Below are 57,022 nucleotides of genomic sequence, written 5' to 3' on the forward strand. Positions count from 1 at the left end.
GCGCTGCTGGACCGGGCCCAGCGCGAGATCGACGTGCTCAATGCGCGCTATGCGCCCGAGCACGGCGACCGGTTCTTCCTGTTCCACCGCCCGCGCGTCTGGAATCCGCGCGAGCGGGTGTGGATGGGATTCGAGCGCAAGCGCGGCAAGCTCGCCGCGCTGAACGCATTCCTGCGGGGCGGCGCACGCGATGCCTTCGTCCGCATCGCGGGCAATACCGAGGCGCTGGCGCGCGTGCGCTACGTGATCACGCTCGATACGGATACCCAGCTGCCGCGCGACGCCGCGCGCGAACTGATCGGAACCCTCGCCCATCCGATCAACCGCGCGCGATTCGACCCGCGCCGGCGGATCGTCACCCGGGGATACGGCGTGCTGCAGCCCCGCGTGGGCATCAGCATGAGCGGGCAGCGACGTTCGCGCTATGCCAGCCTGTACGGCAGCGAGCCGGGCATCGATCCATACACGCGCGCGGTGTCGGACGTGTACCAGGACCTGTTCGGCGAGGGATCGTTCGTCGGCAAGGGCATCTACGATGTCGATGCGTTCGAACACGCCCTCGCCGGCCGGATGCCGGAGAACCGGATTCTCAGCCACGACCTGCTCGAAGGCTGCTATGCCCGCGCCGGACTGGTCAGCGACGTACAGCTGTACGAGGACTATCCGGCCCGCTACGCGCTGGACGTCAAGCGTCGGCATCGCTGGATCCGCGGCGACTGGCAGCTGCTGCCCTGGCTGCTGCCACGCGTGCCTGTGCAGCCTGCCGCAGCCGGCGCGCCGCGCGCGAAGACGCGCGAGCGCAACCCGCTGTCGATGCTCTCGCGCGGCAAGCTGCTCGACAACCTGCGACGCAGCCTGTTTCCCGCTTCGCTCACCGCCCTGCTGGTGCTTGGCTGGACGCTTGCGGCCGATCCCGTGGGCTGGACATTGTGGCTGCTGACGATCGTGTTCCTGCCGCCGCTGGTGGCCTCGCTGGTGGACCTGTTCAACCGCCCGGCGGACCTGCCGCTTGCGGCGCACCTGCGCCAGGCGAGTGTCTCGACCGGACGCAACTTCGCGCATGCGCCGTTGACCCTGGCGTGCCTGCCCTACGAGGCCTGGTTCAGCCTCGACGCGATCGCGCGCACGCTGTGGCGCATGGGAATCAGCCGGCGACGGCTGCTGCAGTGGAGTCCGTCGAGCGAGGTCGAGCGCACGCTGGGCGACTCCCTGGCGGGCGCGCTGCGCACGATGTGGTTCGCGCCTGCGCTGGCGTTCGCCACGACCGCGCTGCTGCTGCGCACGCAGCCGGCGGCGCTGTGGGTGGCGGCGCCGGTGCTGCTGCTCTGGGCCGCCTCACCGGCGCTGATGTGGTGGCTGGGCCGGCCGCGGCCGCGGCCGCGCTCCAATCTCGACGAATCGCAGGTCCAGTTCCTCGGACGCCTGGCGCGGCGCACCTGGGCGTTCTTCGAAACCCATGTCACCGCCGCCGACCACTGGCTGCCGCCGGACAACGTGCAGGAACACCCGACCCTCGTGGTCGCCCGGCGCACCTCGCCGACCAACATCGGCCTGTCGCTGCTGGCCGACCTGGCGGCCTACGATTTCGGCTACCTGCCGATGGGCGGCATGATCGAGCGCACCGCCAACGCCCTGCGCACGCTGGAAACGCTGCCGCGCTACCGCGGACACTTCTACAACTGGTACGACACGCAGACGCTCGAACCGCTGCCGCCGCACTACATCTCCGCGGTCGACAGCGGCAATCTCGCCGGGCACCTGCTGACCTTGCGCCAGGGGTTGCTGGGCCTGCGCGACGCGCCGATCCTGTCTCCCTGCACGTTCCGCGGCCTGTCGGACACGTTCGGCCTGGTGGTGGAAGCCGCGCAGCCGGAACCGGCCAGCGATGCGATGCGGCCCATCGCGACCGCGCTGCCGGCCGCGTGCCGCGAGCCCCCGCGGACCCTGGACGACGCCTGGCGCGTGCTCGCCGACCTCGAGACCCATGGGATCGACCTTGCGGCCGGGCACGACGCGGAATCGGGCGAGGCCGCGCACTGGGCGCATGCCTTCGCCGCGCAATGCGTCGCTGCGCGCGAGGAACTGCAGCGCTTCGCGTCGCGGCCCCCGGTGTCGACCTCCCACGCACCCGACCGTGTCGCGCCCGTCCGCATTCCCACGCTGCGCGAGGTGGCCTCGGGCCCACCGCGTGCGGATCCGAAAGACTCCTCCGCACGAGACGCGGCACGCGCACGCATCAAGGAGCTCGAGCACCTGGCCCATATCGCCGGCCAGTGCGCGATGATGGACCATCGCTTCCTCTACGACCGCGCACGTCGCCTGCTGTCGATCGGGTACAGCGTCGACGAGCAGCGCCTCGACGCCGGCTACTACGATCTGCTGGCCTCGGAAGCGCGACTGGCGAACTTCGTCGCCATCGCCCAGGGCCAGCTGCCGCAGGAAAGCTGGTTCGCGCTCGGCCGGCTGCTGACCGAAGTCGACGGCGCGCCGACGCTGCTGTCGTGGAGCGGCTCGATGTTCGAGTACCTCATGCCGCAGCTGGTGATGCCCAGCTACGAGGGGACCCTGCTCGACCAGACCGCGAAGCATTCGGTGGAACGCCAGATCGAGTACGGCCGGCAGCGCAACGTGCCGTGGGGCATCTCCGAATCCGGCTACAACGTCGTCGACGCGCGGATGAACTACCAGTACCGCGCCTTCGGCGTGCCCGGCCTGGGCCTCAAGCGCGGTCTCGCGCAGGACCTGGTGATCGCGCCCTACGCCAGCATGATGGCGCTGATGGTCGCGCCCGAGGCCGCGTGCCGGAACCTGGAACGGTTGTCGCAGGCGGGCTTCGGCGGACGGTTCGGACTGTACGAGGCGATCGACTACACCCCGGCGCGCCTGCCACGCGGCCAGAACCACGCGGTGATCCGCTCGTTCATGGTCCATCACCAGGGCATGGGACTGCTGGCGCTGGACTACCTGTTGCGCGACCAGCCGATGCAGCGGCGCTTCGTAGAGGATCCGGAGTTCCAGGCCACCCTGCTGCTGCTGCAGGAACGCATCCCGCGCACCGGCGTGTTCCACCCGCACTCGGCCGAGGTGGCCGCGGCGGCGCCGGTGGGCGACGTGGAAGGCGCGCAGCTGCGCGTGTTCCGCACTCCCGACACCGCGCGCCCGGCGATCCAGATGCTGTCCAACGGCCGTTACCACGTGATGCTGACCGGCGCCGGCGGTGGCTACAGCCGCTACGGCGACATGGCGGTGACGCGCTGGCGCGAGGACGGCACCCGCGACCACTGGGGCCATTTCTGCTTCCTGCGCGATGTGGAGAGCGGCGGCTTCTGGTCGACCGCCTACCAGCCGACGTCGGTTCCCGTCGGCGGCTACGAGGCGATCTTCTCCGACGCCAAGGCGGAGTTCCGCGGCCGCAAGCACGGCTTCGAGACCCACACCGAGATCGCGGTGTCGCCCGAGGACGACATCGAGCTGCGGCGGCTGCGCATCACCAACCGCGGACGCGCCGCGCGCACGATCGAGGTCACCACCTACGCCGAGGTGGTGCTGGCGCCGGCCATTTCCGACGAGCTGCACCCTGCCTTCAGCAACCTGTTCGTGCAGACCGAGCTGGTACAGGCCAAGCAGGCGATCGTCTGCACCCGCCGCCCCCGCGGGCACGACGAAGTGCCGCCGTGGATGTTCCACCTGCTGGCGGTGCACGAGGCGGACGTCGAGTCGATCTCCTACGAGACCGATCGTGCGCGCTTCGTGGGCCGCGGCAACACCCTGCTCTCCCCGCAGGCGCTGACCCGGGACGAGGCGCTGTCGAATGCTTCGGGCTCGGTACTCGACCCGGTGGTCGCGATCCGTTGCCGGATCACCCTGCCACCGGGACGCAGCGCGACCATCGACATGGTCACTGGCGTGGGCGACGAACGCGGCGCCTGCGACGCGCTGATCGACAAGTATCGCGATCGCCGCCTCGCCGACCGCGTGTTCGACCTGGCATGGACCCACAGCCAGGTCGTGCGCCGCCAGATCAACGCCAGCGAAGCCGATGCCCAGCTGTACGAGCAACTGGCCGGATTGATGGTGTTCGCGCACCCGGCGCTGCGCGCCGACCATGCCGTGCTGCTGCAGAACCGGCGCGGACAATCCGGCCTGTGGGGCCAGGCGATCTCCGGCGACCAGCCGATCGCGCTGGTACGCATCGCCGACGCCGCCAACATCGAACTGGTGCGGCAGATGGTGCAGGCGCACGCGTACTGGCGGCTCAAGGGGCTCGCGGTCGACCTGGTGATCTGGAACGAGGACCAGGCCGGCTATCGCCAGCAGCTCCAGGACCAGATCATGGGCCTGGTGGCCGCGGGCGTGGAGGCGAACGTGATCGATCGCCCCGGCGGCATCTTCGTGCGACCGGCGCAGCAGCTCTCGCACGAGGACCGGATCCTGCTGCAGTCGGTCGCGCGCGTGATCGTCGCCGACGCCGACGGACCGCTCGCGGAGCAGGTCGGGCGCAAGACCACGGCGGCGCCGCCGGTTCCCCTCTTCGTTCCCACTCCGCTGCAGCAGGAGGCGGCCGTCGGCGAGGCCGATCCGGATACGCCGCCGCCCGCATCGGACGAAGTCGATCCCTGGCCGTTCGATGCCGTGTCGGACGAGCGCATCCTCGACAACGGCATGGGCGCGTTCTCCGCCGACGGGCGCGAGTACATCATCGACCTCGCCCCCGGTCAGGTGACGCCGGCGCCTTGGTCGAACGTGTTGGCCAACGCCGTGTTCGGCTGCGTGGTCAGCGACAGCACGCCTGGATACACCTGGGCCGAGAACGCGCACGAGTTCCGGCTCACGCCCTGGCACAACGATCCGGTGGGCGATGCCAGCGGCGAAGCCTTCTACCTGCGCGACGAGGACACCGGCAAGGTCTGGTCGCCGATGCCGCTGCCGGTGCGCGGCGAAGGCAGCTACCGGACGCGGCACGGCTTCGGCTACAGCGTCTTCGAACACGTCGAGGACGGTATCGCCAGCGAACTGTGGGTCTACGTCGACCTCGAGGCCGCGGTGAAGTACAGCGTGCTGCGCCTGCGCAACCGCTCCGGCCGCACACGCCGGCTGTCGGCCACCGGTTACGTCGAGTGGATCCTGGGCGACCTGCGCGCCAGGACCCAGATGCACGTGATCAGCGAGGTCGATGGCGACAGCGGCGTACTCACCGCCCGCAACACCTACAACACCGAGTTCGCGCACCGGGTCGCGTTCTTCGATGCCGACACGCCCGGCGGTGGCGACGACCGCCGCAGCTTCACCGCCGACCGCACCGAATTCCTCGGTCGCAACGGCAGCCTGCAGGCGCCGGCCGCGCTGCTGCGCGAGCGGCTTTCCGGCAAGCTCGGCGCGGGACTGGACCCGTGCGCGGCGATCCAGGTGCCGGTCGTGCTCGATCACGGCGAGGAGACCGAGACCGTGTTCCGGCTCGGCATGGGCGCGAACTGGGGCGATGCCGTCGCGCTGGCCCGTCGCACGCGCGGCTCCGGCGCCGCGCACGATGCGCTCGATGCGGTGCGCATCCACTGGCTGCGCACGTTGGGCGCGGTACGCGTGGTGACGCCGGATCCGGCGGTGGACGTGCTGGCCAACGGCTGGCTGCTGTACCAGACCATCGCCTGCCGCTACCTCGCGCGCAGCGGCTACTACCAGTCCGGCGGTGCGTTCGGGTTCCGCGACCAGCTGCAGGACACCATGGCGATGCTGCATGCGCAGCCGGACCGGGCGCGGACCCACCTGCTGCGCAGCGCGGCGCACCAGTTCCCGGAAGGCGACGTGCTGCACTGGTGGCATCCCCCGCTCGACCGCGGCGTGCGCACCCGCTGCTCCGACGACTACCTCTGGCTGCCGGTGGCGGCGGCGCGCTACGTCGAGGTCACCGGCGACGCCGGCGTACTCGACGAGCGGGTGCCGTATATCGAGGGCCGGCAGGTCAATCCCGACGAGGAGTCGTACTACGACCTGCCCACGCGTTCGGGACTCAGCGAGAACCTGTACAGGCATTGCGTGCGCGCGCTGCAGCGTGGCCTGCGCCTGCTGGGCGAACGCGGCCTGCCGCTGATCGCCACCGGCGACTGGAACGACGGCATGAACCGGGTCGGCGAGCGTGGCCGTGGCGAGAGCGTGTGGCTGGGCTTCTTCCTGTACGACGCGCTGGGCCGCTTCAGTCCGCTCGCCCGTGCGCGCAACGACCACGCCTTCGCCGAACTCTGCCTGGAGGCCGCCGAGCGCCTGCGCCAGAACCTCGAGACCCATGCCTGGGACGGCGCCTGGTACCGGCGCGCGTGGTTCGACAACGGCGCACCGCTGGGGTCGACCGAGAGCGACGAGTGCAACATCGACTCGATCGCGCAGAGCTGGTCGGTGCTTTCGGGCGCGGGCGCGCCCGACCGCACGCGCCAGGCACTGGCCTCGCTGGACAGGCACCTGGTGCGGCGCGACGCCGGACTGATCCAGCTGCTCGACCCGCCCTTCGACGCCACCGCGCAGGACCCGGGCTACATCCGCGGCTACGTCCCGGGTGTGCGCGAGAACGGCGGCCAGTACACCCACGCCGCGATCTGGGCGACGATGGCCTTCGCCCACCAGGGCGACAGCGCCAAGGCCTGGGAACTGCTGGGCATGATCAACCCGGTCAATCATGCGCGCGACCCCGGAGCAGTCGCCACCTACAAGGTCGAGCCCTACGTGGTCGCCGCCGACGTCTATGCCGTGGCGCCGCACGTGGGTCGCGGCGGATGGAGCTGGTACACCGGCTCGGCGGGGTGGATGTACCGGCTGATCGTCGAATCGCTGCTAGGCCTGGAGCGCCGGGGCGACACCTTGCGGATCGCGCCCTGCATCCCCGCGGACTGGCCGGAATACACCCTGCGTTACCGCTACGGCGACACGGTGTACCGCATCCGCGTCGTCCAGCAGCCCGTGGGCGCGCGGACGCGCGGACTGGTCATCGATGGCGTCGAGCAGGAAGGCTGCCTCATCGCGCTGACCGACGACCACGCCGAACATGTCGTCGAGATCGTGTACGCGCGCGACGGGCTCGACACGCCGGCATCGGGCGAGGGGTGACGCCGGAGCCGCGATCGAAACGGCGTGCGATTGCCAGGGCTCGACGCTTCATGGCCGGCCTGCCCACGCACCCCGGCACGGGGCAAGGTGCGGATGCGGTCGATCGGCACCGGTACCGACCGCCGTGCGCCTGCACGCCGCGCTCAGCCGCGCTCCAGCATCGGCGGCAACGGGCAGTGCAGCACGCCGCAGATCGTGCGCAGCAGTTCGGCCTCGGCGACCGAGACCCGGCCATCGTGCGAGACCGCGTCGGTGATCGCCTCGACCGCCACCTGCTTGGCCAGCGGGTCGAGCGCGTCCAGCGGCTCCCAGACCGCGTCCAGCGCGAGCACGCCCTCGGCCGGCGGCGCGTACGGCAGGTGGTCGCGCGGCAGCACCCGCTGCATCCCGGCGAGGTAGGCGCGGCGCGCGTCGTCGGGGTTCGACGGATTGCCCGCGTGCGCCACGACCGCGAGCAGGGTCGCGAACTCCTGGCGCACGTTGCCCGGCTTGCGCCGGCCGAAACGCGCATGGCGCCCGGGATCCAGGGTCTCGCGCAGTTGCACCTCGAGCAGGCGGCCGAGGCAGTATTCGAACAGCGACACGCGGCCATCGGTGTGGACCACCGCATGCACGGTGTCGAGGAAGGTGGCCAGCTCGGGCCGTGGCCGCAGCCGCAGGCTCGGGAACGCCAGCGCCGCCAGCGGCATGCGCAGCATCGGGTGCAACGCGTGAAGGTGTTCGTCGCGCAGGCGCCTGGCTTCCGCCGCGGCCTGCACCCCGATCCTGGCGACGATCTCGCTGCGCTGGCGGTCGGCGACGTCGGCGTCCTCGTCCAGCAGCAGCCCCAACAGCAGCGCTCCCGCGGTGTCGCGGCGCGCGGCAGCGGCGCGCAATTCCTCCGGCAGCGTCGCCACGATCGCATCGGCGCGGCGGTAGTCTTCCTGGTTCGGATCGGCGATTTGCGCCGCGACCATCGGCGGGGTCACGCTGAACCGGGCCGACGACTGCGGCAGCGCGGCATGCTGCACCAGGCCCAGCCGCAGGTCTTCGTCCAGGCCGCTGGGCGGGCTGGCCAGCCACTGCGCCTTCAGCCGCTCCAGGTTCTCGGGCTTGAACGACGGCTCCAGCGCCCTGATGCGTTCGAGCACCGGCGGATGGGTCGCGAACAGTCCGCGCAGCCCGGTGCCGTCGCCGAACAGCATGTGCCCGACCTCCTCTGCGTCCGCGCGTTCGCCCAGCCGCGAGCCGTCGTGCAGGCCGGCGATCTTCTTCAGCGCGCCGGCGAGCCCGGAACTCTGGCGCGTGAACTGGACCGCCGAGGCGTCGGCCAGCACCTCGCGGCTGCGGCTGACGCCGGCCTTGATCAGGCGCCCGAAGAACAGGCCGATATAGCCGACGAGCAGCGCGATCAGCGCGCCGACCAGGATCGGCATCCCGTCGCGGCTGCGCACGGCGCCGCCGTGCTGCAGGATCTTGCGCCCGATCAGGCCGAGCATGAGGATGCCGAACAGCACCCCGACCAGGCGGATGTTCAGGCGCATGTCGCCGTTGAGGATGTGGCTGTACTCGTGCGCGACCACACCCTGCAGCTCGTCGCGGTTGAGCCGGTCGAGCGCGCCGCGGGTCACCGCGATCACCGCGTCCGACGGCGAATAGCCCGCGGCGAACGCGTTGATGCCGGCCTCGTGCTCCATCACGTAGACCTTGGGCACCGGCACCCCGGAGGCGATCGACATCTCCTCGACCACGTTGCGCAGGCGCCGCAGGTGCAGGTCGGTGGTGTCCTCGGGCACGGCGACGCCGCCCATCTGCTGCGCCACGGCCTCGCCGCCGCTGCGCAGCGACGCCACCCGGTACAGCGAACCGATGCCGATCACGCCCAGCGCCAGCAGCGTCGAGATCGCCAGCAGCGCCGGGTCGCCGCCGAACACCAGCAGCACCGCGAGGTCGACCGCCACCACGATGCCGGCCACCGCCAGCGCGAACAGCAACACCAGCCGCGTCGTGTTGCGGCGCGCCTTGGCCTGGCGTTCGAAGAAGTTCATTGACGGCAGGGATCCGGAATTCGGGATTCGGGATTCGGAAGATCAGGAGCGTGCGTTCCGAGACGCGCGTGGCAGGCCTGGCCGATCGCTTTTCCGAATCCCCTATCCCGAATCACGAATCCCGGCTCTTCAGAACTGCACCTTCGGTGCCTCGCGCACCTCGGCCTTGTCGGCGGGGATGTCGAGCAGGGCAGCCGGGCTGAAGTTGAACATGCCGGCGACGATGCTGGAGGGGAACACCTCGCGCCGGTTGTTGTAGGCCATCACCGAATCGTTGTAGGCCTGGCGCGCGAACGCGACCTTGTTCTCGGTGCTGGTCAGCTCTTCGGTGAGCTGCATCATGTTCTGGTTGGCCTTGAGGTCCGGGTAGGCCTCGACCACCACCATCAACCGGCCCAGCGCACCGTTCAGCGCGCCCTGGGCCTGGGACAGCTCGGCCATCGCCGCCGGGTCGCCCGGGCTGGCCTTGGCCGCCGCCAGTCCCGACTGGGCGGCGGTCCGTGCCGCGGTCACCGCCTCGAGCGTGCCGCGTTCGTGCGAGAGATAGGCCTTGGCGGTCTCGACCAGGTTCGGGATCAGGTCGAAGCGGCGCTGCAACTGCACGTCGATCTGGGCGAAGGCGTTCCTGAACGCGTTGCGGGCGGTCACAAGGCCGTTGTAGATGCCGATTGCCCAGCCACCGACCAGCACCGCGATGCCGATCAGGATTGCCAGCAGAATCAATCCACTCACCGTGATTCCTCCCCTTGTTCATGCAATTCCGGAAACAGGCGCCTATGATCGCCTGAAGCGAGAGCATACGCAGGGGGCAGTGACGATGAAAGCGAAACTCCATCGACCCCGCCAGGCACGCCTCGGTCGCGCGTTGCTGGTGGGATTGCTGTCGGCGATCGCGCTTTCGAGTACTGCCCAGACTCCGTTGGCCTGGAACAAGGACGCGGGCGCGACGGCGGATGTGACGCCGGCGCCGACCGCCATCGTGCATCCCACCGACCGTCCCGCGCCGCTGCCCGCGGACATCCAGCGCATGCCGCTCGCCGACACGTTCGATGTGCGCGTGTTCGAGGCGATGGCGCAGGACCTGGTCGCCAATCAGCGCGTGCCGGGCCTGGCGATGGCGATCGTGCACGACGGCAAGGTGCTCAGCGCGCGCGGCTACGGCATCACCGACGTCTCGCACGCCGAGCCTGTCGACGCCCACACCGTGTTCCGCCTGGCCTCGCTCTCGAAATCCTTCGCCGGCACCCTGACCGGCATGCTGGTGTCCGAGGGCGCGCTGCGCTGGGACAGCCGCGTGGCCGACTTCATGCCGAGCCTGAGCTTCGCCGATCCGGCGGCTGCGCAGAGCCTGACCGTCGCCGACGTGCTCAGCCACCGCGTGGGCCTGCGCCACCACACCTACGACCGCGACATCGAGGCCAACGCCGAGTACCACAACCTGGTGCAGCGCTTCGCCGCCGCGCCGATGGCGTGCGCGCCCGGCCAGTGCTACGGCTACCAGAACGTGGCCTTCAGCCTGGTCGGCGACGTGGTGTTCGCCGCCAGCGGGCAGTTCTACAGCGAGGCGGTGACGCGGCGCATCTTCAAGCCGCTGGGCATGAACGACGCCAGCCTCGGCCTCGAGGGCATCACCGCCAGCGCACGCTGGGCCAGGCCGCACGTGCGCGCCGGCGGCGGCTGGAAGTCGCTGATGCCCAAGCCGACCTACTACTGGCTGGCGCCCGCGGCGGGCGTCAACGCCAGCATCAGCGACATGGCGCAGTGGCTGCTCGCGCAGAGCGGCCGCCGCCCTGACGTGCTGCCCGCGCCGCTGCTGGCGACGCTGCAGTCGCCGATCGTGGGCACGCCGGGCGAGATGCGCGGCGCCTCGTGGCGTCGCGAGCGCCTCAACGCCGCAGGCTATGGCCTGGGGTGGCGCATCTACGACTATTCCGGCCACCGCCTGGTCTTCCACGGCGGCGCGGTGCAGGGCTATCGCGGCCTGATGGCGATGCTGCCCGAGCGCGACCTGGGCGTCGTCATCCTCTGGAACAGCAGCAGTTCGCTGCCCTCGGGACTGCTGCCCACGATCCTCGACCGGGCAATCGGCCTGCCCTCGCATCGGTGGCTCGACGTCGATCCCGACCTCGAGAGCCTGTACGCGTCCGACGATGCGGCAACTCCCGCGACGGGCGGCCCGCAGTCCGGCGAAGCCTCGGCCCGCCCGCAGTAGACGCCGCGCGCCGCGCGCAACCGGGCGTCCGCGCCCGCACACGAATCGGCCCGCCACCCGGAAACGTCCCAGGCTGCGTGCCAGGCGATTCGCCCGACACCCCCAGGGCGGCATTGCGCACGCCGCACTGCGCCATGCATCGGAGCCCGCGACATGTCGTGCGGGGTGCCGGGCGGAGATCGCCACCGGCACTCCAGATCGTGGTCGCCAACCCCGGCCGGTCGCTGACGCCGAAGTCGAGACCCCGCTTCGGATGCCGCCGATCGATCGCGTCCGGCAAAAAAAACTCCCTCTCCGCCTGGGCACACGGAGAGGGAGTTTCGGTTACGGCTAATCGGGTTCAGATCAGGGGCGTGGGCATCGGCGGCATCGTCACGGCCGCACCCTTCCCGGTCTTCCTAGCCTTTTTTTTTGCGACTTTCCGGGCGGGCTTCTTGGCCGCCTTCTTCTTCGCAGCCTTCTTGGTCGCCTTCTTGGCCGCCTTCTTGGCAGGCTTCTTGGCGGTCTTCTTGGCAGCCTTCTTCTTGGCGACCTTCTTCTTCGCTACCTTCTTCTTGGCAGCCTTCTTGGTGGCCTTCTTGGCGCCCTTCTTGGCGACCTTCTTCTTGGCGACCTTCTTCTTCGCAGTCTTCTTGGCTACCTTCTTCTTCGCGACCTTCTTGGCAGCCTTCTTCGCTACCTTCTTCTTCGCGACCTTCTTGGCGCCTTTCTTCGCGGGTTTCTTGGTTGCCTTCTTGGCAACCTTCTTCTTTGCAGCTTTCTTCGCGGCCATAGGATGGCTCTCCTCGTCAGTTGACTTGCAGTACGACTGCCCAGTGCTCAAGCAGCGCGCGGGTATCGGACCCGCGCACAACCGCCGGCGCGCCAGGCGCGCCGGAACGGATTCGGCAGGAACAACGCGATCGGGGGTTCGCGGTCCCGGTAAGACGAAAACACCTGCGACTCGGGGCGCCGCAGGTGTCCGGTAGGAAGGGTGTCGGCTTTTGCAGCGGAGACGGTGCCTGCATCCACCTTGTAGAAGTCCGGGGCGGATGTCTTTTTTATGCTGCGCGTTTTCGCTGTGTGCTGACTCACTCGTTCTGTGGCCACGTCTGTTGGGGCGAAACCTAATCACGGTTTTTTCAGCTGTCAACACCCCTCGCCGGAAATTTCCCGTCCCGCAACCCGCGCGCGCGCCTGCGCGCTCCGTCATCGCAGCCGCTGCGGCAACGACGATGCATCGGGAAGCTTGCGACGTTCCTCTCCGCGCCTGCAACGAAAGCGCGGAAAACAAGTCGCTTTTGAAAAATAGTCGTCTGCGCGCGCGCGCCGCGGCACGAAAGGTCGTTGCGCTTCAGCCGCACGCGCCGCTTACCTGAAGGCTTTCCCGACCGCAGTCAGACGCCGCCGCCGAAACCAGGATTTCGCGCGCCGCACAAACCCATTTGCGCGAAAGTGCGCAAACTTTTCCGGCAGCCGGACACCTTCGAAGCGTCGCCGGGATGCATCCGGTCGGGCTTCGCGGGACGCGGGGCGAGACGAAAGTCGAAGCGGTTTCGACGCGTGGCGAGCGTGGGCGCGAGGTCGTCGGCGAGGACGCGATGGACGCGGCGACTCTTTGACGCGGAATCCACGCCGGGCGCGACGGGTGCCCACCGGCACCCGTCGCCGGAACGACTCAGTGGTCGTCTTCCTCGAGCAGTTCGGCGTAGTCGTCCGGATCGAGCAGGTCGTTGAGCTGGTCCGGTTCGCTGGCCTCGACCACCAGCAGCCAGCCTTCGCCGTAGGCATCCTCGTTGATCGTCTCGGGCTTGTCGGCAAGCGCGGCGTTGACCGCTGTGACGGTGCCCGACACCGGCGCGTAGACGTCGGACGCGGCCTTGACCGACTCGACCACCGCGCAGGCGTTGCCCGCCTCGATGGTGTCGCCGATGGCGGGCAGCTCGACGTAGACCAGGTCGCCGAGCAGGCCCTGGGCATGGTCGGAAATGCCGATGGTGACCTTGCCGTCACCTTCGACGCGTGCCCATTCGTGTGACTTCATGAACTTCAGGTCGCCAGGGATCTCGCTCATGCTGGTCTCCGGATCGTGCGGGTCTGGGGGAAGGTGCGGCTAGTGTAGCGAAGCAGGGCGGCGCCACCGCAAGCGCCGCCTGTCGGGACGCGGGACCTAGACCGGCTTGCCGTCGCGGACGAAGGGGAACTTCACCACACGCACCGGCACCTCGCGCCCGCGGATGTCGACGGCGACGCCGGAGGACAGGTCGCCGGCCGGCACCCGCGCGAACGCGATCGCCTTGCCGAGCGTGGGCGAGAAGGTGCCGGAGAGGATCTCGCCCTCGCCGTGCGCGGTGCGTACCTTCTGGCCGTGCCGGAGCACGCCCTTGTCTTCCATCACCAGCCCGATCATCTGCCGTGGCGCGCCGTCGCGCTGCTGAGATTCCAGCACCTCGCGGCCGTTGAACGCGCGCCCCTCGTCGAGCGCGACGGTCCAGCCCAGCGCCGCCTCGAAGGGCGTCACGGTCTCGTCCATGTCCTGGCCGTAGAGGTTCATGCCCGCCTCCAGGCGCAGGGTGTCGCGCGCGCCGAGCCCGGCCGGCTTCACCCCGGCGCGGAGCAGCGCATCCCACAGCGCCACGGCGCCGGCGTCGGACACCACCACTTCGAAGCCGTCCTCGCCGGTGTAGCCGGTGCGGGCGATGAACAGGTCGCCGAACGCGGTGCCGGCAAGTTCCACTGCGGCGAACTTGCCCACGCCGCCGGCCTTCGCCGCGTCGTCCCCGTCCAGCAGGCCGAGCACCCGTTCGCGTGCCGCCGGCCCCTGCACCGCGATCATCGACAGCTCCGGCCGTTCGGCCACCTCGACGCCGAACGGCGCCGCCTGCGCGTTGATCCACGCCAGGTCCTTCTCCCGGGTCGCGGCGTTGACCACCAGGCGGAAGCGATCACCGCCGAGGAAATAGACGATCAGGTCGTCGATCACCCCGCCCTGCGGGTTCAGCATGCAGGTGTAGAGCGCCTTGCCCGGCCGCTTCAGCTTGTCGATGGAATTGGCCAGCAGCCGGCGCAGGAACGGGCGCGCCTGTTCGCCCTGCAGGTCGACCACGGTCATGTGGCTGACGTCGAACATGCCCGCGTCGCGCCGCACCTGGTGGTGTTCCTCGATCTGCGAACCGTAGTGGATCGGCATGTCCCAGCCGCCGAAGTCGACCATGCGCGCGCCGAGCGCGCGATGGCTGTCGTTGAGGATGGTCTTGCGGGTCATGGGCGCGGTCCGGAGGGCTGTGCCGCGATTATCCCAGATCGATCCGGCGCCGCCCCGCGTGTGCCGCTCAGTGGTGCCGGTGCGCCGGTGCGTGGCCGTGGGTGCGACCGCTGCCGCAGTCGGGACCATGGCAGTCGGCGCCTTCCACCTGCAGGGTGGCATGGCCGATGCCGAACCGGTGCTCCAGCATCTCCCCGGCGCCGTGGCGCAGCGCGTGCGGATCGACGCCATCGTCGACCACCAGGTGCGCGGTCATCGCGGCCTGGCGCGAGGCCAGCGCCCACACATGCAGGTCGTGGACGCCGGACACGCCCGGCAGGCCGGCCAGGGCGGCGCGCACCTGTTCGAGCTCGATCCCGTCCGGCACGCCCATCATCAGCACGTTGCCCGCCTGGCGCATCAGCAGCCATGCGCGCGGCAGCACCCACAGGCCGATCGCCACCGCGATGATCGGGTCGGCCAGGCGCCAGCCGGTGAAGTGGATCACCAGCGCGCCGACGATCACGCCGACCGAACCGAGCATGTCCGCCCACACTTCCAGGTAGGCGCCCTTGACGTTGAGGCTCTCCTCGCTGCCGGCCTTGAGCAGCTGCATCGCCACCAGGTTGACCAGCAATCCGGCGATGCCCACCACCAGCATGCCCAGCGAGGCCACCGGCGGCGGCGCCAGGAAGCGGTGTACCGACTCCCACAGGATGTAGGCCGCCAGCGCGAACAGCAGCAGGCCGTTGAGCATCGCGCCCATCGCCTCGGTGCGCACGTAGCCGAAGCTGCGGCGCGCGTCGGGAGGACGCCGGCCCAGGCGGACCGCGACCAGCGCCACGCCGAGCGCGAAGGCATCGGTGGCCATGTGCACCGCGTCCGACAGCAGCGCCAGGCTGTTGGTCGCCAGCGCGGCGGCGACCTCGACCACCGCGAACACCGCGATCAGCGCCAGCGCCCACCACAGCGGCTTCTCGTGGCGGATGCTTGCGGCGCTGGCGTGGTCGTGGTCGTGGCCCATGGCGGCACGCTATCGGCGGGTTGCGCTGTTACACAATCGCGACGCCACCCGCTGCAGGGCGAACGCGTTGCGCCACGTGGCCGACCGCGTTGCCGCGATGGCGCCCGGCGTGCGCCTGCAGGCGATCGGGCAGCAAGGCTCAGCCGGCCGGCTCGACCCGGAGGACGATGCCGTCGGTGCCGACGACGCGCACCGGCGTCCCGGCGTCCAGGTCCGGGCCCTGCACCACCCAGAACGCGTCGCCGATCTTGACCCGCCCGCGTCCGGCGACGATCGCCTGGTCCAGCGGCACCACCCGGTCGATATGCTGGAACGCGCGCCGGTTGAGGTGGGGATGATCGCTTTCGCGCTCGTGGCCACGACCACGGACGAACTTCCGATAGACCTGGATCGAGGCGAAGCTCAGCACCACGAAGGCCGCGACCTGCGCCAGCATCGGGATCCCCGGCACCAGCAGCACCCCCAGGAACACCACCACCGCGGCGAAACCCATCCACAGCATGAAGGCGCCCGGCGCCAGCGCCTCGGCCGCGAACAGCAGCAGCGCGATCGCACCCCAGGCCACCACGTCCCATCGCAGGTCCATGGCTCAGTCTCCGGTCGGGACGGTGACGCGTTGCGGCGGCGGCGGATTGCCGCGCGACGCGGCCTGCTGGCTGCCGAGCGCCTGCTTGGCCAGCTCGGCGACGCCGCCGATCGAACCGATCAGGCCGCTGGCCTCCATCGGCATCAGCACGAACTTCTGGTTGGGCGCCGTCGCCAGCTTCTCGAAGGCCTGCACGTACTTCTGCGCGACGAAGTAGTTGATCGCCTGCACATCGCCCTGGGCGATCGCGTCCGACACCATCTGGGTCGCCTTGGCTTCCGCCTCGGCCAGGCGCTCGCGCGCCTCGGCTTCGCGGAACGCGGCCTCCTTCTCGCCTTCGGCCTCGAGAATCGCGGCCTGCTTCTCGCCTTCGGCGCGCAGGATCGCCGACTGGCGGTGGCCCTCGGCCTCGAGGATCACCGCGCGGCGCTCTCGCTCGGCCTTCATCTGCCGGGCCATCGAGTCGACCAGGTCGCGCGGCGGCTGGATGTCGCGGATCTCGATGCGGGTGACCTTGATGCCCCAGGGATTGGTGGCGTGGTCGACCACGTTGAGCAGCTGCGCGTTGATCGTCTCGCGGTTGCTGAGCGATTCGTCCAGGTCCATCGAACCGATCACGGTGCGGATGTTGGTCTGCACCAGCGCGATCGACGCGACCTCGAGGTTCGACACCTCGTAGGCCGCCTTGGCGGCATCCAGCACCTGGAAGAACACCACGCCGTCGACCTTCACCACCGCGTTGTCCTTGGTGATGACTTCCTGGCTGGGCACGTCCAGCACCTGCTCCATCATGTTGACCTTGCGCCCCACCCCGTAGACCACCGGGATCAGGAAATGCAGGCCGGGACCCATGGTGTGGGTGTACTTGCCGAAGCGCTCGACCGTCCATTCGTAGCCCTGCGGCACCATGCGCACGGTCTTGAACAGGATGATGACGCCGGCGACCAGGAGCACCGCCGTGAGAAACATGCCTCCGCCCATGGGATTCCCCTCCGTTCTTCAGTGGCATCGAGTATAGGTCCGGGACGGGCCCACCGGGCCCGGTGTGACCGGGCTGCGACGCTTTGCCCCGCCACCGCATCCACAATGGGGAATGCCGCCCGAATCCCGCTCAACGTCGAGCTTTGCGATCGAAGTGCCCAGCGCACTGATCGCCCGCGCGCGGGCCGGCGAACGGGCTGCGTTCGAGCAGGTCTACCGCTGGTTCGAGCGGCCCGTGTTCACGCTGGCGCTGCGCATCTGCGGCGACCGCGAGGAGGCTTCCGAAGTGCTGCAGGACACCATGCTCAGGGTGATCGACAGGATCGGCCATTTCCGCGGCGACAGCCCGTTCTGGGGCTGGCTGCGCCAGATCGCGGTCAACGAGGCGCTGATGCGGCTGCGGCGCGCGAAACAGCAGCCCGACGGGCTGGACCTGGACGTCCACGAACCCGCGGACGACCACGCCCCGCCGCCACCGGCCGCGGCGGATGCCGCCGCCCTGCAGCGGGCGCTGGCGACGCTGCCGGCCAGTACCCGCAGCGTGCTCTGGCTGTACCACGCCGAAGGCTACACCCACGAGGAGATCGCGACGCTGATGGAACGCACCGCGAGCTTCTCCAAGTCGCAGCTGGCGCGCGGCACCCGCCGCCTGCGCCTGCTGCTCGAACCGGACACCCGATCGATCCAGGAGTCGGCCCATGCCTGACGTGTCCCGAACCTCCGTTCCCCGCGACTGGCAGGAGGCGTTCGCCGCGTTGCCGCCGGAATCGCCGCCCGCCGACGGCTGGCAGGCGCTTGCGGCGAAACTCGATGCGCGCGAGCGCAACCGCTGGCCGCTCTGGATGGCGACCGCGGCTGTGCTGGCGCTGGCCGTCGCCGTGCCCTGGCGGCTGCAGGGTCCCGGGCCGGAAGTCGACACGCCGGACCCGGCGACGGCGTACATGCCGGCCGTGGTCGCATCCGCAGATCCGCTGGAACGGCTGTATGCCGAATCCGCGCAACTCGAATCGCTGCTCGCGATCGCCCGCGACGAACGCGTGTCCAGCGCAACCGCAGCCCTGCTTGCCGACCGGTTCGAGGACCAGCTCGCCGCGATCGACGCCGCGCTGATGCAACCCGGCCTGTCGCGCGAGACCCAGCTCACGCTCTGGCAACGGCGGGTCGAGAGCCTGCGCGATTTCACCGGCTTCGAAAGCAACCGCCGCTGGCTGGCCGCGCACGGCACCCGTTACGACGCGGCACTGGTCGCGGTCGACTGATCCAACCCTGTCTCCGTTCGAGGTGCCACCATGAAAACCGCTTCGCTGTCCCTGCTGGCCGTCGCCCTGGCCGCATTGCTCGCCGGCAATGCAAGCGCGTCCGATCCGGCGCGCGACGAGACCGCAGCCAAGGAACTCGCGCTCGCACGCGAGGAACTGCGCCGCGCCGCCGGTCGCGTCGCAGAACTCGCGCGGGAACAGGGCGACATCGCCAGCGTCCGCAGTCGCGCGGGGCGCGCGGTCATGCGGCCGATGATCGGCGTGCTGCTCAGTCCGGACGAACGGCCCGGGGTGCGCATCACCGGGGTCACCCCGGACGGTGCCGCGGCCACGGCGGGCCTGCGCAGCGGGGACCGGTTGCTGTCGGTCGACGGCGTGCAGATCCTGGGCAGCAACGGCGAGCTGCGCCTGGCCAATGCGCGCAAGCTGCTCGCAGCGCTGCCGGCGGATCGCCCGGCGACGATCGGTTACCAGCGTGGCGACCGCAAGGCGAGCGTGAGGGTGACGCCGAAGGCGGGCGCCCGTGCATTCGCCTTCAGAACCGGTGACGGCGGACGCTTCGAGTGGATCGACGAGGCGCAGTTCGAGCGCACGATCTCGTCGGCGATGGAAGGCCTGGACGCAGGGCTGCTGGCGCTGGAGTCCGTTCCAGGGATCGCCCCGGACGTGCGCCGCGAGATCGTCCGCATCAGCCGCGACGCCGGCGCCTGCAAGGGCAGGGACTGCCCGGCACCGGGGCTGCTGTCCGCGTTCCGCTGGAACGGCTTGAACCTGGCGGCGGTGGATCCGGAACTCGGGCGCTACTTCGGTACCGAGAGCGGCGTGCTGGTGCTGTCGACCGGCGAGCTGGAAGGCCTGCGGGCGGGCGACGTGATCCGCCGCGTCGACGGCAAGCCGGTGGCCACGCCGCGCGAGGTGATGGCGCAGTTGCGCGGCAAGGACGACGGCGACCGGGTAGCGATCGACTACCTGCGCGACCGCAAGCCGGGACAGGCGCGCATCGCCGTGCCCGAGCTGGCATGGCCGGCGCCACCCGCGCCTCCTGCACCGCCCGCGCCCCCCGCGGCGCCGAAGCCGCCCGCGCCGGCCGCCTCGGCCCCGCCACCGCCACCCCCACCGCCCGCGCCGCCGGCCGTGGCGTCCGCCGACGCGATGCGTTTCGGGTTCGTCGTCGCCGACCTGGTGCCGATCGCCACCGCGCGCCGCGGAATCGACGCCGCCTCCTGAGGCGTGGCCGCGGCGCCGCGCAACCCTGGCGCCTACTCCGCGGGTGCCGCTTCCGGACCGGCCGGCGCGACCCATTCGGCGAATACCGCGTCGATGTCGGCATCGCCCACGTCCTCGCCTTCCTGTATCCCGCCGGCCTGGGTGAACAGCGGGATGATCATGGCCATGCCGTCGATCTTCGTCTTCAGGCGCAGGCCTTCGGGCCGGGCGAGCGCCGCATCCCAGCGCGCGCGCACCTTCGCCCAGTAGTCGCGGGTCGCGTTCCAGTAGTCGTAGGCCGGCTGGAAGTCGACTTCGGTGTGCTTGCGGTAGTCGTTGAAGCCGAACTCGCGGGCGATGGTGCTCCCGGTGCTGCCGTCGGCGCGACGCACGACCTTGGTGTTGTCCTGCTCATGGGTCCAGCCGCCGGGCACGATGGTGTGGCGGTTCTCCACGTTCAGCGCGTTGTAGTCGCTGCGCTTGGTGTACTCGCGGCGCGGCAGCGGTCGCCAGGTACGGTCGGAGGTCCACGTCGCCACGCCGTAGCGGTGGTTCCAGCGGCCGGTTCCGCAGTAGCGCGGCGCGTCGCTGACTTCGTAGACGCACTGGGTCCACGCACCCTTGGTCCTGTCGACGGGGATGTCGCGCATGCGCCAGGTCTGGTCGGCGGTGAACTCCCAGCGCCGCGGCGCCTCGTACGTCCAGTCCTGGCGCCAGTGCTTGGTGACGTGCCCGCTCTTCTCGTCGAGCAGGATGTGCTGCAGCACGATCTTGCCCGGGCTGTCCTCCACCACGATGACCACCTCGTCGGCGCCGCTGCGCTGCTCCGGGGCACGTTCGTAACCGGGCGCCAGCAACACGGTTTCGTCGAAGGCGAAGCGCACGAGGAACTCGCCCTGCATCGCCAGGATCGCCTGGCGGTCCCTCTCCGGGTCGGGCGTGGAGGAATGTTCCCGGGCAGCGGCGGTACCGGACAGCGCCAGGGTCAGGGCGAGGAACGTCGCGGGCAGGTTCATGCTTGCTTTCCTGTGGTGTGTGGTCGGGGATCGAGGTGGATGGGCGAATACCCGTCGCCGGGACCGGAAACGCGTGCGGCGCGTGCGGCGCGTTCGCAGCAGCAGGCATCGGCCAGATCGCGCGCGTCGGCGCCCTGACGCTGCGCGATGCGGTGCGCGACCACGGCGCCGAGCGGCGATACCGGCGCCAGGCTCGCGGAAAGGACCGCGCGCGTCGCGGGCGTCTCGCCCGTTCCGCAGCGCAACGCGTGCAGGCGCAGCACGCTGCCCGCCCAGCGTCCGCCGAGCGGGCCGGACAGCCGTCGCAGCAGACGCTCGCCAAGGCCGCCCGCCGACGCCGGTTCCGCGCGCACCGGCAGTCGCGCCGCGAGCCGCTCCCAGGCCAGGAAATCGCTGTCCGGCAGCAGGTACAGGCGCCAGCAGCAACGCTCGCTGCCGTCGTAGAACAGCAGGTGTTCGCAGGCGACGTCGCTGTCGAGCTCCACCCCGGCCTCGACGCGCACCGCCTGCGACCAGCCCGCCAGTTCGCCGCCCGGCTGCTGCCGGTACAGGCACAGCACCGTGCCCACTCGCGCCAGCTGCTGAGGCGAGGGCAACGCGGGGCGCGTACGCGATGCAGCGACGACGTGGAACGGGGTCGGCGTCATCGGATCGCGGATCACCAGTCGATCGAGAGGCTGGCGGCGAGGTTGCGCCCGGGCGCGGTGTAGCGATCCACGGCGGCACTGGCCTGGCTCACCAGCGGCACGCTGCCGGAAGGCCAGACCCTGCGATCGGCCAGGTTTAAGATGCCGACGTCGACGCGGGCGCCGGGTGCGAAGCGCCAGTGCGCATACAGGTCGAGCACCGCATGCCCGGGCGACTGGTAGTACGTGGTGCCCGCGGGCGGCGTCGGCAGCCGGTCGCGGCGGTCGACGAAACGTCCCGCCAGTTCCGCGCCCCATCGTTGCGCGCCGTAGGCCAGGCCGAGGGTCGCGGTCAGCGGATCGACCGACTCCAGGGCCTCGCCGCTGTCGCGATCCTCTCCGCGCGACCACGCGGCGGCGCCCCTGATCGACCAGCCCGCCATCGCCGCGGACAGCGCGCCGAGGTCCACGCCGCCCTTGAACTCCACGCCATGGATGCGCGCGTCGGCGACGTTGCGCGACTGGAATACCATCAGCCCCTCGGCGTTGAAGCCGACGAAGCTGAAGGACTCGATGAAGTCCTCGTAGCGGTTGTGGTAGCCGGCGAGGCTGGCATGCACCGCATCGCCCGCGTAACGCAGCCCGAGCTCCAGTCCGTCGCTGGTTTCGGGTTGCAGGTCGGGGTTGGCGATCGCGGTGTAGCCGAACATCACGTTGGTGAAGCCGATGTTGACGTCGGCATACGGCGGTGCACGGAATCCCCGCGCATAACCGCCGAACAGCGACCAGTCCCCCGCGAAGTGCCAGACCATGCCGACCTTCGGCGAGACGCTGGTGTCGGTCAGGCCGACCACGTCCACCCCGGGGTTGTCCGCGGCGAAGATGTCGTCGATGCGCGGATCGAGGTCGTAGTGGTCCACGCGCAGCGCGGGCACCAGGCGGAACCGGCCCTGCGCGAAGCTGATCTCGTCCTGCAGGTAAAGCGCCGCGCTGGTGGTGCGGCTGACCGGGAAGTCGCGCACCGGGAACACGTCCGGCAGCATCACCGGCGTCTGCACGCCGGTGAGCGGGAAGCTGCGCAGGCCGTCGCGCTTCTGCCGGGTTTCGGTGCGCGACACGTCCAGGCCCCAGGCGAGGTCGTGCACCACGGCCTCGCCCAGCGACTTGCGGAAGTTCAACTGCAGGCCGTGCAGGCGCTGGTCGAAGTCGAAGCTGCGCTCGCGCACGTCGCGCAGGGTCGGCGCCGGCAGCGTGCGCTCCTCGACGGTGTACTGCGTGGTCTCGCTGTCCTGCCGGTAGATCTGCCAGTCGATCGCATCGGCGAAACCGGCGAGGCCGTCGATCTCGTGCGTCAGCGACACCCGCGCGCGAGTCTGCCTGTCCTTCGCCGCGACGCGGGTGTTGGTGGCGCCGGTCAGCGCCTGGAACCCCTGCGCGGTCAGCATGTCGGTGTCGGCAAGGTCCTCGTTGCCTTCCACCGTCAGCCGCAGGCGCTGGCGCTCGGACGGCGCGTAGACGAGTTTCGCCAGCAGGCTGCGGCCGTCGCGCGACTGCGGATTGGGCAGCGTGCGGGTCGCACCGGTGCCGCCGGCTTCGCCCATGTTCTCGGTTTCGCGACCCTGGCGGTGGCCGACGGCGACCATGCCCGACCAGCGTCCGTCGCCGAACGCCGCGGTGGCGCCACCGGACACTCCGTTCCAGTCGCTTTCGAAGCCGAGCCTGAATCCGAAATGGGCGTCCCTGCCCACCGCCAGATAATCCGACGGGTCCCTGGTGATGAACGAGACGGTGCCGCCGAGCGCGTCGGAGCCGTACAGCGAACTGGTGGGGCCGCGTACCACTTCCACGCGCTTGAGCGTGTCGAGGTCGACGAAGTTGCGGTTGGCGTTGGAGAAGCTGCCGATCGAGAACGCATCCGGCACCACGATGCCGTCGGTCTGGACGCGCACGCGGTTGCCGCCGAGTCCGCGGATGCGGATGTCGCCGATGCCGAAACGGCCGAAGTTCTCGCTGACGGTGATGCCCGGTTCGTAGCGGAACAGGTCGCGCAGGTCGCGCACCAGCAGTTCGTCCATGCGCTCGCGGGTGATGGCGTCGACCGTGTTCGGCACGTCGGCGATCTCGCGCCCGGTGCGGGTGGCGGTCACGACCACGCGATCGAGGTCGGCGGCGTCCGTGGCCGGGCCGGCAGCACCGGCGGTTTCGGCCAGGGCGGCCAGGGGAAACGCCGCGACCAGCGCGACGGCGAGCAGGGAGGGGCGCATGGACAGTCTCGAAAGGAGTTCGAGGCTGGCTGGCGTTGCGCCGCGTCGTGCGCGGCGGTGGCTTGCAGGCCTGGGGATGGACGCATCCGCCGGCGCCGCGCTCGGGGCGCCCGGCCGGACGTGTCGGCTTACTTGGTCAGGATCAGCTTGTCGTTGCGGGTGTGCCGCAGCCGGTAGTACTCGTTGCCATGGCGGATGCGCAGTTCGCGCTGTCCCTGGAGCAGGCGCAGGCTGTCGACCTCGACGGTCTGCGCCTGGGGACGGACGCGCTCATGGCCAACCTCGGCGGAGGCGGCGGACATCGGGTGGGTGTCTTGGCTCACGAACATTGGAGGATTCCTCGCCGGTCGGGAATCACAATGCTAATGATTCTCATTTGTCTGTCAACAGGTCGATCGGGCCGATTGGCCGGGACTATCGCGTGGCCGCCTCCAGACGCCGCCACAGTTGTTCGTCGAAACGCTCCACCAACGCCAGGGACCCAAGGTTTTCAATCAGTTGCGATGGCCGGCTGGCGCCCGTCACGACCGTCGAGACGTGCGGATTGCTCAGGCACCACGCGATCGCCAGGGGCGCCGGCGCCACGCCGAGTTCGGCCGCGATCGCACTGAACCTGCGCGCACGCTCCAGCCGCGCATGGCCCTCGCCACCCGCGCGCAGCGGACTGTCCGCCCCGGCCTGCCCGAAGCGACTGTCGGCCGGCACGCCGCCGTCGTACTTGCCGCTCAGAAGGCCCGAGGCCAGCGGCGACCAGACCGTGATGCCCAGGCCGTGCTCGGCGTACAGCGGCGCGTACTCGAGTTCGACCCGGTCGCGGTGCAACAGGTTGTACTGCGGCTGCTCCATCGTCGGCGGCTGCAGGTGCTGTGCGCGCGCGACATGGATCGCCTCCCGGATCAGCGCCGCGGGCCATTCGGAGGTTCCCCAGTACAGCACCTTGCCCTGGCGGACGAGGTCGTCCATGGCGCGGACGGTCTCTTCCACCGGCGTATCCGGATCCGGGCGATGGCAGAAGAACAGGTCCAGGTAGTCCACCCGCAGGCGCCGCAGCGCGTCGTGGCAGGCGTCGCGCACGTGCTTGCGCGAGAGTCCGGCCTGGGTCGGTCGCGGATCGGCCACCGAACCGAAGCGCACCTTGCTCGACACGCAGAAGCCGTCGCGCGGCAGGCGCAGGTCGGCGATCACGTCGCCGATCACGCGTTCGGCCTCGCCATGGGCGTAGTTCTCGGCGTTGTCGAAGAAGTTCACGCCGTGGTCCCAGGCCAGCGCGACCAGTTCGCGGGTCTCGCCGCGACCGAGCCGCGACCCGGCCGTCAGCCACGAGCCGTAGGACAGCGCCGACAGCTTCAGGCCCGAATGTCCGAGCCGGCGATAGCGCATGGTCGTCTCCGCGTCGAATCCGTCGACAGTCTATGCGAGCCTCCACCGCCGATCGCGCCGGCGGGAGGCGCGGTATCCTCGCGCGGCAATCCTTCCTGCGTCCACGGCCCCGAATGGAATCCGCCTCCCTCAAGCGCGTGCTCGCGACCCTGTTCGGGCGCCCGGACGAGGTCATGCTCGAGCTCGGCGCCGGCGGCGAGCTGCTGGTGGCCAAGCTGCGCGCGCTGCTGTCGCTGCTGGCGCTGGCGCTGCCGCTGGCGGCCGGGCTGGGCGCACAGGACACCACGCGCACCCTGGTCGGACTCGGCGCGGCGGTCTTCGTCAACCTCATGGCGCAGGTCTGGCTGGCCCTGGCGCGCAACCATCGCCGCCACCACTGGCTGCCCTACGCCACCGGCGCGTACGACGTCACCGTCACCAGCGGGATGCTGGCGCTGCTGGCGGTCGACCAGCCCGCCGCCGGCCTCAACAGCATGGTCGTCTGGTGCTTCTACCTGTTCGCGATCGCGCTCACCGCGCTGCGCAACGACGGGCGCTTGACGCTGTTCGTCGGCAGCCTGGCGATCGTGCAGTACGCGGTGCTGGTCGCCACCGTGCTGGCGCTGGCGCCGCATCCGGTGCTGTCGATCGACCATGGCGCGGTGACCCTGCGCGCGCAGGGCTCGCGCCTGTTGCTGCTGCTGATGATGACCCTGCTCACCAGCACGATCGTCTACCGGATGCAGCGCCTGATCGAGATGTCCGGGCGCGACGGCCTCACCGGCGTGCCCAACCGCGCCTGGCTGCTGCAGCGCCTGCCGCGCATGTTCGAGGCCGCGCGCCGCGACGGGCGCACGGTGTCGATCGGGCTGGTCGACATCGACCATTTCAAGCGCGTCTACGCCGAGATCGGCCAGCTCGGCGGCGACCGCGCGATCCGCCACGTCGCCGAGCACCTGCGCGACATGCTCGGCGAGGACGAGCACCTGGCGCGCATCGGCGGGCAGGAGTTCGTACTGGTGCTGTCGTGCCCGATCGGCAGCGCCTGGGAGCGGATCGACCGCTATCGCCGCACCCTGGCCGAGCGTCCGTTCCCCTCCGAGCGCGGCGGCGATCCGGTCAGCCTGGCCTTCAGCGCCGGCCTGGCGGCGTTCCCGCAGGACGGGAGCACCGCTTCCGCGCTGCTCGGCAGCGCCGACCGGCGCCTGCAGGAAGCCAAGCGCAGCGGGCGCAACCGCGTGATCGCCCGCGATACCTGAGGTGCCCGGCCGTCGCGCCTGCACGGCACCCGCCTTCCGCCGCGCGTGGCCCCCACCCTGCGCCGCGCACCGTCCCGGTCGCACGCAGCCGCGCCCGGACTCGGCAGGCGCAGGCCGCCGGCGGTTGCCGCGGGCTGCGCGCTGCTCTAGGCTGCCGCGTCAGTCGCCGGCCGGAACCACAAACCAGATGGAAGCAGTGCTGCGGGTCGGTTTCGGCGTGTTCGGGCTCGCGGTGCTGATCGGCCTGACCTGGCTGTTCTCCAACAACAAGACGCGCGTGGACTGGCGGCTGGTCGGCATCGGCTTGCTGCTGCAGCTCACGATCGCCGCCCTGGTGCTGCTCACGCCGTGGGGCGCCGGCGTGTTCGATGCGCTCTCCAGCGGCTTCGTCAAGCTGCTCGGCTTCACCACCGAGGGCGCGCGCTTCATCTTCGGCGACTTCAGCGATCCGTCCAAGTTCGGGTTCGTGTTCGCGTTCCAGGTGCTGCCGACGATCATCTTCTTCGCCAGCTTCATGAGCGTGCTCTACCACCTGGGCGCGATGCAGAAGATCGTGCAGGGCATGGCCTGGGTGATCACCAAGCTGATGAGGGTCTCGGGCGCCGAAACGCTGTCGGTCTGCGCCAACGCCTTCATCGGCCAGACCGAGGCGCCGCTGGTGGTGAAGCCCTATATCGCCGGTATGACGCCCTCGGAGCTGCTGACGCTGATGGTCGGCGGCATGGCCACGATCGCCGGTGGCGTGCTCGGCGCCTACGTGCTGCTGCTGGGCGGCGACGATCCCGCGCAGCAGGCGGTCTACGCCAAGCACCTGATCACCGCCAGCATCATGGCGGCGCCGGCGACGATCGTGATCGCCAAGATCCTGGTGCCGGAGACCGGCGAGCCGCAGACGCTGGGCAGCGTGCGCGTGAACGTCGAAAAGACCACCACGAACGTGATCGACGCCGCCGCCGCGGGCGCCGCCGACGGACTCAGGCTGGCGCTCAACGTCGGCGCGATGCTGCTCGCGTTCATCGCCCTGATCGCGCTGATCAACGCGCCGCTGGCCTGGCTGGGCGAGATCACCGGCCTGCAGGCGCTGCTGGGCAAGCCGACCACGCTCTCCACCCTGCTCGGCTACCTGCTCGCGCCCCTGGCCTGGCTGATCGGCGTGCCCTGGGAGGACGCGGGCACGGTCGGCGGCCTGATCGGCACCAAGGTGGTGCTCAACGAATTCGTGGCGTACGTGCAGTTGGGCGAGATCCTGCGCGGCAACGTCGCGGGCGTGACGCTCACGCCGCAGGGCACGCTGATCGCGACGTACGCGCTGTGCGGCTTCGCCAACTTCAGCTCGATCGCCATCCAGATCGGCGGCATCGGCGGGATCGCCCCGGAACGCCGCCAGGACCTGGCGCGCTTCGGCCTGCGCGCGGTGCTGGGCGGCTCGATCGCGACCATGATGACCGCCACCATCGCCGGCGTGCTGACCAACCTCGGGGCCTGAGCGCGGTGGCGAGCTGCAACGGTCCCCGCGTCGTCGTCGTCGGTTCGTTCAACGTCGACCACGTCTGGCAGTGCGACGCGCTGCCGCGCCCGGGCGAGACCCGCATTGGCCAGTACCGCACGGGGCCCGGCGGCAAGGGCTTCAACCAGGCCACGGCCTGTGCGCGCAGCGGCGCGGCCACCGTGTTCGTCTGCGCGCTCGGCGAGGACGAGGGCGCGAACCTGGCCCGTTCGCTGGCCGCCGCCGACGGCATCGACCTGCGCACCGAGCCGAGCGAGGAGCCCACCGGCACCGCCGGCATCTACGTCGACCGGGAAGGCCGAAACAGCATCGTCATCGGCGCCGGTGCCAACGGCGCGCTCACACCCGATTTCGTCGCCCGCCAGGGCGAGGCGATCGTCGGCTCGCGGATCGTGCTCGCGCAGCTCGAATCGCCCGTCGACAGCGTGCTCGAGGCGATGCGGCTGGCGCGTTCGGCCGGCGTCCGCACCGTCCTCAATCCCGCCCCGGCCAACGCCGAGAGCTCGCGCGAGCTGCTCGCCGTCGCCGACATCCTGACCCCCAACGAGAGCGAGTTCGCCGCGCTGCTGGCCCGCCACAGCGGCGAGCGCATCGACGCCGCGGAGGTCGCGGCTGCCGACGAAGCGCGCCTGCACCGCCTGTGCCGGGTGCTGTTGCCGCGGGGCACGGTGGTGATCACGCTCGGCGCGGCCGGCGCGTTCGTCTCGCACCGCGAGGACAAGTGCCGCGGCGACGAACTGCCGTACTACCGGGTGCCGGCCTACGAGGTCGCGGTGGTCGACACCACGGGCGCAGGCGACGCCTTCAATGGCGCGCTCGCGACCTCGCTCGCGCTCGGTGGCGAACGCGTGTTCGCCGATCACGTGCGCTTCGCCTCGCATTACGCCGCGCTGTCGACCGAGCACGAGGGCGCGGCGGAAGCGATGCCGCGGCTGCCGTCGTCGCGCCCTGCCTGAGCCCGGGCGGTGGGCGCGCGGTAGGCGGGGTGGGAGCCACCCCGGATGCGGTCCAGGGTCGCCGCGAAGTCCAGGCTGGTCGCCGGCGCCTGCCGCTCGCGGGCCGGCGGCGCGGCTGCGACAATGCGCGCCATGTTCATCGGTCCCCACCCCATCGAGCCGAAACTGGTCCTCGCGCCGATGGCGGGTGTCACCGACAAGCCGTTCCGGCAGTTGTGCAAGCGGCTGGGCGCGGGCCTGGCGGTGTCGGAGATGACCACCAGCGATCCGCGCTTCTGGAACACGCGCAAGTCGGTGCACCGGATGGACCACGCCGGCGAGCCCGACCCGGTCAGCGTGCAGATCGCCGGCACCGACCCCGCGGTGATGGCCGAGGCCGCGCGCCACAACGCCGGCCAAGGGGCGCAGCTGATCGACATCAACATGGGCTGCCCGGCGAAGAAGGTGTGCAACGCCTGGGCCGGTTCGGCGCTGATGCAGGACGAGGCGCTGGTGGCGCGCATCCTCGAGGCGGTCGTCGCGGCGGTGGACGTGCCGGTCACGCTGAAGATCCGCACCGGCTGGAACGCGGACAACCGCAACGCGCCGGCGATCGCCCGCATCGCGCAGGAGAGCGGCATCGCCGCGCTCGCCGTGCACGGGCGCACCCGCGACCAGCACTACACCGGCCAGGCCGAGTACGACACCATCGCCGCGATCAAGGCCGACCTGCGCATCCCGGTGATCGCCAACGGCGACATCGATTCGCCGCGCAAGGCGCTCGAGGTGCTGCGCCACACCGGCGCCGACGCGGTGATGATCGGTCGCGCCGCGCAGGGGCGGCCGTGGATCTTCGGCGAGATCGCGCACTTCCTCGCCACGGGCGACGAACTGCCGCCACCATCGCTGGCGCAGGTACGCGACATCCTGCTCGGCCACCTGCATGCCCTGCACGGGTTCTACGGCGAACAGGCCGGCGTGCGCATCGCGCGCAAGCACCTGGGCTGGTACGCGAAGGATCGTCCCGAGAACCGCGCGTTTCTGGCCGTGGTCAACCGGGCCGACGGCGCCGAAGCGCAACTGCGGCTGACCCGGGACTACTTCGACGCGCTGGCCACGGGCGTGGCGGCCGAGGTCCCCGCCGCCGCCTGAGTCGCACGGGCTTGCCAGCGCGTGCGGGCCTGACGATCATGCGTGGGCATGGGGAACGTCGCCACCGGCGGCGACTGCGACGGGGAAGATCGCGATGGAACAGCACGACCCGGGCACGGATGCTTCGCGTCGCCCGATCAAGGCGCGCGGCAATGCGCTCGTCCGCCGCATCGCTTCCGCGCTCGCGCGTTCGCCGCTGACGCCGAACGCGATCTCGCTGCTGAGCATCGCGTTCGCCGCCGCCGGCGCCGCCGCCCTGCTGTGGCTGCCGCCGTGGGGCGCATTGCTGTGCGCGGTCGGCATCCAGTTGCGGCTGCTGTGCAACCTGTTCGACGGCATGGTGGCGGTGGAAGGCGGCCAGTCCACGCCGACCGGCGCGCTGTACAACGAAGTGCCCGACCGGATCGCCGACAGCCTGCTGCTCGTCGCGCTCGGCCATGCCGCGGGGATGCCCTGGGCCGGATGGGCCGCGGCGCTGCTCGCGGCGCTCACCGCCTACGTCCGCACGCTCGGCGGTGCGCTGGGACTGGCGCAGGACTTCCGCGGGCCGATGGCCAAGCAGCACCGGATGGCGCTGATGACGCTGGCCTGCCTGGTGGCGCCGTTCGAAGCGATGTTCGGCGGTTCGCGGCATGCGCTGGTCGCGGCGGTGCTGGTCATCGCCGCAGGTTCGCTGCTCACCTGCGGCACGCGCCTGCGTGCGATCGCGCGGCAGCTGGAGGCCGCGCGGTGATCGCCCGCCTCGGCGGCGCGGCCCTGGTCGGATTCACCCGCACCCTGGTCGGCGCACGCGCCCAGTGGCGCGTCGCGCCGCCGGACGGGCAGTGCATCTACTTCGCCAACCACACCAGCCACCTCGACACCGTCGCGATCTGGTCGGCGCTCACGCCGCAGCAGCGCGCGCAGGTGCGCCCAGTCGCCGCCCGCGACTACTGGGACAAACCGGGCCTGCGCGGCTGGCTGTCGGGGCGCGTGCTGCGCGCGATCCTGATCGACCGCAACCGCGAGACGCCCGACGCCGATCCGCTTGCGCCGGTGCGCGAAGCGCTGGACCAGGGCGATTCTCTGATCCTGTTCCCGGAGGGCACCCGCAGCAACGAGCGGCTGCCGCAGAAGTTCAAGGGGGGCCTGTTCCGGCTGGCGAGCGAATACCCGTACGTGGAACTGGTGCCGGTGTACCTCGACACCCTGCACCGCAGCCTGCCCAAGGGCGCGTTGCTGCCGCTGCCCCTGCCGCTGTACTGCAACGTGAATTTTGGCGCGCCGCTGGCGCGCGTCGGGGACGAACCGCGCGAGACCTTCCTCGAGCGCGCCCGCGCGGCGGTGGAGGCGATGGCATGAGCCCGCAGACGAAGACGATCCTGGTGTTCTCCGGCATCGTCGGCCTGCTGCTGGTCGCCTCGCTGGTGGGCTGGTGGCTGTCGCGCCGTGGCTCCGATGGCGGCGGTGCGACGGTGCGCAACCTCAACGCCCGCGTGCGGGCGTGGTGGGGCATGGTCGCGGTGCTGGCGGCGTGCTTCGCGATCGGGCCGGTGGCCACCCTGGTGGTGTTCGCCTTCATCTCGTTCTTCGCGCTGCGCGAGTTCATCACCCTCACCCCGACCCGCGCCGGCGACCACCTGCCGCTGGTGGCCGCGTTCTACCTGCTGATCCCGCTGCAGTACTGGCTGATCCTCGACCAGTGGTACGGGCTGTTCGCGATCTTCATCCCGGTCTACGCGTTCCTGGCCCTGCCGGTGCTGGCGGTGTTCGGCGGCGACACCACCGACTTCCTCGAGCGCAGCACCAAGATCCAGTGGGGGGTGATGGTCGCGATCTACTGCATCAGCCACGCGCCGGCGCTGATGATCCTGCATCCGGACGCCCCGCAGGGCACCGGCCAGTTGCTGCTGCTCTACCTGATGCTGGTGGTGCAGATCAGCGACGTGATGCAGTACGTGTTCGGCAAGCTCTTCGGTCGCCGCAAGCTGGCGCCGCTGGTGAGCCCGTCGAAGACGGTCGAAGGCCTGGTCGGCGGCGGGCTCGCAGCGGTGGGCATCGGCACCGCGCTGTGGTGGATGACGCCGTTCACGCCGCTGCAGGCGGCCGGCATGTCGGCGGTGATCGTCGCCGCAGGCGTCTGCGGCGGGCTGGCGTTGTCGGCGGTCAAGCGCAGCCTCGGCGCCAAGGACTGGGGCAGGATGATCGAAGGCCACGGCGGCATGATGGACCGGATGGATTCGGTGGTGTTCGCCGCGCCGGTGTTCTTCCACTTCACCCGCTACTGGTTCCCCGCATAGCCCGCACCGTAGCCCGGATAAGCGCAGCGCATCCGGGCCCCGCGCCGCGCGCCGCCCCCCCGGCGGCGGCCTTCGGCCTTGGCCGGGCTACCCGTAGCCCGGATAAGCGCAGCGCATCCGGGGCGCCCCCGGCCGTTTCCCGCGCCCGCGAGGAAACGCCGCTTCAATGCCCGCCAGGCTGTATCGACGTGGCCGCCGGCTCCTCCCAGATGCGGTGCCACATCTGCGCCAGGCGCCGGCGCGCTTCCCAGGGCCATTCCAGCTGCTGCGGCGGCACCTCGCGCCAACCGGCCCCGTCGCGTTCAGCGACCGCGAAGTTGAAGCTGTAGTCCGGCTCGGCGCCCATGCGCAGGTCGCTCAGCACCAGCCGATCCTCGCGCACCTGCGCCTTCATGAAGCCGTGGTTGAACCAGGTCAACCGCTCCACCGCCGGAACTTCGGCCACCTGCGCGAGCGCGTCGACAGCGGAAGGGTATTGACGAAAGTCGATCGGTCGGCGGTCGGCCACCAGCGAATGCTCGCCTTCGACGAACCCCTCCGGCGTCATCGCCACCACCCGCCACAGCAGGGTGTTGAACGGCATCGGCACGGAGAAGCGCGGCGCATCCGCGAGTCCCAGCGTCGCCAGCGAACGCTCCGCCTCGCGCTCGACCATCGTCTTGGCCAGCAGCGACCAACCCAGGTACGCGCTGCTCAGCGTCAGGCCCGCCACCAGGGCGTGGCGTGCGAGCGGCTTCGATCCCGCGGACATCGCCACCGCCACGCCCAGCAGCAGCCACAGCGTGTAGCCGGGATCGATGATGAACATGCTCGACCACATCACCGGCGGCGTCGCCAGCGGCCACAACAGCTGGGTGCCGTACACCGTGAATGCATCCAGCAGCGGATGGGTGACCAGCGCGAGCCCGATCGCCAGGAGCCAGGGCCGCGGCGCTTCGGCCACGCGCCCGCCGCGCCGGCGGAAGAATGCCCAGATCGCCCACGCCAGCAGCGGCAGCACGAACAGCGAATGGCTGAAACCCCGGTGCAGGGTCATCAGCGCGACGGGGTCGTCGGTGAACAGCGCGATGGGAAACGAATCGAGGTCGGGCAAGGTGCCGAGCGCGGCACCCGCAAGCATCGCCGCGCGCCGATGCGCGGCCGGCACGACCGCGCCCGCGACCGCGGCACCGAGCAGTAGCTGGCTGACCGAATCCATGCCGACATTCTAGAGCCGCGACGACACGGTCGGCATCCAGGCGACTGCGTTCCACCGCGTTCCGCACCCCGCCCTGGCGGCTTCCCGGACGCATCGCACCGGGCCGCTGCTGCGGGGCGGCCCTGCGCCTCCTGCCGTGGCAATGCCTTGCGCGCGACAGGCCCGCGCCGGAGACCGGCCTTCTCGACCAGCCTTTCACCATCGTGCCTGGCGGCCCGGTCACGCCGCGTGCGCGAGCGGCCCCGGTTGTACCAGCCGCAACCGCGGCGCGATTTCCGCGAGCGTCTCGCCCCGGTACGACAGCAGCCGCAGGGTGCCGTCGTGGTCTTCGGCCAGCGCGGTGAGGCTCTCCACCCAGTCGCCGTCGTTGGCATAGACCAGTCCGTCGCGCGACACCAGCGCGGCGCGATGGATGTGGCCGCAGACGATGCCGTCGAGCCCGCGCCGGCGCGCATCGTGCAGGCCGGCCTGCACGAAGCGTTCGATATAGCGCTCGGCGGCGCTACTCTGTCGCTTGAGGAACTCCGACAGCGACCAGTAACGCAGTCCGAACCGACGGCGCACGCCGTTGAGCAGGCCGTTGCCGGTCAGGATGCGGTAGTACAGCCAGTCGCCGAACCGCTCCTGCAGTCCGCCGAAATGGGTGATCCCGTCGTACTCGTCGCCGTGCACCACCAGCAGCCGGCGGCCGTCGGCGGTGACGTGGATCGCGCGACGTCGCACCTGCATCGCCGGCAGCACCAGGCCACAGAAGCGGCGCACGGCGCGGTCGTGGTTGCCGGGCACGTAGACCAGCTCGGTGCCCTGACGCGAGAGCGCGTGCAGCGCCTCGACCACCCGGTTCTGCGCCGCCCCCCAGGCCGCACGGCGCTTCGACATCCACCACAGGTCGACGATGTCGCCAACCAGGTACAGGCGCTCGCACTGCAGGCGTTCGAGGAAATCCGCAAGTTCCGCCGCATGGCAGTGGCGCGAGCCCAGGTGCACGTCGGAGAGGAACACGGTGCGGCAAGGTGACGGAGAAGTCATTCCGCCGCTCCCGCAACCGTCCGCGGGCCGAGATAGCGGGCCCGCTTGAGCGCGCGGACGCGGTGCAGGTCGACCTCGATCAGTCCGTCGATCGAGTCGCTGAAGGCCGGATCCACGCCGAACGCCAGCAGGCGCGCGCCGCCGGGCTCGCACAGCGCGGTGTACTGGCGATAGAGCACCGGCACGGCGACGCCGTACGACGCCAGCTCGTCCTTCAAGCGCTCGAACGCCGCGTCCGCGTCCTCACCGGCGCAATCCGGAAGCGGCGTTTCGGGATATGGCCTGCGCGCGATCGCCAGCGGCACGTCCCCCGCGCCGTGGTGGCGCCGGTAGTGGGCCACGATCTTCGCGCTCGCCGCTGCCGGCAGCGCGGCGCTCATCGATACCGCGCCGTACAGGTAGCGCACCTGCGGATGGCGCTGCAGATAGGCGCCGATGCCCTGCCACAGATAGTCGAGATTGCGCCCGCCGCGGTAGTCCGGATCGACGAAGCTGCGACCCAGCTCCATGCCTGCGCCCAGGCGCGGCAATGCGGCTTCGGTGTAGCGGAACAGGGACGCGGTGTAGAGCCCGCCGAGGCCCCGGCTGCGCAGGATCGCGGCGCAACGCGCGATCCGGTAGGCGCCGGCGATGCGTCCTGCCGCCTCGTCCCAGACCAGCAGGTGGTCGTAGTCGAGGTCGTAGCCGTCGATGTCGCGCGCGCGGCCGGTGCCCTCGCCCACCGAACGGAACGCGCGTTCGCGCAGGCGGCCGATCTCCAGCAGCAGCGGCGAGCCCTCGCCGCAGCGGGCCAGGCGGATCTGCCTGCCATCGGTCGTGCGGCCGAGCAGGTCGGTGGCCGCGATCGCCACCCGCAGGCGCCGAACCGGCAGCGGCGCGGCCAGCGCCTCGCGGCGCACGGCCGGAGCGGCCGCCACGCCGAGCCGGTACAGCGCGCGGCGTACTTCGCGCAGTTGCCTGCGTGCGTCGGCGTCAGGCGCAAGGCACACCGGTACGCCCACGTGCAGCCGCAGCGGATGGCGGCGGCGCGCGAACATCTCGCGCGCGAGCAGCACCGTGCCCGCGGGCCGGAACAATGCCGACGCACCGTAGAACAGCGCCGAATTGCGCGCGACGATCCGCACCGGCAACACCGGCGACGCCGTGCGCCGTGCGAAATGCAGGCAACCGCGCCGCCAGTGCCCGTCGCGCACGCCGCGCAGCGAAAGCCGCGAGACTTCGCCGGCCGGAAACACGATCACGCAATGTTCGCGGCGCAGCGCGTCCTCGATCGCATGCAGGCTGTCCGACCGCGCGCGTCCGCCGAACACCCGCACCGGCAGCAGCAGGCCCGCCAGCGGCCCGATCGCCGCCAGCAGGTCGTTGGCGACGATGCGCACGTCCTGGCGCACGCGCCCGACCGCCTCCAGCAGCGCCAGCGCGTCGAGCGCGCCGGAGGGGTGGTTGGCGACGATGACCACACGCCCCTTCGCCGGAATCCGCGCCAGGTCGCCCGCGTCGATCCGGCAGTCGGCCTCGAGGGCGCGCAGCGCCGCCGACACGAACGCCAGACCGCGCAGGTGCGAGTGTTCGTCGAGCAATGCGTCGACCGCATCCAGCCGCGTCCAGCGCGTCGCGCCGCGCAGCAACGGCCGCGCGATGCCGGCCCGCCGCCCGCGGAACCAGTGCGGGAAGCGCATCTGCAGTCTTTCCTCGATCGGCGGCATGGCGCTCAGGGGTCGGCCCGGTTGGCCGGCAGCCTGCGCCGTGGGCGCGACAGTCGCGTTGCGGGTTTGCGGCACGCAGGTGACACGCAGTGCCCCTGGCCGCCGCCCGGGCATGGCGAACGGCTACCGCAGCAGCCGCCGCTTAACCCCCGGGCCGCCGGTCCGGGGCATGATGCGCCCGGGGTCCGGCCCGTGTATCATCCGCACCCATCTTTTCATCCGAATTGAAGGATATAACTCGATGTCCAGCTACCTGTTCACCTCCGAATCGGTCTCGGAAGGCCATCCGGACAAGATCGCCGACCAGCTTTCCGACGCGGTGCTGGACGCCATCCTCGCCCAGGACAAGCGCGCGCGCGTGGCCTGCGAGACGATGGTCAAGACCGGTGCGGCGATCGTCGCCGGCGAGGTCACGACCTCGGCCTGGGTGGACATCGAGGCGCTGGCGCGCAAGGTGATCAACGACATCGGCTACGACAACTCGAGCGTCGGCTTCGACGGCCACACCTGCGCGATCATCAACATGCTCGGCAAGCAGTCGCCCGACATCAACCAGGGCGTGGACCGCAAGAAGCCCGAGGAGCAGGGCGCCGGCGACCAGGGCCTGATGTTCGGCTATGCCTGCAACGAGGCGCCCGAATACATGCCGGCGCCGCTGTACTACAGCCATCGACTTGTCGAACAGCAGGCGAAGGTGCGCAAGAACGGCAAGCTCAAGTGGCTGCGGCCCGATGCGAAGAGCCAGGTCACCCTGCGCTACGACGGCAACGCCATCCTCGGCCTCGACGCGGTGGTGCTGTCCACCCAGCACGACCCGGACATCAAGCAGAAGGACCTGGTGGAGGCCGTGCGCGAGCACATCCTCAAGCCGGTGCTGCCGAAGAAGTGGCTCGAATCGCTGGCGAAGAACAAGGTCCACATCAACCCGACCGGCAAGTTCGTGATCGGCGGGCCGGTGGGCGACTGCGGCCTGACCGGGCGCAAGATCATCGTCGACACCTACGGCGGCATGGCCCGCCACGGTGGCGGCGCGTTCTCGGGCAAGGATCCGTCCAAGGTCGACCGCAGCGCCGCCTATGCCGCGCGCTACGTGGCCAAGAACATCGTCGCCGCGGGCCTGGCCGACAAGTGCGAGGTGCAGGTGAGCTACGCCATCGGCGTGGCCGAGCCGACCTCGATCTCGGTCACCACCTTCGGCACCGGCAAGGTCGGCGACGACGTGATCGAGAAGCTGATCCGCAAGCACTTCGACCTGCGCCCCTACGGCATCACCCGGATGCTGGAGCTGGAGCACCCGATCTACCAGGCCACTGCCGCCTATGGCCACTTCGGCCGCAAGCCGCACCAGGTCGAATACGTCGACGGGGCCGGCAAGAAGCACAAGGCCACCGCGTTTTCGTGGGAGCGGACCGACAAGGCCGAGGAACTGAAGAAGGCGGCGAAGCTGAAGTAGGCCCCGCCGCATCGGCACGCAACGAAGGGCCGCGCGAGCGGCCCTTCTTCGTTTCCGTTGCCCGCCTCGGAACACACCTCGGATGTCCGGTAGCCGCGCCGTCGCCCGCCCGTATCGGCGTTCCGCCACTGGCGACGCGCGGGTCGTGCGCAGCGGTATCGACGCCGCGGCATGGTCGGCGGGGGCCGGCTTCCGCGGTCCGCATCGTCGGCGGCAATGTTCCGGCGCGGTCAGTACATGCGCGTCGCGCTGCCGCCATCCACCCGCAGCACCGCGCCGTTGACGTAGCTCGCGTCCGGCGAACACAGCCACACGATGGCGCGCGCCGCTTCCTCCGCTTCCCCAAGCCGTTGCATGGCGCAGTGGCGCGCCACCATCCGGCCGTAGTGCTCGGCAGCGCCCGGACGTCCCGGGTCGACCATTTCCGAGCGGGTGAAGCCGGGCGCCACGGCGTTGACGCGCAGTTGCATCCGCCCGTAGTCGGTCGCCGCGGAGCGGGTCAGGCCGATCACGCCGTGCTTGCTGGCCGCATACGTCGCGTGGCCGACATCGCTGGGCTCGAGACCGTAGATCGAAGCGACGTTCACGATCGCGCCGCCACCTGACGCCAGCATCGCCGGGATCTCGTGTTTCATGCACCGCCACACGCCGCTGAGGTTCACGTTCATCACCTCATCCCATTGATCCTCGGTCACGTCCGCCACCGGCGTGCGCATGGGTCCGGCGATGCCGGCGTTGTTGACGGCGCAGTCCAGCCGGCCGAAACGTTCCAGGCCGGACGCGACCATGGCCTCGACGTCGGTCGCCCGCGCGACGTCGGTGGGCACGGCAAGCGCTTGGCCGCCTGCGGCCATGATCCGCAGTGCCAGCGCCTCGCACCGGTCGGTGCGACGCGCGGCCAGGACGACCGCAGCGCCGAGTCGCGCGAACTCCAGCGCGGCGGCCTCGCCGAGGCCCGAACTCGCGCCCGTCACCAGCACGACCTTGCCCGCGAAAGAACCGGTAGCGGATGTGACCATCATCGTGTGCTCCGCTTCCCCACCATGTCATCTCGACCGGAGGGAGAGATCAGTCTTGCCCGGGTCGGGATTCTCCCTGCGGTCGAAATGACAACGGCGGGTCCAAACGAGAGGGCATGGTTGAAATGGGAGGGGCCGATCGCAATGACGGCGGATGCGGTCCGCGTCGCGCGCGACAGGGCGACCGTGCGCCTGGGCAAGTGGATCGGTCAGGCGGTTTCGGCCCGCGGTGCCTGCGCATGCGCCTGCGCGCTGGCCACTTCGCGCTCGGCCTGGGTGAATCCGTAGTCGGGCATCACCTGTCCCTGCGGATCGGAGACCATGTTCCAGGCCTGGATCAGGCGTTCGCCCGCGTCCTCGCCGCCGCCCAGGTAGCGGCCGGCGGTCAGGGTCACCCAGGCGCGCGCGAAGTGGCCGCCGCCGGCGCAGACGATGGCGCGGGTCGGCGCGTCGTCGGCGACCAGCGGAAGCAGAGCCGGACTGACCAGGGCCGGGTCCAGCACGCGCAGGCTCTCCCCGGGCAGCACGCCCGCGGTCATGCCGGTTGAGGCCGTCGGTGCCAGGCAGTTCACGCGGATGTCGTATTTGCCGCCCTCGATCGCCAGTGTCTGCATCAGCCCGACCAGCGCCATCTTCGCCGCGCCGTAGTTGGCCTGGCCGAAGTTGCCGTACAGCCCCGACGACGAGGTGGTCAGCACGATGCGGCCGCGCGCCTGCGCGCGCATCGGTTCCCAGACCGCCTTGCAGCAGATCGCCGCGCCCATCACGTGCACGTCGAGCACTTCGCGGAACTCGTCCAGGCCCATCTTGGCGAAGCTCCGGTCGCGCAGGATGCCGGCGTTGTTCACGAGGATGTCGATGCGTCCCCAGGCCTCGAGCGTGCGCGCGACCATCGCCGCCACCGCGTCTTCGTCGGTGACGGACGCGGCCACCGCGATCGCTTCGCCGCCGCCCGCGCGCACCTCGTCGGCGACTGCTTCCGCCTGTCCCGCCACGGCGTCGTTGACCACCACGCGCACGCCCTTGCGCGCCAGGTACAGCGCATGCTGGCGGCCCAGCCCGCCGCCGGCGCCGGTGATGATCGCCGTGTGTCCCTCAAGCCGCATGGTCCGACTCCCGTTCCCGAAAAGACCGTCCGGACGGGCCCGGGAACGCGGTCAGCGCGTCCTGCCCTGCCCCTTTCGCGCGCACAGCGCGCGGAAACCCGCGGCCATGAAGCGCGCCATGCGCGCCTTGACCGCGTCGTAGTCGTCCGACCGGCAAAGTCCGCCAGAGAGGCGGTCGATGCGCCCGGTACGCGCCAGGGTCAGCATCAGCGCACCGGTGACGAAGTGATAGCCCCAGAAGATGTCTTCCTCCGCGCAATCGGGCATGGCCTTCTTCAGCAGGTCGATCAGGCGCAGGACCACCGGGTCGAAGTGCCGGTCCATCAACTCCGCGCCGTAGGGCGTGGTCGAGGCCAGCGCACTGAGCGCACCGTAGTTCTTCCAGTTCTCGCCGCCCTGGATGTACAGGTCGAGGTCGGTATCGAGGAAGGCGTGCAGGGCGCCCTCGAGCGTGGGTCTGCCGCCGCAGCTGACCTCGTAGTCGTCCAGCGCCTGCATCCGCAGCCCGCTGGTGACCGGGGCGCGGCGCGCCATCACCGCGTCGAACAGGGTCTGCTTGTCGTTGAAGTAGTAGTTGAGCAGGGTGTGGTGCACGCCGACGTGGCCGGCCACGTCCTTGAGCGTGACGCCGTACAGGCCATGGCGCGAGAACAGCAGTTCGGCGGCATCGAGGATCTGCTCGGTCATCTCCGCGCGCTGCTCGGCCTTGGTCGGACGCTTCGCCTTCGCGCCGGCCCGCTTCGTTCCCTGCACGCGCCCGGAACGGGATGTCGCCCGTGTTGCCACCCTGCCTCCAATGCACTGCCATCGGCACGGGGCCCCGGGACGTCATGTTCCCGTCTCCACCGGCGCACCGCCAAACTCGGCCCTGAGCCGCATTCTGTCAATTTTGCCGGTCGCTGCCAAAGGCATGCGCTCGACGCGGATCACCTCGTCGGGCAGCCACCAGGAGGCCACGCGGCCGCGCAGCGCGTCGATCAGTGCCTGGTCTTCCATCGCGCCGCCTTCGCGCAGTTCCACCAGCAGCACCGGACGCTCCCCCCACCGCGAGTCCTCGCGGCCGATCACCGCCGCCAGCGACACCTCCGGAAGTCCGCCCACGATCTCCTCGATCTCGGCCGGATTGATCCACTCGCCGCCGGACTTGATCAGATCCTTGGCGCGGCCGGTGATGACCAGGCGGCCGTCTGGGTCGATGCGCGCCAGATCGCCGGTATCGAACCAGCCCTGCGCATCGACCGCCGGCTGCGTTTCCCCGAAGTAGCGTTGGACCGTGCTGGCGCCGCGCACGCGCAGATGGCCTTCCGTGCCGCGCTGGGACGGCAGCGCGACGCCCTGCGCATCGGTCAGCAGCAGGTCCACGCCGATCGACGGACGCCCGGACTGGTGCGCGGCCCGGTCCGGATCGTGCGGCGGCGCGACGGTGCCGGTCGGCGACAGCTCGGTCATGCCCCAGCTGGTCTGCACGCTCGCGCCCAGGCGCCGCTCGATGCGCTGCATCAGCGCCGGCGCGATCGGCGCGCCGCCGACGATCACCCGTTCCAGCGACGGCGTCTGCCCGCCGCTCGCGTCCAGGTGCTCGACCAGCGCCAGCCAGACGGTGGCCACGCCGATCGCCACGGTGACCGATTCGCCGTTGATCAGGGTCGCCAGGCTGGCACCGTCCAGGTGACGGCCCGGCAACACCAGGCGCGCGCCCACCGCGGGCGCGGCGAACGGCACGCCCCAGCCGTTGGCATGGAACATGGGCACCGCCAGCAGCACGCGCTCGCGCATCGACAGGGCCATGGCGTCGGCCTGCAGCGTGCGCAGGGTGTGCAGGAAGATACCGCGGTGGGTATAGGTCACGCCCTTCGGCGCGCCGGTGGTGCCGGAGGTGAAGCACAGGCCGCAGGGCGCGTGCTCGTCGAAGTCGCCCCAGGGCACATCGCCCTGCGCGACCTCGATCATCGGTTCGAGCGGTTCGATCCGGATCACGCCGTCGTCGTCGCCCACGGCGCCGTCGATCGACAGCACCCGCTCCAGCGCATCGGCCTTCGCGGCGATGCGTCGCGCCAGCGGCGCCAGGTCGGCGGCGACGACCAGCACGCGTGCGCGCGACTGCGCCAGCATCGTCGCCAGGTGCGCCTCGCCCAGGCGCGGATTGAGGGTGTGGCACACCGCGCCCATGCCCATGACCGCGAACCAGGTCTCCAGGTGGGCCTGCGTATTCCATGCCAGGGTGGCGACGAGGTCGCCGTCGCCGATGCCCAGGCCCGCCAGCAACGTCGACAGCCTGCGGCTGCGCGCATGCAGTCCGGCGTATCCGATCCGGTCGACCTGCCCCGCGTCGCGCGCCGTGACCACCTCGGCCTGAGGGTGCCACTTCGCACCGTGGTCCAGGAACCTGTCCACGGTCAGCGCGTACGGCTGCATGTCGCCGTGGATCACGGGCACCCGGCCGCTCCGTCCGGCAGCGGCGGCGAGATGATCCCGACGTTCCAGTGCCAGGGCAGGCCCCCGTGCGCGCGCCGCCGGCAGACCACTGCCTCGACCAGCTCGAACATGCCCGGCATCAGGTGCTCGCCCGGCTGCGGCGCGCCGTCGAAGGCCATGTAGGCGCGCGCCTGGCCATAGGCCGGCCACGGGGGTGCAGCGCGCGCGACGGGGGTGCCGCTGCGCGCGAACGAAGTCCAGTAGCCCTGCATCGCCGCCGCCAGCCGGCGCTCGGCATCGGTGTCCGGGATCTTCGGCCAGTCCGGTGGCGTGCTGTCGACCGTGCCCAGCGCGTAGGGAATCTCGCCGGCATGGAAGGCGTGCAGCCCGGCCTCGTCTGCAGCCGGGTAGCCGTGGTCGAAGTAGTACAGGTACGAGGGCTGGCCGAGCGCGGTCTGGCTGCGCACGAGGCGCTCGGCCGTCCAGCCGTAGAGTGCATCGCGCGTGGTCGCGAGCATCGCCTCGTCGAGATTCGCGGGCGGATAGCGGCGCAACATGGCGTCGGCCAGTTCGCCGTAGGCGGCGCGGATCGTCGCCTCGTAGGCGGCCGCGTCGGCAGGCGCCGGCGGCAGCAGGAAGCGCAGCGAGCGGATCTCGCCTTCGTTGAACCCGGCCAGGATGGGCACCGCGGCCTGTTGCCCGCGGTCGAACACCTCGACCAGTTGCGCCGGCAGCACCTCGCCGTCGACCACGCCGAGCGGGAAGTAGCCGGCCATCGCCGCCTGCACGGTCAACGCCTGCGGATCCATCGCGCGCAGTCGCGGCAGGCCGCGGATCTCGAGCTTGCGCGCCAGCTCAAGGCCGGTGGTCTCGGCAGCGGGCGCGCCGTGCGCGGCTTCGCGCAGGTGCGGGGTCGAGATCATGTACGCGCTCTGGGCGATGGCGCGGTGGAACAGCCCTCGCGCCGGCGGCGCCGCCAACAGGTACATCACGCTCAGCGCGCCGGCCGACTCGCCGGCGATGGTGACGTTGTCCGGATCGCCGCCGAACGCGGCGATGTTGTTCCGGATCCAGCGCAGCGCCTCGATCTGGTCCAGCAGGCCGTAGTTGCCCGAGACCCCGTCTGCCGACTCCGCGCTCAGCTGCGGATGCGCCAGCCAGCCGAGCACGCCGAGGCGATAGTTGACGGTGACCATCACCACGCCCTGCCTGGCGAGCGCCTCGCCGCGGTACATCGGTTCGCTGCCGCTGCCGGCGACCAGCGAGCCGCCGTGGATCCAGACGAATACCGGCGCGCGTTCCGCGTCGGCCGGCGCCCACACGTTGAGCGAGAGGCAGTCCTCGCTCGTCGCCAGCGCCTCGTCGGGCGCGTAGATGCTGCCCGGCCGCGGCGGCGGCTGGTGGCAGGCAGGGCCGAAACGGGTCGCATCGCGCACGCCATCCCAGCGTTTGGCCGGCACCGGCGGCCGCCAGCGCAGCTCGCGCACCGGCGGCTGTGCGTAGGGAACGCCGCGGAAGGCGTTCACCCCCTCCAGCGCCTCGCCGCGCAGCGTGCCGGCCGGCGCGTTCACCACCGGTGGATCGCCGGCGAAGGCCTGCGTGGCGAACAGCGCGGCAGCCACGACCAGCATGCGGAAGAAGGAACGGCTCATCGGCTTGCCTCCTGCGCGAGCTGGCGGCGGATGCTTCGCGCGAGCAGCAGGAACATGCCTACCGCCAGCAGGTAGAACGGGACCAGGGTGTAGAACGCCATCTGCAGCGAGTTGTCCGGATGGGTGGCACGGAAGAAATCGCTGGCCAGGCCGAGGTAGGTCGGGCCGAAGCCGAGTCCGATCAGGTTCATCACCAGCAGCAGCAGCGCGCCCGAAAGCACGCGCTGGTCCGGACGCACTTCTTCCTGCACCAGCGTCACCGCCGGCGAGAGATAGAAGTAGTTCAGTCCGGTGGGCAGGAACAGGAACACCAGGGCCAACTGCCAGCTGCCGGCCCAGACGAAGCCGACGAACAGCGGCAGCGCCAGCACCAGCCCGACCGCCGGCAGATACGCATAGGCGGTCTTGGACCGGCGCGCCAACCGGTCGATCAGGCGACCGGACAGGTACATGCCGCCGGCGGTGCCGATGCCCAGCACCAGCGCGTACCAGACCGCCACCTCCTCCAGGGTCATGCCCTTCTCGCGCATCAGCAGCAGCACGCTGAAATTGAGCAGGGCGTAGGTCACGAACTGGGTGGCGCCGCAGGCCAGGGCCATGTTGCGCAGCACCGGGTTGGCGAAGAAGCCGCGGAAGGTGGCGCCGAAGCCCGGCGACGCGTCCGTCGTGCCGGCCGACGCCGGCGGCCGCGCGGGTGCCGGGTCCAGCCCGCCCTTGCGCGGCTCGCGCACGAAGCACCACACGCCCACCGCGGTCACCACGCCGACCGCGCCGACCCACAGGAAGGCCAGGCGCCACGAATACGCCGCCGCCACCGAGGCGCCGAAGGCCACGCCCAGCGCCGCGCCGATCGGCGGACCGAGGTTGAACAGGCCCAGCGCGGTGCCACGCGTACCGGGCGGGAAGTAGTCGGAAATGATCGCGTACGAGGGCGGCACCCCGCCCGCCTCGCCCACGCCCACGGCCATGCGTGCCAGCGCAAGCTGCGGATAGCTCGAGGCCACGCCGCAGGCCGCGGTGGCCGCGCTCCACAGGCCGCACGAGAAGGCGAGCACCTTCACCCGGTTGCTGCGGTCGGCCAGCCAGCCCACCGGGATCGCGAGGATGCAGTAGAACATCGCGAAGTACAGCCCGCCGAGCAGCCCGAGCTGGCCGTCGCTCACGCCAAGATCGTCCTGGATCGGCTTGGCCAGGATCGAAAGCAGTTGCCGGTCCAGGAAGTTGAGCACGTAGACGAAGCACAGGACCGCGAGCACGATCCAGGCGCGGGCGCCCGGACGCGCGGCAGGCGCGCCGGGAATCGCCGCGGTGGCGGGCGAGCCGGCCATCAGAACCGGTAGCCCACGCGCGCGCCGATGGTGCGCGGGGGCACCCGGGCGTAGCGTCCGTCGAGGAAGGCTTCGGGATGGACGTAGGTGATCGAGCGGTCGTCGAACAGGTTCTCGACGTAGGCCCCCACCGTGATGCGTTCGAAGGCGAAGGCGATGTTCGCGTTCGCGATCGTGTACGACTCGGTGTAGTCGAACATCGGACTGACCACGCCCGGCTGGCCGGGGACGTTCGGGAACATGCCCGGGAAGCCGCCGACGTGGGCCAGCGAGAACGACGCGTTGCCCGCCGCATCGCCGAAGGCATCGAAGCCGTAGTCGATCACCATCGAACCCTGGAAACGCGGCGCCGACAGGCGCGCGCCGAGCACGGCGCCGGAGATCGCGGCCTCCTCCGGGGTCAGGCTGTCCACCTCGGTCCGGTTGAACGATCCGTTGAGCGCGAACGTCCAGTTGACGCCGGGCCTGGCCACCAGCTCGAACTCCAGCCCCTGGCTGATCGCGCCGCCGATGTTGGTGGCGAACTGCACGGAGTCGGAGACGCGGTTGGCCTGCACCTGGATGTCGTTCCAGTCGATGTGGTACAGCGCGAGGTTGGCCGCCAGGCGCCCGTCCAGCCAGCGGCCCTTCAGTCCCAGCTCGTAGTTGATCAGGTCGTCGGAGTCGGCGCCGAAGGGAATGATGATGTCGTCTTCGTTGACCAGGCTCGGCGCACCGGCACGTGCATTGACGACCGGCGCGCGGAAGCCGGTGGCGACGGCAGCGTAGGTCGTGATCGCCGGCGTCGGCCGCCAGGACAGGCTCAGGCGGTACGAGGGGCCGGTTTCCCTGGCCTCGAGCCCGACGATCTCCGCGATCGGGATGATGGTCAGCGGCCCGGTAGCGCCGGTCAGCGCGGCGGTGAGGTAGTTGCTGTTGTAGCCGCCCGCCTGCTGGGTCGCCTGGGCCTGGGTGCTGCCGTAGCGCAGGCCGCCGGTCGCCCACAGGTCGTCGTTGAAGCGGAAGGTGAGTTCACCGAACAGGGCGCGCTCGCGCTGGTCGATCGTGTTCCGGAAGCGGAGGTAGTAAGGGCTCACGGGCAGGTTGTCCATGCCCATGGCATCGAGGAATTCCTGCGAGGACCGGTAGAAGTAGTCGGCGTTGCGCTGCTGCTCGAAGTAGAAGCCGCCCACCACCCAGTCCACGCGCCCGCCGGTTTCCGACACCAGGCGCACCTCCTGCACGAAGCGGTCGTCCCGGTACGGTACCTCGAGGCCGAAGGGAATGAGGTGGCCGAAGGTCGCGGCCAGGTCCACGTCGAAGTGGGCGGCGTAATCGGACCAGGTCGAGGAGCTGGTCAGCCTGGCGCCGTCGAACTGGTAGCCGATGGTCGCGTTGTAGTTGGTCATCCTGCCCGCGAACCGGTCGGGCAGGTCGGAATAGCGGACGTCCTCGCCCAGGTCCGGGTTGGTCAGGCCGGAATCCTCGGGACTGCTGTCTTCCTGCGATGCGCGCAGCTGCACCGACAGGCGGTCGCTGGGCTCCCACAGCAGTGTCGCGCGTCCGCCCCAGGCCTCCATCGTATTGGCGTCGTCGATCCCGGTGCCGATGTTGTCGACGTAGCCCTCCTCGTGCCGCTTGAAGGCGACCACCCGTAGCGCCAGCGTGTCCTGCGCCAGCGGGACGTTGACCATGGCGTTGTAGCGCTGGCGCAGCGAACCCGAGCCGCGCACGCCGAGGTCGCCCAGGAACGAGGCTTCCAGCACGTTGGGGTCCGGGGCACGGGTCAGGATGCGCAGCGCGCCGGCGAGCGATCCGGAGCCGAACAGCGTGCCCTGCGGGCCACGCAGGAATTCCACCCGCTCCACGTCGTACAGGCTCGGGTCGAGGATGGTGGAGTTGCCGTTCGAGGAGATCGGCAGTTCGTCGATGTAGATCGCCACCGTGCTCTGCAGGTTGGCGTTGTAGCCGTTGGTGGCGATGCCGCGCGCGGTGAAGTTGTTGAAGTTGGCGGTGGGCCGGTTCAGCACCACCCCGGGCGTTTCGTAGGCCAGCCCCTCGTAGCCGACGATGCCCTTGGCGTCGAGTTCCTCCTGCGACAGGACGGTCACGCTGAGCGGCACGTCCTTCAGTGGCTGGCTTCGCCGGGTCGCGGTGACGATGATCCGGTCGAGGTCCTGGGCGTCGACGGACGCCTGCGCTTCGGCCTCGCGTTGCCCGGATGCCAGCGCCTCGGCCGTAGCCTGGGCCAGCGCGGAAACAGGTGCGGCAAACAGCGCGGCCATCGAGGCGCACGCGAACAGACGACTTCCCATTGCAGATCCCTCCCACAGGATGCTGGTTCAGCAAGACGCGACAGGCCGGATACTGAGCGCGGCCCGGGGCCGTTGTCAACACTCACTCACACGACTGTGAATATCTTCTGCACCGCAACATCGCATCGTCCGCCTCGCGTACTCGGGGAATAGCCCCGGGCGGGCCGACGGGCCGCCCGGCGCCGACAAGCCGAGGCGTTTTCCGCTCGCGGTTGCGTGCAGGCGCACATGCGGGCCACTTCGGTTTCCCGGAGAAGACGGCGCTGCTCGTCGCGGTTGCGCGTTCCTCCCGGCGAAGGGGTACGCAGGCCGCGACGGAACAAGCGGCCCGCCCCTGCTTTTGACGAAGACGGACCTTCCGCTGCGTGCGATCCGTGCCTCTTCGGGGTCACGCCCTGCTGCGCGCGGGCGCTGGCGCCTCCCGGCGGCGCGTGCTATGTCTAGTCCGCACCCCACACTGCCCGGACCCGGATCGCCGATGTCGCAAGGCTATGACGAGATGCACGATGCGCAGGGCAACGTCCGTGCGCACTACGCTGCGTTCGACGACTGGCTCCGCGACACCCCGGAAAGCGAGATCGAGCGCAAGCGGCGCGAGGCGGAAGTCTCGTTCCACCGCGTCGGCATCACCTTCTCCGTCTACGGAGAGGAAGCCGGGACAGAACGCCTGATCCCGTTCGACCTCGCCCCGCGGATCCTGCCCGCCGGCGAGTGGCGGATGCTCGAGGCCGGGCTGCGCCAGCGCGTGCTCGCGCTCAACCTGTTCCTCGCCGACGTCTACGGCGAGCGCCGCATCCTGCGCGAGAAACTGATCCCGGCCGAGCTCGTCCTCGACAACAGCGAGTACCTGTCGCAGATGATCGGCGTGCAGGTTCCGGGCGGGGTCTATTCCCACGTCTCCGGCATCGACCTGGTGCGCGCAGGCGACGGCCTGTACTACGTGCTGGAGGACAACCTGCGCGTGCCCTCGGGCGTGTCCTACATGCTCGAGAACCGGCGCATGATGGCGCGGCTGGTGCCGGAGCTGTTCGCCCGCCAGCAGATCGCGCCGGTGGAGCGCTATCCCGACGCACTGCTGGAAATCCTGCGCGAGGCGGCGCCCGACGGCATCGACGGCCCGACGGTCGCCGTGCTCACCCCGGGTGCGGCCAATTCCGCGTACTTCGAGCACGCTTTCCTCGCCCAGCAGATGGGCGTGGAACTGGTCGAGGGCCAGGACCTGTTCGTGCGCGACGACATGGTCTACATGCGCACCACGCGCGGACCGCAGCGGGTGCACGTGATCTATCGCCGGATCAACGACGACTATCTCGACCCGACCGTGTTCCGCGCCGACTCGATGCTCGGCGTACCCGGCATCTTCGGCGCCTACAAGGCCGGCCGGGTCACGCTGGCCAACGCCCCGGGGAGCGGCGTCGGCGACGACAAGTCGGTGTATCCCTACGTGCCGGAGATGATCCGTTTCTATCTGTCCGAGGAGCCGATCCTGCTCAACGTGCCCACCTGGGTGCTGCGCAAGCCCGAGGACCTGCGCTACACGCTCGAGCGCCTGCCCGAACTGGTGGTCAAGGAAGTGCACGGCGCCGGCGGCTACGGCATGCTGGTCGGGCCGGCCGCGACGAGAAAGGAGATCGAGGATTTCCGCCAGCGCATCCTCGCCGATCCGGAGAACTACATCGCCCAGCCGACGCTCTCGCTGTCCACCTGCCCGACCTTCGTCGAGAGCGGGCTGGCGCCGCGCCACATCGACCTGCGCCCGTACATCCTCAGCGGCAAGCGCATCCACGTGGTCCCGGGAGGCCTCACCCGCGTCGCGCTGCGGGAGGGTTCGCTGGTGGTGAACTCGTCGCAGGGCGGCGGCACCAAGGACACCTGGGTGCTGGAAAGCTGATGCTGTGCCGGACCGCCAGCGACCTGTACTGGGTCTCGCGCCACATGGAGCGCGCGGAGAACACCGCGCGCCTGGTCGACCTCGCCCTGCGCATCGCCATGCTTCCCGAGCGCTACGACCGCGGCAAGTCGGAGGCGGCGCCGTGGCGGCGCGCACTCGATGCGCTCGGTACCGGCGGCCATTACACCGCCACCTACGGCACGATCGAGCCCGAGGGCGTGCTGCGCCACTTTCTGCTGTCGCCCGAGAATCCCTCGTCCATCCAGAACTGCCTGCGCGCCGCCCGCGAGAACGCGCGCGCCCAGCGCGGCGCGATCACGGCCGAGATGTACGAGGACCTCAACGCCTCGTGGCTGGAGATCCGCAGCCGCACCTGGGCGGGCGTGCGCAGCGACGGCATCAGCAGCATCGTCGAGTGGGTCAAGTCCCGCTCGGCTTCCTTCCGCGGCGTCACGATCGGTACGCTCGGCCGCGGCGAGGCCTACCAGTTCCTGCAGCTGGGCGCGTTCGTCGAACGCTCGGACTGGGCGATCCGGCTGCTCGACGTGGTCGGCAGCGACGGCGAGATCGACGAATCCGGCGAGGCCCGCGACGCGGCCGAGTACTTCCAGTGGAGCGCGCTGCTGCAGTCGCAGTCGGCGTTCGAGACCTATCGCCGGCTGTACCGCGAATCGGTGACCCCGCGCAGCGTGACCGACCTGATGCTGCTGCGCGACGTCAACCCGCGCTCGCTGCAGACCTGCCTCAACACCCTGCACGAGGTGCTGCGCGCGATGACCGGCGGCGAGTCGCAGGAGGTCGTGCGCCTGGCCGGCGCGCTGTCGGCGCAGACCCGCTACGCGCGCATCGACGACATCATCGCGCATGGGCTGGAGCCGCACCTGCAGGCCACCCTGTCGCGCCTGGCCGAACTGGGCGAGGCGATCCACGCCCAGTTCATGGTTTCGCTCGACGCCGGCCACGGGCAGTCGCAGGCACAGGGCTGACAGCGGAACCGCATCCCACCGCCGCCACCCCGCCCGATGCCGGGCTGGCGCGGCCGGACCCGCATCGCCCCGCAGGCCGCGGGGATTCAGGCCGACGGACCCGGGAGGCGATATAATCCCCCGGCTTGCCGAGGGGCGCTGCGACCGCGCGCGGGAATGTCCGCGACGGCCAGGCTCGGTACAGTTCAACGCGACAACGGCGCCCGTCACCCCGGATCCCACAGGATCCCCGACGACGGAGCTCCACCATGAACGCACAGGTGAAAACCTTCTCCCAGGAAGGCGACTACAAGGTCGCCGACATCTCGCTGGCCGACTGGGGCCGCAAGGAAATCGACATCGCCGAGCACGAGATGCCCGGGCTGATGTCGATCCGCCGCAAGCACGCCACCGCGCTGCCGCTCAAGGGCGTGCGCGTGACCGGCTCGCTGCACATGACCATCCAGACCGCGGTGCTGATCGAGACGCTCAAGGACATCGGCGCCGACGTGCGCTGGGCCTCGTGCAACATCTTCAGCACCCAGGACCACGCCGCCGCGGCGATCGCCGCCACCGGGACCCCGGTGTTCGCCTGGAAGGGCGAGACGCTGGAGGAGTACTGGGACTGCACGCTCGACGCGCTGTCCTTCCCCGACGGCCGTGGCGGCTTCCTCGGGCCGCAGCTGGTCGTCGACGACGGCGGCGACGTGACCCTGCTGATCCACAAGGGCTACGAGCTCGAACAGGGCGACGAGAGCTGGGTGAACTCCGCGTCCGGCAGCCACGAGGAGCAGGTGATCAAGAACCTGCTCAAGCGCGTGGCCAAGGAGCGTCCGGGCTACTGGACGAAGGTCGTCGCCGACTGGAAGGGCGTCTCCGAGGAGACCACCACCGGCGTGCACCGCCTCTACCAGCTGGCCGAGCAGGGCAAGCTGCTGGTGCCGGCGATCAACGTCAACGACTCGGTCACCAAGTCGAAGTTCGACAACCTCTACGGCTGCCGCGAGTCGCTGGCCGACGGCCTCAAGCGCGCGCTGGACGTGATGCTGGCCGGCAAGGTCGCGGTGGTCTGCGGCTACGGCGACGTCGGCAAGGGTTCTGCCGCTTCGCTGCGCGCCTATGGCGCCCGCGTGATCGTGACCGAGATCGACCCGATCTGCGCGCTGCAGGCGGCGATGGAAGGTTATGAGGTCACCACGCTCGAGGACACCCTCGGCCGCGGCGACATCTACGTCACCACCACCGGCAACAAGGACATCATCACCCTGCAGCACATGCAGGCGATGAAGGACCAGGCGATCGTCTGCAACATCGGCCACTTCGACAACGAGATCCAGGTCGACGCGCTCTACGCTTCGGGCGCGGTGAAGACCAACATCAAGCCGCAGGTCGACAAGTTCACCTTCTCCAACGGCAACAGCATCTTCCTGCTGGCCGAAGGCCGCCTGGTGAACCTGGGCTGCGCCACCGGCCACCCGAGTTTCGTGATGTCGAACTCGTTCTCCAACCAGACGCTCGCGCAGATCGACCTGTGGGGGAACAGGGACGGCTACGAGTCGAAGGTGTACATCCTGCCGAAGAAGCTCGACGAGGAAGTCGCGCGCCTGCACCTGGAGAAGATCGGCGTGAAGCTGACGAAGCTCACGAAGGACCAGGCCGACTACCTCGGCGTGGCGGTGGAAGGCCCGTACAAGCCGGAGCACTACCGCTACTGACCGGTCACTCCATCTGCATGCAAACGAACGGGCGCCATTGGCGCCCGTTCGCGTCATGGGAGATGCGCCGCGACAGCCCGACGCGGCGGCACAGGCTCACCACCGCAGCCATCGCGGCAACAGCCACCGGCCGAGCAGCGCGCACGCCAGCACCGGCACGAAGTGCCACAGCGCCCAGTGCTGGAAGTCGCCCAGCGGACAGGACAGGCCGTAGACCGCGCTGCCCAGCGCGCCGCTGGCGATGCCCGCGTACAGCCCGGCGCGCTTCGGGCACGCCGGCGCGCCGTGCCGCAACCAGCGCACCAGCACCCCCGCCACCAGCGCGGCGCTGGCGGTGCCCATTGCGGCGCACTGCCAGTGCCCGTCCACGCCGGCAGCCGCGGAAGGATGCGCGCCCGGGATCGCCAGCAACGCGAGCGCGGACAAGGGTGCGAGCGACGCCAGGCAGACCACCCAGAACGCTCCCGGCCGGCCGGCACGTTCGGGCCAGGCCATGCGGATCGTGGCGAACGCCGCCGCGAGCCCGAGCCCGGCCAGCAGCAGTTCGCCGAGCACGAACCACCTGCCGGCCGAACGCAGGATCGTGACCGGCTGCAGTCCGAACAGCAGGTGCACGAGGACGCCGGTCGCGAGCACGGCCAGCGCCACCGACATCCAGCCGGTGCGCGACTGTTGCGGCCGCACCGGTTGCAATCCGGCGGCGAGCCTTGCGATCAGCGGATTCTCATGATCCATGGCGTCAATCCCTCAGGTCCGCGCGATGCCCTGTCGCGTCCGCTGCCGGTCGGTGAGCGATCGCAACATCGCATCGAGCGAGAACATCCCGCCGCCGCGCGAGAGCAGCAGCAGCGCCAGCGCCGACCACAGCAGGTGCGTCGGCCACGCCGCAGGATAGACGAAGACCTGGATCACCAGGGTCATGGCCAGGATGCCCGCGGCCGCCACCGGCGTGGCGAGGCCGGCGAGCAGCAGCAGCGGCAGCGCGAATTCGCCCCAGGTCGCCAGCGTGGCCGCGAGGTCCGGGGGCAGGGGCACGCCCGCGTACTCTTCGGCGAACAGGAAGCGGGTCGAGTCGCTGACCTGCAGCCAGCTACCCTCCACCACCTTGGTGCGGCCGGATCGCCAGAACACCACCGCCAGTCCGATGCGGGCAGCCAGCAGGCCGAGGCCTTCGCCCGCCGGGCCCGCCAGCGCGGCGCGGACCCGCTCCCACGCGCGCATGCCGGCGGCGAGTGCGGTGCGCGCGCTCAACGCTGCACAGGCTCGAGCGAGCCCGCCCCCTTGGGCGTGCGGATCTTCTCGCAGGTGCCCGCGTCCACCAGCTTCCAGGCGTCGCCCTGGTAGTCGCGGGTGGACGTGCCGGCGCAACTCGTGCCGGGCCCCGCCGCGCAGTCGTTCTGCCCGGCCTTGGCCACGCCGTAGCACTTCTCCTTCTGGGGCCTGGCTTCCTGCGCGGCCGCGGTGCCGGCCAGCGCAAGGGCGACGCCTGCGGCCAGGACCAGGCCGGAAATTCGGGTGGGGGTCTGCATCGGTGGATTCCTCTTGTCGGGTGGTGCGACCACGCACGATGCGCGGCGCGTACCCACAGGTTCGTGGCAGGGCGCCCCGCGGTTACACCCGGAAATTTTTTTCCGCGTGTAACCCGACGCCCCCGTGCACCGAACCCCTGGTGTCGACCGATTCCGGCGGCGCCTTTCCCAACCGAACCAGGAGACCTGATGAACACTTCCGCCTCGCGCATGTCCGCGATCGCCGCCGCCGCGGCCGCCCTCGTCCTCACCGGTGCGGCCATCGCCGCCGATGCCCCCACCGGCAGCAAGGGCCGCGCGCTCGACAGCGACGACACCGTGCACTGCTACGGCATCCACTCGTGCAAGGGCCAGTCCGACTGCTCCACCGCCGAGCACGCATGCAAGGGCCAGAACGCGTGCAAGGGCCACGGCTTCAAGGCGCTCAAGGCCGGCGAATGCCTGTCCAAGGGCGGCACCATCGGCGACCTCGGGTGACCGAGCGGCACGGGCCCCGCCTTCCCGCCGGGCGGGCGGGGCCATCGACGCAGGCGTCGGCCCGGCCGGCGGTCGCCACGTTCGCGGGCTACGGCCTGGGCATGCGCCGCGAGCACTACCCGGCATTCCTGGCGGGCGATGCGAACGTGGATTTCGCGGAGGTGATCTCCGAGAACTTCATGGTCGAGGGCGGCCGCCCGCTTGACACGTTGCGACGCGTGCGCGCGCACTATCCGGTGGTGCTGCACGGCGTCTCGCTGTCGATCGGCTCGGCGCACGGCGTCGACGACGCCTACCTGGCCCGCCTGCGACGGCTCGCCGACCGGATCGAACCGCTGTGGGTGTCCGACCACCTGTGCTGGACCCGCACCCACGCCCACAACAGCCACGACCTGCTGCCGCTGCCCTACACCGAGGACAGCCTCGCCGCGGTCTGCGCCAACATCCACCGCGCACAGGATGCGCTGGCACGCCCGATGCTGTTCGAAAATCCATCCAGCTATTGCCGCTTCCCGCACGACACCCTGGCCGAATGGGAGTTCATCGCCGCGATGGTCGCGCGCACGGGCTGCCAGCTGCTGCTCGACGTCAACAACGTGTACGTCAGCGCGCGCAACCACGGATGGGACGCGCGCGTCTATCTCGACGGCCTGCCGCTGCAGCAGGTGCGGCAGATCCACCTCGCCGGGCACAGTCCCGGGGAGCTGCTGGTCGACACCCACGACCGTGCGGTCTGCGACGAGGTGTGGGGGCTCTATGCGCATGCCGTGGCGCGCTGCGGGCCGGTGGCGACGATGATCGAGCGCGACGGCGACATCCCGCCGCTGGAGGTGCTGGAGGCCGAACTCGGCCATGCGCGCGCGATCGCGGCGCGTGCCTGCCGTGGCGCGCGGGCGGCATGAACCTCGCCCAGGTCCAGGCCCGGTTCCTCGCCGGCATTCTCGATGAACAGGCGGACTGGCCGGCGCAGTGGGACGCGCGCATGGCGCGCGGACTGGCGGTCTACCGCGACAACCATCGCCATGCCCTGATGGAGGCGATGCAGTCCACGTTCGAGCGCACGCGGCGCTGGGTGGGGGAGGCGGCGTTCGCCGCGGCCGCCGCGCACCACCTGGTGCTGCATCCGCCCACCGGCTGGACGCTCGACGCGATCGGCGACGGTTTCCCCGCAACCGCCGCCGCGCTGTTCCCGCGCGACCCGGAGGTGCGGGACCTCGCCGCGCTCGAATGGGCAATGCACACGGCGTTCACTGCCGCCGACAGCACCTGCCTGGACCTGGCCACGTGGCAGGCGGCCACGCGCGGTTTCACGGGCGACGACTGGGCCGGAATGCATTTGCGAACCTGCGCGGGACTGACCGTGCTCGACGTGGGCAGCGATTGCGTCGCGCTGTGGCGCGCACTGGCCGACAATGGCGCCGCGCCCGCGCCGCCGCTCGCACGCCCCGCGTCCGCGATCGTCTGGCGCGACGGCTGGCAACCGGTGTGCTGTCTGGCCACGCGCGAGGAAGGCGAGGCATTGCGCCGGATCGCGGCCGGCACCTCGTATGGCGCACTGTGCGAATGGCTGTTCGCGCACGCTACTGCCCCCGAGGATGCCGCGCGCGAGGCGGGCAGGATGCTGGCCTGGTGGCTGCAATCCGGCCTGCTGGCGGCGGTGTCCGCGCCGCAGACCGCGGACGACCGCGGGCGCGCATGAGTGCCGTGCATTCGCGCGCGTCGGGCGAGGGATCGCGGACCGTCCCCGCCCGGCAGCCGGTGTCCTGCCGCAGAATGGAGCTCCCTGCAGGGAGGACGAGGTTGACGGACGCTTCGACGCATGCCGCCGGCCCCGGCCGCCTCGACGACCGGGAGGCGCTCATGCGCGCCGCGCTGGATGGCGACCAGGCCGCGTACGCCACCCTGCTGCACGGGCTGGGCGGCTGGCTGCGGGGCTACTTCCGTTCCCGGTTGCCCGCGTCGGCGGTCGACGACGCGGTCCAGGAGGCGCTGATCGCGGTGCACGAGAAGCGCCACACCTACCGGCCCGGCCTGCCCCTCCTGCCGTGGGTGGCGGCGATCGCGCGCTACAAGTGGATCGACTGGCTGCGCGCCATGCCGCGCCACGAGGACCCACTGGCCGACGACCTCGCCGATGCCCCGCGCGACGCACCCGTGCAGGCCGCGGCGGAACTCGACGCACTGCTCGCCCGGCTGAAGCCGGCGCAGGCCCGCGTCATCCGCCTGGTCAAGCTGCAGGGGTTCAGCGTCGCCGAAGCCAGCCGCACCACCGGGCAATCCGAATCCCTGGTCAAGGTGAACATCCATCGCGGCCTGGCGCGCCTGTCGCGGCATGTGCGCGAAGCAGCGCCCGAGGCCTGAATCGCCGCATGCGCCGGGCCTGTGTCGAGGCCGGGATGCATGCCAACATGCACGCGTGCACGTCCGGCCCGCTGGAGGCCACGCATGGCCGCGCTTCGTCGCAACCGTCCCTTCGCCAACGCACTCGCCGTCGCCTGCTGCCTGTGCGCGTCCCTGTCCATGGGCGGCGCGACGGTACGCGCCGAAACACCAGCGCGCCCTGCGCAGGAAGCCCGGGTGCCGCTGGAGTATCTTCCGGCCCTGCGCGGCGATTACTTCGCACTCCACTCGCAGGCCACCGGTCGCGACTACCACGTCTACGTACGCCTCCCCGAGGGCTACGACGCCGATCCCGACCGGCGCTGGCCAGTGGTCTACCTGCTCGACGGCGACAGCCTGTTCCCGCTGCTGGCGCCCACCCACCTGTTCCTGCACTACGACGAGCAACTGCCCGAAGCGATCATCGTCGGGCTCGCCTACGGAGGCTTCGATCCGGCGGTGAACCTGCGCCATGTCGATTTCAGCGCGCCGGGTCCGGACACGCCCGAGGGCGAAGGCGGCGCGCCCGCGTTCCTCGAGTTCCTCGAGCGCGAACTCCTGCCCGGGACCGAACGCCGCCACCGCATCGACCCGGCGCAACGCGTGCTGGTGGGGCAGTCGCGAGGCGGCTACTTCGTGCTCTGGTCGGCCCTGCGCCGGCCGGAGCTGTTCCGCGGGCGGATCGCAAGCAACCCCGCGTTCTCGCGCACCCGCGCGGACCTGTTCGCCGATCCGGGCCCGAATGCGCGCGAAGACCTCGCCGTGGTGATCGCCAGCGGCGCTCGCGACCAGGCCTTCCGCATGGACGATGCGCGCGCGTGGATGGAGGCGTGGCAGGCGCGCGACGACCGGCCGT

47 protein-coding genes and 1 riboswitch (2 of these 48 only partly in view) are annotated in these 57,022 nt (G+C 70.5%); of the genes, 21 read left to right on the forward strand and 26 right to left on the reverse strand.

Annotated features, from left to right (window positions below; translation table 11 throughout):
• Positions 1-7,095 carry the 3' portion of a glycoside hydrolase family 94 protein gene (locus FZO89_RS05230; protein ID WP_425480422.1) on the forward strand. The gene continues 1,659 nt to the left of window position 1, outside the view, so only the last 7,095 of its 8,754 coding nucleotides appear in the window; the start codon falls outside the window, past its left edge; the stop codon is at positions 7,093-7,095.
• 143 nt (positions 7,096-7,238) lie between these two features.
• On the opposite strand, the gene FZO89_RS05235 is transcribed toward FZO89_RS05230, so the two are convergent.
• Both FZO89_RS05235 and FZO89_RS05240 read right to left on the reverse strand, forming a co-directional pair.
• Positions 7,239-9,122 (reverse strand): M48 family metallopeptidase, encoded by a 1,884-nt coding sequence (locus FZO89_RS05235; protein WP_149102256.1) that lies wholly within the window; start codon positions 9,120-9,122, stop codon positions 7,239-7,241.
• Between the two features lie 129 nt (positions 9,123-9,251).
• Positions 9,252-9,854: a LemA family protein gene (locus tag FZO89_RS05240; protein ID WP_149102257.1), complete on the reverse strand. Its 603-nt coding sequence runs from the start codon at positions 9,852-9,854 to the stop codon at positions 9,252-9,254.
• An 85-nt stretch (positions 9,855-9,939) separates the two neighbouring features.
• Between FZO89_RS05240 and FZO89_RS05245 the strand changes: the two genes are divergently transcribed.
• Entirely contained in the window at positions 9,940-11,334 is a 1,395-nt protein-coding gene (locus FZO89_RS05245) for a serine hydrolase domain-containing protein (protein ID WP_149102258.1), read from the forward strand.
• Between the two features lie 340 nt (positions 11,335-11,674).
• On the opposite strand, the gene FZO89_RS05250 is transcribed toward FZO89_RS05245, so the two are convergent.
• The 6 genes from FZO89_RS05250 to FZO89_RS05275 all read right to left on the reverse strand — a co-directional run bounded on the left by FZO89_RS05250 (position 11,675) and on the right by FZO89_RS05275 (position 17,148).
• Positions 11,675-12,106, reverse strand: a complete 432-nt coding sequence (locus FZO89_RS05250) for a hypothetical protein (protein ID WP_149102259.1) — start codon at positions 12,104-12,106, stop codon at positions 11,675-11,677.
• Between the two features lie 885 nt (positions 12,107-12,991).
• The gene (gcvH, locus tag FZO89_RS05255; protein WP_149102260.1) at positions 12,992-13,387 is read right to left on the reverse strand and encodes a glycine cleavage system protein GcvH; all 396 of its coding nucleotides are present in this window, start codon (positions 13,385-13,387) and stop codon (positions 12,992-12,994) included.
• Positions 13,388-13,483: 96 nt separating this feature from the next.
• Complete coding sequence (gene gcvT, locus FZO89_RS05260; protein WP_149102261.1) at positions 13,484-14,578, reverse strand: glycine cleavage system aminomethyltransferase GcvT; 1,095 nt, start codon at positions 14,576-14,578, stop codon at positions 13,484-13,486.
• A 67-nt stretch (positions 14,579-14,645) separates the two neighbouring features.
• A complete protein-coding gene (locus FZO89_RS05265; protein ID WP_149102262.1) occupies positions 14,646-15,581 on the reverse strand; it encodes a cation diffusion facilitator family transporter in 936 nt (311 codons plus the stop codon).
• Between the two features lie 139 nt (positions 15,582-15,720).
• The gene (locus FZO89_RS05270) at positions 15,721-16,161 is read right to left on the reverse strand and encodes an NfeD family protein (RefSeq protein ID WP_149104051.1); all 441 of its coding nucleotides are present in this window, start codon (positions 16,159-16,161) and stop codon (positions 15,721-15,723) included.
• Positions 16,162-16,170: 9 nt separating this feature from the next.
• Positions 16,171-17,148: an SPFH domain-containing protein gene (locus FZO89_RS05275; RefSeq protein WP_149102263.1), complete on the reverse strand. Its 978-nt coding sequence runs from the start codon at positions 17,146-17,148 to the stop codon at positions 16,171-16,173.
• Between the two features lie 112 nt (positions 17,149-17,260).
• Here FZO89_RS05275 and FZO89_RS05280 point away from each other — a divergent pair, with 112 nt between their 5' ends.
• Genes FZO89_RS05280 through FZO89_RS05290 form a run of 3 tightly spaced genes read left to right on the forward strand, consistent with a single transcriptional unit; the run spans position 17,261 to position 19,634 of the window.
• Positions 17,261-17,854 (forward strand): RNA polymerase sigma factor, encoded by a 594-nt coding sequence (locus tag FZO89_RS05280; protein ID WP_149102264.1) that lies wholly within the window; start codon positions 17,261-17,263, stop codon positions 17,852-17,854.
• Entirely contained in the window at positions 17,847-18,407 is a 561-nt protein-coding gene (locus FZO89_RS05285) for a hypothetical protein (protein WP_149102265.1), read from the forward strand. Before FZO89_RS05280 ends, FZO89_RS05285 begins: the two co-directional genes overlap by 8 nt.
• Before the next feature lie 30 nt (positions 18,408-18,437).
• Positions 18,438-19,634 (forward strand): PDZ domain-containing protein, encoded by a 1,197-nt coding sequence (locus FZO89_RS05290; protein WP_149102266.1) that lies wholly within the window; start codon positions 18,438-18,440, stop codon positions 19,632-19,634.
• Positions 19,635-19,666: 32 nt separating this feature from the next.
• On the opposite strand, the gene FZO89_RS05295 is transcribed toward FZO89_RS05290, so the two are convergent.
• From FZO89_RS05295 to FZO89_RS05315, 5 genes are all read right to left on the reverse strand, one after another.
• Positions 19,667-20,629 carry a DUF6607 family protein gene (locus FZO89_RS05295; RefSeq protein ID WP_187471048.1) on the reverse strand — a complete coding sequence of 321 codons (963 nt, stop codon included), beginning with the start codon at positions 20,627-20,629 and terminating at the stop codon, positions 19,667-19,669.
• Positions 20,626-21,276 (reverse strand): Hemin transport protein, encoded by a 651-nt coding sequence (locus FZO89_RS05300; protein ID WP_425480458.1) that lies wholly within the window; start codon positions 21,274-21,276, stop codon positions 20,626-20,628. The genes FZO89_RS05295 and FZO89_RS05300 overlap by 4 nt, the downstream gene beginning before the upstream one ends.
• An 11-nt stretch (positions 21,277-21,287) precedes the next feature.
• Positions 21,288-23,519 (reverse strand): TonB-dependent hemoglobin/transferrin/lactoferrin family receptor, encoded by a 2,232-nt coding sequence (locus tag FZO89_RS05305; protein WP_149102267.1) that lies wholly within the window; start codon positions 23,517-23,519, stop codon positions 21,288-21,290.
• Between the two features lie 128 nt (positions 23,520-23,647).
• The gene (hemP, locus tag FZO89_RS05310; protein ID WP_149102268.1) at positions 23,648-23,848 is read right to left on the reverse strand and encodes a hemin uptake protein HemP; all 201 of its coding nucleotides are present in this window, start codon (positions 23,846-23,848) and stop codon (positions 23,648-23,650) included.
• Between the two features lie 85 nt (positions 23,849-23,933).
• Positions 23,934-24,899: an aldo/keto reductase gene (locus tag FZO89_RS05315; RefSeq protein WP_149102269.1), complete on the reverse strand. Its 966-nt coding sequence runs from the start codon at positions 24,897-24,899 to the stop codon at positions 23,934-23,936.
• A 113-nt stretch (positions 24,900-25,012) separates the two neighbouring features.
• On the opposite strand from FZO89_RS05315, the gene FZO89_RS05320 reads away from it, so the two are divergent.
• The 7 genes from FZO89_RS05320 to FZO89_RS05350 all read left to right on the forward strand — a co-directional run bounded on the left by FZO89_RS05320 (position 25,013) and on the right by FZO89_RS05350 (position 32,010).
• Positions 25,013-26,137, forward strand: a complete 1,125-nt coding sequence (locus FZO89_RS05320) for a GGDEF domain-containing protein (RefSeq protein ID WP_149102270.1) — start codon at positions 25,013-25,015, stop codon at positions 26,135-26,137.
• Positions 26,138-26,324: 187 nt separating this feature from the next.
• Entirely contained in the window at positions 26,325-27,623 is a 1,299-nt protein-coding gene (locus tag FZO89_RS05325) for a NupC/NupG family nucleoside CNT transporter (RefSeq protein ID WP_149102271.1), read from the forward strand.
• Between the two features lie 5 nt (positions 27,624-27,628).
• Positions 27,629-28,600, forward strand: coding sequence for a ribokinase (locus tag FZO89_RS05330; RefSeq protein WP_187471206.1), 972 nt, complete (start codon positions 27,629-27,631; stop codon positions 28,598-28,600).
• 132 nt (positions 28,601-28,732) lie between these two features.
• Positions 28,733-29,731, forward strand: coding sequence for a tRNA dihydrouridine synthase DusB (dusB, locus tag FZO89_RS05335; RefSeq protein ID WP_149102273.1), 999 nt, complete (start codon positions 28,733-28,735; stop codon positions 29,729-29,731).
• 94 nt (positions 29,732-29,825) lie between these two features.
• Positions 29,826-30,464 carry a CDP-alcohol phosphatidyltransferase family protein gene (locus tag FZO89_RS05340; RefSeq protein ID WP_149102274.1) on the forward strand — a complete coding sequence of 213 codons (639 nt, stop codon included), beginning with the start codon at positions 29,826-29,828 and terminating at the stop codon, positions 30,462-30,464.
• Positions 30,461-31,072 carry a lysophospholipid acyltransferase family protein gene (locus FZO89_RS05345; protein ID WP_222928091.1) on the forward strand — a complete coding sequence of 204 codons (612 nt, stop codon included), beginning with the start codon at positions 30,461-30,463 and terminating at the stop codon, positions 31,070-31,072. The genes FZO89_RS05340 and FZO89_RS05345 overlap by 4 nt, the downstream gene beginning before the upstream one ends.
• Complete coding sequence (locus FZO89_RS05350; RefSeq protein ID WP_149102275.1) at positions 31,069-32,010, forward strand: phosphatidate cytidylyltransferase; 942 nt, start codon at positions 31,069-31,071, stop codon at positions 32,008-32,010. The genes FZO89_RS05345 and FZO89_RS05350 overlap by 4 nt, the downstream gene beginning before the upstream one ends.
• Before the next feature lie 163 nt (positions 32,011-32,173).
• Here FZO89_RS05350 and FZO89_RS05355 read toward each other — a convergent pair whose 3' ends face one another.
• From FZO89_RS05355 to olsF, 3 genes are all read right to left on the reverse strand, one after another.
• A complete protein-coding gene (locus FZO89_RS05355) occupies positions 32,174-33,208 on the reverse strand; it encodes a metal-dependent hydrolase (protein WP_149102276.1) in 1,035 nt (344 codons plus the stop codon).
• Between the two features lie 219 nt (positions 33,209-33,427).
• Entirely contained in the window at positions 33,428-34,237 is an 810-nt protein-coding gene (locus FZO89_RS05360) for a UDP-2,3-diacylglucosamine diphosphatase (RefSeq protein WP_149102277.1), read from the reverse strand.
• Positions 34,234-35,943 (reverse strand): bifunctional ornithine lipid synthase OlsF, encoded by a 1,710-nt coding sequence (olsF, locus tag FZO89_RS05365; RefSeq protein ID WP_149102278.1) that lies wholly within the window; start codon positions 35,941-35,943, stop codon positions 34,234-34,236. The genes FZO89_RS05360 and olsF overlap by 4 nt, the downstream gene beginning before the upstream one ends.
• A 241-nt stretch (positions 35,944-36,184) precedes the next feature.
• Between olsF and metK the strand changes: the two genes are divergently transcribed.
• Entirely contained in the window at positions 36,185-37,396 is a 1,212-nt protein-coding gene (gene metK, locus FZO89_RS05370) for a methionine adenosyltransferase (RefSeq protein WP_149102279.1), read from the forward strand.
• A 230-nt stretch (positions 37,397-37,626) separates the two neighbouring features.
• Here metK and FZO89_RS05375 read toward each other — a convergent pair whose 3' ends face one another.
• The 7 genes from FZO89_RS05375 to FZO89_RS05405 form a co-directional block, all read right to left on the reverse strand.
• Positions 37,627-38,415: an SDR family NAD(P)-dependent oxidoreductase gene (locus tag FZO89_RS05375; protein ID WP_149104054.1), complete on the reverse strand. Its 789-nt coding sequence runs from the start codon at positions 38,413-38,415 to the stop codon at positions 37,627-37,629.
• 209 nt (positions 38,416-38,624) lie between these two features.
• Positions 38,625-39,521 (reverse strand): SDR family NAD(P)-dependent oxidoreductase, encoded by an 897-nt coding sequence (locus FZO89_RS05380; protein WP_149102280.1) that lies wholly within the window; start codon positions 39,519-39,521, stop codon positions 38,625-38,627.
• Between the two features lie 51 nt (positions 39,522-39,572).
• Entirely contained in the window at positions 39,573-40,208 is a 636-nt protein-coding gene (locus FZO89_RS05385) for a TetR/AcrR family transcriptional regulator (protein ID WP_149102281.1), read from the reverse strand.
• Positions 40,209-40,349: 141 nt separating this feature from the next.
• Positions 40,350-41,957, reverse strand: coding sequence for an AMP-binding protein (locus FZO89_RS05390; protein WP_222928092.1), 1,608 nt, complete (start codon positions 41,955-41,957; stop codon positions 40,350-40,352).
• Positions 41,948-43,588, reverse strand: a complete 1,641-nt coding sequence (locus tag FZO89_RS05395) for a carboxylesterase/lipase family protein (protein WP_262378533.1) — start codon at positions 43,586-43,588, stop codon at positions 41,948-41,950. The genes FZO89_RS05390 and FZO89_RS05395 overlap by 10 nt, the downstream gene beginning before the upstream one ends.
• Positions 43,585-44,916, reverse strand: a complete 1,332-nt coding sequence (locus FZO89_RS05400) for a spinster family MFS transporter (protein WP_149102282.1) — start codon at positions 44,914-44,916, stop codon at positions 43,585-43,587. The genes FZO89_RS05395 and FZO89_RS05400 overlap by 4 nt, the downstream gene beginning before the upstream one ends.
• On the reverse strand, positions 44,916-47,210 hold the full coding sequence (locus FZO89_RS05405; RefSeq protein WP_149102283.1) for a TonB-dependent receptor: 2,295 nt from the start codon (positions 47,208-47,210) through the stop codon (positions 44,916-44,918). Before FZO89_RS05405 ends, FZO89_RS05400 begins: the two co-directional genes overlap by 1 nt.
• Positions 47,211-47,688: 478 nt before the next feature.
• Here FZO89_RS05405 and FZO89_RS05410 point away from each other — a divergent pair, with 478 nt between their 5' ends.
• The 3 genes from FZO89_RS05410 to ahcY all read left to right on the forward strand — a co-directional run bounded on the left by FZO89_RS05410 (position 47,689) and on the right by ahcY (position 51,781).
• Entirely contained in the window at positions 47,689-49,101 is a 1,413-nt protein-coding gene (locus FZO89_RS05410; protein WP_149102284.1) for a circularly permuted type 2 ATP-grasp protein, read from the forward strand.
• The gene (locus tag FZO89_RS05415; RefSeq protein ID WP_149102285.1) at positions 49,101-50,087 is read left to right on the forward strand and encodes an alpha-E domain-containing protein; all 987 of its coding nucleotides are present in this window, start codon (positions 49,101-49,103) and stop codon (positions 50,085-50,087) included. Before FZO89_RS05410 ends, FZO89_RS05415 begins: the two co-directional genes overlap by 1 nt.
• Positions 50,088-50,211: 124 nt before the next feature.
• A riboswitch (S-adenosyl-L-homocysteine riboswitch) is annotated at positions 50,212-50,299 on the forward strand.
• A 36-nt stretch (positions 50,300-50,335) separates the two neighbouring features.
• Complete coding sequence (gene ahcY, locus FZO89_RS05420; RefSeq protein WP_149102286.1) at positions 50,336-51,781, forward strand: adenosylhomocysteinase; 1,446 nt, start codon at positions 50,336-50,338, stop codon at positions 51,779-51,781.
• A gap of 96 nt (positions 51,782-51,877) precedes the next feature.
• Here the strand turns inward: ahcY and FZO89_RS05425 are convergent, their stop codons facing one another.
• Genes FZO89_RS05425 through FZO89_RS05435 form a run of 3 tightly spaced genes read right to left on the reverse strand, consistent with a single transcriptional unit; the run spans position 51,878 to position 53,310 of the window.
• Complete coding sequence (locus FZO89_RS05425) at positions 51,878-52,516, reverse strand: NrsF family protein (RefSeq protein ID WP_149102287.1); 639 nt, start codon at positions 52,514-52,516, stop codon at positions 51,878-51,880.
• 12 nt (positions 52,517-52,528) lie between these two features.
• Positions 52,529-53,032: a DoxX family protein gene (locus tag FZO89_RS05430; RefSeq protein ID WP_222928093.1), complete on the reverse strand. Its 504-nt coding sequence runs from the start codon at positions 53,030-53,032 to the stop codon at positions 52,529-52,531.
• Complete coding sequence (locus tag FZO89_RS05435) at positions 53,029-53,310, reverse strand: BufA1 family periplasmic bufferin-type metallophore (protein ID WP_149102288.1); 282 nt, start codon at positions 53,308-53,310, stop codon at positions 53,029-53,031. Before FZO89_RS05435 ends, FZO89_RS05430 begins: the two co-directional genes overlap by 4 nt.
• A 189-nt stretch (positions 53,311-53,499) precedes the next feature.
• On the opposite strand from FZO89_RS05435, the gene bufA2 reads away from it, so the two are divergent.
• From bufA2 to FZO89_RS05460, 5 genes are all read left to right on the forward strand, one after another.
• Positions 53,500-53,787, forward strand: coding sequence for a BufA2 family periplasmic bufferin-type metallophore (gene bufA2 / locus FZO89_RS05440; RefSeq protein WP_149102289.1), 288 nt, complete (start codon positions 53,500-53,502; stop codon positions 53,785-53,787).
• Between the two features lie 101 nt (positions 53,788-53,888).
• Complete coding sequence (bufB, locus tag FZO89_RS05445; protein ID WP_484496926.1) at positions 53,889-54,689, forward strand: MNIO family bufferin maturase; 801 nt, start codon at positions 53,889-53,891, stop codon at positions 54,687-54,689.
• Complete coding sequence (locus FZO89_RS05450; protein ID WP_149102291.1) at positions 54,686-55,486, forward strand: HvfC/BufC N-terminal domain-containing protein; 801 nt, start codon at positions 54,686-54,688, stop codon at positions 55,484-55,486. The genes bufB and FZO89_RS05450 overlap by 4 nt, the downstream gene beginning before the upstream one ends.
• Positions 55,487-55,587: 101 nt before the next feature.
• Positions 55,588-56,148 (forward strand): sigma-70 family RNA polymerase sigma factor, encoded by a 561-nt coding sequence (locus FZO89_RS05455; protein WP_222928094.1) that lies wholly within the window; start codon positions 55,588-55,590, stop codon positions 56,146-56,148.
• A gap of 84 nt (positions 56,149-56,232) precedes the next feature.
• Positions 56,233-57,022, forward strand: partial view of an alpha/beta hydrolase gene (locus tag FZO89_RS05460; RefSeq protein WP_187471049.1) — the 5' portion only. Its footprint extends 131 nt past the window's final position; only the first 790 of its 921 coding nucleotides appear in the window; it begins with the start codon at positions 56,233-56,235; the stop codon falls past the right edge of the window.

Source organism: Luteimonas viscosa (genome assembly GCF_008244685.1).
Taxonomy (GTDB): Bacteria; Pseudomonadota; Gammaproteobacteria; order Xanthomonadales; family Xanthomonadaceae; genus Luteimonas; species Luteimonas viscosa.

Coding starts and splice junctions, on each gene's coding strand:
- FZO89_RS05435 (WP_149102288.1), bottom strand. CDS start 53,310: ATGCAGACCCCCACCCGAATTTCCGGCCTGGTCCTGGCCGCAGGCGTC.
- FZO89_RS05375 (WP_149104054.1), bottom strand. CDS start 38,415: ATGGTCACATCCGCTACCGGTTCTTTCGCGGGCAAGGTCGTGCTGGTG.
- FZO89_RS05415 (WP_149102285.1), top strand. CDS start 49,101: ATGCTGTGCCGGACCGCCAGCGACCTGTACTGGGTCTCGCGCCACATG.
- FZO89_RS05340 (WP_149102274.1), top strand. CDS start 29,826: ATGGAACAGCACGACCCGGGCACGGATGCTTCGCGTCGCCCGATCAAG.
- FZO89_RS05320 (WP_149102270.1), top strand. CDS start 25,013: ATGGAATCCGCCTCCCTCAAGCGCGTGCTCGCGACCCTGTTCGGGCGC.
- dusB (WP_149102273.1), top strand. CDS start 28,733: ATGTTCATCGGTCCCCACCCCATCGAGCCGAAACTGGTCCTCGCGCCG.
- FZO89_RS05325 (WP_149102271.1), top strand. CDS start 26,325: ATGGAAGCAGTGCTGCGGGTCGGTTTCGGCGTGTTCGGGCTCGCGGTG.
- FZO89_RS05380 (WP_149102280.1), bottom strand. CDS start 39,521: ATGCGGCTTGAGGGACACACGGCGATCATCACCGGCGCCGGCGGCGGG.
- FZO89_RS05280 (WP_149102264.1), top strand. CDS start 17,261: ATGCCGCCCGAATCCCGCTCAACGTCGAGCTTTGCGATCGAAGTGCCC.
- olsF (WP_149102278.1), bottom strand. CDS start 35,943: ATGCCGCCGATCGAGGAAAGACTGCAGATGCGCTTCCCGCACTGGTTC.
- FZO89_RS05395 (WP_262378533.1), bottom strand. CDS start 43,588: ATGAGCCGTTCCTTCTTCCGCATGCTGGTCGTGGCTGCCGCGCTGTTC.
- ahcY (WP_149102286.1), top strand. CDS start 50,336: ATGAACGCACAGGTGAAAACCTTCTCCCAGGAAGGCGACTACAAGGTC.
- hemP (WP_149102268.1), bottom strand. CDS start 23,848: ATGTTCGTGAGCCAAGACACCCACCCGATGTCCGCCGCCTCCGCCGAG.
- FZO89_RS05360 (WP_149102277.1), bottom strand. CDS start 34,237: ATGACTTCTCCGTCACCTTGCCGCACCGTGTTCCTCTCCGACGTGCAC.
- bufB (WP_484496926.1), top strand. CDS start 53,889: ATGCGCCGCGAGCACTACCCGGCATTCCTGGCGGGCGATGCGAACGTG.
- FZO89_RS05275 (WP_149102263.1), bottom strand. CDS start 17,148: ATGGGCGGAGGCATGTTTCTCACGGCGGTGCTCCTGGTCGCCGGCGTC.
- gcvT (WP_149102261.1), bottom strand. CDS start 14,578: ATGACCCGCAAGACCATCCTCAACGACAGCCATCGCGCGCTCGGCGCG.
- gcvH (WP_149102260.1), bottom strand. CDS start 13,387: ATGAGCGAGATCCCTGGCGACCTGAAGTTCATGAAGTCACACGAATGG.
- FZO89_RS05290 (WP_149102266.1), top strand. CDS start 18,438: ATGAAAACCGCTTCGCTGTCCCTGCTGGCCGTCGCCCTGGCCGCATTG.
- FZO89_RS05315 (WP_149102269.1), bottom strand. CDS start 24,899: ATGCGCTATCGCCGGCTCGGACATTCGGGCCTGAAGCTGTCGGCGCTG.
- FZO89_RS05295 (WP_187471048.1), bottom strand. CDS start 20,629: ATGAACCTGCCCGCGACGTTCCTCGCCCTGACCCTGGCGCTGTCCGGT.
- bufA2 (WP_149102289.1), top strand. CDS start 53,500: ATGAACACTTCCGCCTCGCGCATGTCCGCGATCGCCGCCGCCGCGGCC.
- FZO89_RS05385 (WP_149102281.1), bottom strand. CDS start 40,208: ATGACCGAGCAGATCCTCGATGCCGCCGAACTGCTGTTCTCGCGCCAT.
- FZO89_RS05245 (WP_149102258.1), top strand. CDS start 9,940: ATGAAAGCGAAACTCCATCGACCCCGCCAGGCACGCCTCGGTCGCGCG.
- FZO89_RS05285 (WP_149102265.1), top strand. CDS start 17,847: ATGCCTGACGTGTCCCGAACCTCCGTTCCCCGCGACTGGCAGGAGGCG.
- FZO89_RS05425 (WP_149102287.1), bottom strand. CDS start 52,516: ATGGATCATGAGAATCCGCTGATCGCAAGGCTCGCCGCCGGATTGCAA.
- FZO89_RS05305 (WP_149102267.1), bottom strand. CDS start 23,519: ATGCGCCCCTCCCTGCTCGCCGTCGCGCTGGTCGCGGCGTTTCCCCTG.
- FZO89_RS05405 (WP_149102283.1), bottom strand. CDS start 47,210: ATGGGAAGTCGTCTGTTCGCGTGCGCCTCGATGGCCGCGCTGTTTGCC.
- metK (WP_149102279.1), top strand. CDS start 36,185: ATGTCCAGCTACCTGTTCACCTCCGAATCGGTCTCGGAAGGCCATCCG.
- FZO89_RS05300 (WP_425480458.1), bottom strand. CDS start 21,276: ATGACGCCGACCCCGTTCCACGTCGTCGCTGCATCGCGTACGCGCCCC.
- FZO89_RS05235 (WP_149102256.1), bottom strand. CDS start 9,122: ATGAACTTCTTCGAACGCCAGGCCAAGGCGCGCCGCAACACGACGCGG.
- FZO89_RS05410 (WP_149102284.1), top strand. CDS start 47,689: ATGTCGCAAGGCTATGACGAGATGCACGATGCGCAGGGCAACGTCCGT.
- FZO89_RS05400 (WP_149102282.1), bottom strand. CDS start 44,916: ATGGCCGGCTCGCCCGCCACCGCGGCGATTCCCGGCGCGCCTGCCGCG.
- FZO89_RS05450 (WP_149102291.1), top strand. CDS start 54,686: ATGAACCTCGCCCAGGTCCAGGCCCGGTTCCTCGCCGGCATTCTCGAT.
- FZO89_RS05355 (WP_149102276.1), bottom strand. CDS start 33,208: ATGGATTCGGTCAGCCAGCTACTGCTCGGTGCCGCGGTCGCGGGCGCG.
- FZO89_RS05350 (WP_149102275.1), top strand. CDS start 31,069: ATGAGCCCGCAGACGAAGACGATCCTGGTGTTCTCCGGCATCGTCGGC.
- FZO89_RS05265 (WP_149102262.1), bottom strand. CDS start 15,581: ATGGGCCACGACCACGACCACGCCAGCGCCGCAAGCATCCGCCACGAG.
- FZO89_RS05250 (WP_149102259.1), bottom strand. CDS start 12,106: ATGGCCGCGAAGAAAGCTGCAAAGAAGAAGGTTGCCAAGAAGGCAACC.